Raw genomic sequence first — 57,671 nt, forward strand, 5'->3', positions numbered from 1 at the left:
CCGGATACTACGTCCAAGCCCAACGCGTTGACTTCGCCGCCTACGGTGATCCGCTGGGACCGGCACAGTGGATTGTGGGCGGCGTAGCCGGACTGGTGCTCCTGCTCGGGGCTGTGGGAATGCTCAACATTTCCATGGTCACCGTGCGCTACAGGGTAAGGGAAATCGGCATCCGACGCAGTTTCGGTGCGACGTCCGGCCGGATCTTCTTCGGCGTCATGATGGAATCCGTCGTAGCCACGGCGGTTGCCGGAATAGCAGGCGTCATGCTGGCTGTCGCAGTGGTGAAGAACCCTTGGATCGAGTCAAAGGTAGCGCCCGGCCTGACGGAATATCCGTCCTTCCCTGTGGACGCAGCGCTCCTGGGCCTTGGCGCGGCTGTCCTAGTGGGCGCACTCGCCGGAGCCATCCCGGCGCTCGTGGCGGTGCGCGTCAAGGTCATCGATGCAATCCGCTTTTGACCTCCTCCGTGAGCCGGCCCTGCTGAAGCCGGAAGCAGCGTTCCGTTTTTTGCGCCAGGCTGCGGTCGTGGGTGACAACCAGGATGGTGGTGTTGTGGTCCCGGCTCAGTGAGCTCAGCAGCTCAATGATGTGCTCGCCGGTCTGCTCATCCAGGTTTCCGGTGGGCTCATCGGCAAGGATCAGTTTGGGCTCGTTGGCCAGTGCCCGGGCGATCGCGACGCGTTGCTGCTCGCCACCGGAAAGGCGGTTGATCCGACGCGACTGCTTTTCCGGATCCAACTGCACCTGCTCCAGCAATTCCTTGGCCCGCTTCAGCCGCGCAGCCTTCCGGACCCCGGCGAACTCCATGGGCAGCATGACGTTGTCCACGGCGCTGAGGTTCGGGATCAAGTTGAACTGTTGGAACACGAAGCCGATATCACGACGGCGGTACTCGGTCAGCTTGCTGTCCGGCAGTCCCGCCAGGCTGACGCCATCCACGACGACGTCTCCGCTGGTTGGTTTGTCCAGCGCACCCAGGAGGGACAACAGCGTGCTTTTGCCGCTGCCGCTCTTGCCGACGATCGAAGCAAGAGATCCCTTTTCCAGCTGGAAACTCACACCATTGACAGGCTTGATGGTCCTGTCACCGGACTTGAACTGACGGACCAGGTCCTTGACTTCAATCACGGCTATTCTCCTCGGAGTACTTCGATGGGACGGATGCGGGCGGTCAGCAAGGCCGGGACCAACGCGCCGATGATGGCCACCGCGAAGACCGCGGCGATGCCTGCAGCGATGACGCCGGGGGAGGCGCTCGCAGTGACGGAAGTGAGCAATTTGGAGGCCCCGCCGAACGGACCGCGCTGGCCACCGGCGAAACCTCCACCAGCGAACCCTCCACCGCCGAAGCCGCCCGCGCGCTGGGTGGCTGGGGCCGCCGTCGTGCTTGTGTTGGAACTGATCAGCGCGGACGCGATACTGCCGCTGGCGAGCGATGCAATGGCGGCACCCACCACGCTGCCCAAAGCCACAAGTACCAGCGATTCCAGGACGAACTGCAGGCCGATAGTGCGGTTCCGGGCACCGATGGCCTTCAGCACGCCAATTTCGCGGCGGCGTTCACGGACCAGCATCACCATGATCAGCAGGATGATGAGTCCGGCGGTAGCGAGTGCAGCAATGAACGCGACCAGGGAGATGTTCTTGACGCTGTCCAGCGAACTGACCGCGGTTTCGAGGTTGCGTTGGCCTTGGGTGACGTCTGCTTTGCCGGTTCCCAACGCGGCCTGGACGGCCGTCTTGGTGCTGTCGACGTTTTCCATGCTGTTGACCGTGACGATCATCGTGGAGAGCTCGTCAGGGGTACCCGCCAGCGTCTGGGCCTCGGGCAATGTCACGTACACGGCGTTGTTGCCGAAGGCGGTTCCGGCGTCGAAGATGCCCGCCACCGTGAAGGTCTTGTCCTGGATGGTGAACGTCGAGCCGACCGTAAGGCTGTTCTTCTCGGCCAGCGTCGTTCCTACCAGCGCTTTTGCCTGGGCCGTGGCGTAGTCGCCCAAGCCCGTGCCGCTGGTGATGTCCAAGGCCTTGCCGGTGCTGTCAACCTCGGCGCCGATGCCCGTGGCCGTAATAGGAAGGGTGCGAACCCGCTGGGTGGTGCCCGTACCTCCGGTGTTGGTGGTGGAGCCGTTGCGGTTGCCGAGGGTGCCGGCATCGATGGCTGCCGTGAGGTTGGTGGTGACGCTGGCCTGCTGCCCGCCGGGACCGAAACCGCCCTGAACGGCTTGCTCGGTGGTGCCTGTTTCTGCCGTCGCCGTTTGCAAACGCAGCGCCTTGGTACCCACCACGGACGTCACGTTGGTGACCGAGGCTGCCGTCTGCGCTTGAGCAGCGGTGAGCGGTTCGCCGCCACCTTCGAAGCCCTGCCCACCAGCCGGATTCACTGTCAGGGTGGTGCCCACGGAAGCATTGAGCTCCTGGACCTTGGCACCCACGGCCTGGTTGGCAACGAGCATGGCCAACGCCAGGCCGATCGCTACGGCCAGCACAGCGACTACCGCGGCCGTTCTGATTTTGTTGCGGAAGGCATTGCCTACGCTTCGGGCAAGGACGCTCACGTTTCTCCTTTAGACCTGCTTGGTTCCGCAGACCGCTGGCTCGCGGGCTGCAGGTCCAACACTGCTGAGCGCTGCTGTGCGGGAAGCCTGCCGAAGCTATGCGTGGGCTGTGAAATGTGCGGAGGTCAGGCAGGTCCGGATTCCGAACGACCTCTTGACAGCGTGACGAGCTGCACAGGCATAATAGGACAGCCCCTTGAGAAAGCGCTTTCTCGCAGTGCGGGCAAGGAAAAGCAGTTAGTCGAATCGCCCATTCCCGCTACCAGGCATGTGCTCTTTGGCGTGCCGGAAAACAGGCCAATGACGTCCACAACATCCCCGAACAACCTTCACTCCCGATTCCCGAACCGCCCGTTACGGCGACGTCCAGCCACGGTGGCAGCAGTAGCAGGCATCGCGCTGGCGGCAACGCTGGCAAGCGCGCCCCCGAGCAGCGCCGAACCGGTTGATCTGCACGGTTCGCCCACAGTCTCGATACACGATTCAGCTCCCACAGGTTGGGCCTCCGTTGGCAGCACCCCGGCCGGCCCGGGGACCAACGGTGGGTCCGACGCCCCGTCGGAGAACGTTCACGTGGTCAGCACCTTGGCAGAACTCAAGGCGGCCACGCTGAATAACGGCGACCCCAAGGCACCCAAAATCATCTACATCCGGGGGACCATCAACGGTAATGAAGCCCCTGACGGAAAGATCCTTGGCGAGCAGGACTATGCACCCGGCTACAACATCCAGAAGTATATGAGCTGCTTTCTGGACAATGGCAAGACCTGGAGCGACCAAGCGTTCCCGTACTGCAAGCAAATGAGGCAATTGCGTCAACAGGGCAGCAACGCCATGAAGCGGCAGATCGAGGTGAACCTTCCGAGCAACACCACGCTGCTTGGACTGGACGATGACTCCGGGCTGGTGGGAGCCAACGTGATCATGAACGTTGCCAGCAACGTTGTGATTCGGAACTTGAGCATTGAATCCCCCGTGGACTGGTTCACCACGTGGTCTCCCGATGACGGCGACGGCGCCTGGAACGCCCGCTTCGACTGCTTGTCTGCCGTAACCTCGGACCACATCTGGATTGACCATGTCCTGGTGACAGACGGCCGCTATCCTGACAGCGAGGCGCCCAAGGACTTCAAGAACGAGCCCGTCATCCGCCACGACGGCCTGCTGGATTTGAAGGACGGAACAGACTTCGTCACGATCTCCAACAGCCAACTCAAAGACCACGACAAGACGAGCCTTCTGGGATCCGGCGACGAGCATGTAGACAAGGACGGCGGAAAGCTCCGCGTAAGCTTCATTTCGAACCTCTTCGAGAACACCCAACAGCGTGGTCCCCGGGTCCGCTTCGGCCAGGTGCACGTTCTGAACAACTACTTCGTCGGCAGTAGCGAGGACCCGGACTATCCCATGATTAGTCAGGAGCAGGGCGGCACCAGCTACTTCATCGGCGCGGGCTACGATTCCCGGATCTTCTCCGAGTACAACGCCTTTGACTACTCCGGGCCGGACGCCGATGAATCCATCACAGTCACCAGCTACAACGGCAATATGTTCAGTGATACCGGTTCCTGGTTCAACGGTGAGCCCGTCAACCTGGAAGCCATCGCCCAAGACTCCTTTGACGAACGCAAGGCGGAAGCGGTAGCCGCCGCGGCTGAGTCAGGCACCGACGTACCTGAATGGGCCCAGCGGGACTTTACGTCCGACGTCGGCTGGTCACCCTCGGATAACTACGAGTACCGGACGCTGAAATCGCCGGACGCAGTCCGCAAGGCAGTGCTGAACTTTTCGGGACCCGGGGTGATCAAGGTCCAAGAGGGGAAGTAGCCCCTACAGTTCAGGCAAAGCGAAAGCCCCGGCCCGCCTGCTGGCGGACCGGGGCTCTGCTGTTACTTAGAGCTAGCTGTTACTTGGTGCTCGGTGCTACTTGGTGCTCGGTGCTACTTGGTGATCGGGCCGAGTACCGGATCGTCGACGTAAGCCGTCTTGACGTTTGCTGCCGTCACGATCTGCGGCGGGAGCAGGTAAGCCGGAACAGTCTTGACACCGTTCTTGTAAGAATCCTTGTCATTGATTTCCAGCTGCTTGCCGGCCTGCAGGTCCTTCACCATGGTGATGGCGTGCTCAACCAGCTTGCGGGTGTCCTTGTTGATGGTGGAGTACTGCTCGCCAGCCATGATCGACTTGACCGACTCAACCTCGGAGTCCTGGCCGGTGATGACCGGCGTCGGCTTTCCTGCGGCCTTGACCGAGTTCAGGATGTAGCGTGCCAAGAGGTCGTTCGGGGACAGTACGCCGTCCAGCGGGGCCGAGGTGTAGCTGCCTGCCAAGAGGGTGTCCGCACGCTTCTGCGCGTTTTCGCCCTTCCAACCCTGGGTAACAGCCTGCTCGAAAGTGGTCTGGCCGGAGAGTACCTTCAGGGTTCCGTCGTCGATCTTCGGCTTCAGGACGCTCATGGCTCCGTCGAAGAAGACCTTGGCGTTGGCATCATCCGGGGAACCAGCGAAGAGCTCGATGTTGTACGGGCCGGAAGCTTTCTTGGCCTTCAGTCCATCCAGCAGGGCCTGGCCCTGCAGCACACCGACCTTGAAGTTGTCGTACGCCACGTAGTAGTCCACGTTCTCCGTGTTCAGGAGCAAACGGTCATAAGCAATGACCGTGGCGCCGGAGTCCTTGGCCTGCTTGAGCTGCGTACCCAGCTGGGCGCCGTCGATTGCGCCAACGATGATGACCTTTGCACCCTTGGTGACCATGGCGCTGATCTGGTTCTGCTGCTCGGACACGCCGCCGTTGGCGAACTGGACGTCGGGCTTGAACCCGGCGCCGCTGAGGCCGTCGTTGAACAGCTTCTCCGCGAGGACCCAGTTTTCACTGGTCTTCTGCGGAAGGGCGACGCCGATCATCGAGTCCTTGGGGAACGCTTCCCCGCCAGCAGTGCTGCTGCTTGAGCCGCTGTCAGAGCGGCCGCAGGCTGTCAGCGCCAGTGCCGCGATGGCAGCGACTGCTGCTGCCTTTCCTGCTTTACCAAACATTCGCATATCTTGGTTCACTTTCTGTGTGGGTGGGGTGGAGCGAGTCAGGCGGAAACCGGTCAGGCTTCCTTGGAGATGACCTCTTTGGTGGACGTGGTCTCGTCCGGCTTGATGTCGTTGTTGCGCTGGAAGTTCTTCATCAACAGGCCGGTGATGGACCGCTTGCCTTGGATCTTGTTGTAGACGTCGAAGGCTACGGCGGCCAGGAGCACCAGGCCCTTGATGATCTGGGTGAGGTCGGCGCCTACGCCCAGGAGCTGGAGGCCGTTGTTCAGCACGGCCATCACCAGGCCACCGACGATCGAGCCGATCACGGTGCCAACGCCGCCGGTAACTGCGGCGCCACCGATGAACACGGCTGCGATTGCGTCCAGTTCCCAACCGACGCCGTCAAAGGGGCCGGATGCGGTGGATCGGCCAACGAAGATCATGCCGGCGAGGCCTGCAAGGACGGACATGTTGAGCATGACCATGAAGTTGACCTTCTTGGACTGCACACCGGACAGTTCTGCTGCGTGACGGTTACCACCAACTGCGTAGACGTGGCGGCCAAGAACGGTCTTGTCAGCGATGAAACCGTAGATCAGGACCAGCACGGCCAGGATCAGACCGGGGATTGGGAAGGAGGTTCCGGGGCGGCCGGTGGCGAAGAGGTAAGTGGCGTAGAGGATGGCACCGCAGATCAGCACCAGCTTGGTGACCTCAACCCAGAGTTCGGGAACGTCGGCGCCGAGGGCTTTGTTGGTAGCGCGGGCCCGCAGGGACATGATGACAACAAACGCGGCGGCCACGATGCCCAACAACAAGGTGAGGTTGTTGAAGCCCGTGTTTGGCCCAATTTCCGGCAGGTAGCCCGAGCCCAGGTACTGGAAGTCGCTGGGAACAGGGATGGTGTTGGATTTGCCTACGAACTGGTTGAAACCACGGAACAGGAGCATGCCTGCCAGCGTCACGATGAAGGCGGGGATGCCCACATACGCTGTCCAGAATCCTTGCCAGGCACCGATGATTGCACCGAGCACCAGTCCGAAGAGCACACCCATGTACCAGGGGATGCCCCAGTCCCGGATCGCGAGGGCTACGGAAACACCCACAAATGCGGCCACGGAACCCACGGACAGGTCAATATGGCCGGCGATAATCACCAGGACCATGCCGATGGCAAGGATCAGGATGTAGGAGTTGCCGTTGAACAGGTTGATCACATTGCCCGGGGTCAGCGTCCGGCCCTCGGTGAAGATCTGGAAGAAGACGATAAGTGCCACCAGGGCGAAGATCATGCCGAACTGGCGGGTATTGCCACCAAATAGCTTCTTGAGCGCGTTCATTGTTTTGGTCCTTGTGTCAGGAAGGGGTGAGTCTGGGCCAACGGTCAGGCCGTCTTGCGGGCGGAGGTCATGAGTTTCATCAGGCTTTCCTGGCTCGCTTCGTTCTTGTCCAGGACACCGGTGATGGCGCCTTCAAAAATGGTGTAAATGCGATCGGACAGGCCCAGGAGCTCAGGAAGCTCCGAGGAAATGACAATCACTCCCTTGCCCTGGTTCGCCAGCCGCTGGATGATGCCGTAAATCTCATACTTGGCGCCGACGTCGATTCCCCGCGTGGGTTCGTCAAGAATCAGGAGATCCGGATCGGTGAACATCCATTTGGCCAGCACCACTTTCTGCTGGTTTCCGCCGGAGAGCTTGGCGACGCCTTCCTCCACGGACGGGGTCTTGGTGCGCAGGGATTTTCGGTACTCCTCTGCCACCGAGAACTCCTTGCGGTCGTCCACCACTGTGTACTTGCTGATCGCCCGGAGGTTCGCGGCTACCGTGGTGGTCTTGATGTCATCCAGCAGGTTCAGGCCCAGGGACTTCCGGTCTTCCGTGACGTAGCCCAAGCCGGCGTCGATGGCCGCCCGGACGCTGCGGAGGTTGACCGGCTTGCCGTCCTTGTAAACCTGTCCCTTGATGTAGCGGCCATAGGAGTGCCCGAACAGGGAGCGGGCAAGCTCTGTGCGGCCGGCCCCCATGAGTCCTGCGAAGCCCACGATCTCACCGCGGCGTACGTAGAAGTTGGAGCCCTTGCAGATCAGGCGGTCCTGGATCTGCGGGTGGCCGACGGTCCAGTCCTTGACCTCGAAGAAGATCTCGCCGATCTTGGGCTCATGGTCCGGGAAACGGGACTCGAGCGTCCGGCCCACCATGCCTTTGATGATGCGGTCCTCGTCCACGCCATCCCGCTTGACGTTCAGTGTCTCGATCGACTTGCCATCACGGATGATGGTGATCTCGTCGGCAATCTGTTCGATCTCGTTGAGCTTGTGGGAAATGATGATCGAGGTGATGCCCTTGCCCTTCAGGCCCAGGATCAGGTCCAGCAGGTGCTGGGAGTCCGATTCGTTCAGGGCCGCTGTGGGCTCGTCCAGGATCAGCAGGCGGACGGACTTGTTCAGCGCCTTGGCGATTTCCACCAGCTGCTGCTTGCCGACGCCAAGTTCCTTGATGGGGGTGTCCGGGTCCTCACGGAGGCCAACCCTGGCCAGCAGTTCAATGGAACGTTTCCGGGCTTCTGCCCAGTCGATGATTCCCCACTTGCTGGGCTCGTTGCCCAGGAAGATGTTCTCGGTAATCGAAAGCTCCGGGATCAACGCCAGTTCCTGGTGGATGATGACGATGCCCGCGGCTTCGCTTGCGCGGATGTCCTTGAATTGCTGCGTTTCGGCCATGTACACGATGTCTCCCGTGTAGCTGCCGTAGGGGTAGACCCCGGAAAGAACCTTCATCAGCGTGGATTTTCCGGCGCCGTTTTCACCACAGATTGCGTGGATTTCGCCGGCCTTTACGCGCAGGCTCACATTCGACAAAGCCTTCACGCCGGGGAATTCCTTCGTGATCGAGCGCATCTCCAAGAGGATGGGTTCGTCTTGCGTGTCAGGGGTTGTCATCAGCCCTTACGCCTCCAATGCATGACTTCGTTGTCGCTCCCCAAACGGCGGAGCTGTCTGATGAAAAAGTAAACTGGATCACCTATCTTGTCGTCAAGACTTGAACACAAGAACCAGCTAACGATTTCGTTACCTACCCGTAATTCCAGCTTGTTGGAACACCAAGGCAGCCGCGCCAAGCGCTTCGGCACGTGCTCCCAAGGACGACATTGCGAGGTGCGTTGTTTCGCCCACTACGGGTACGGCGTGACGAACAAGGGCCCCCTGCGGATGGGGTTGAGAAGGAGGTCGCCAAGGCCCGCCAGGGGCCCGCCGACGACGATCACTTCAGGGTTTATCAGGTTGGCCACGTTGCCCAAGGCGCGCCCCACGGCAAGGCCGGCATCATCCACTACGCGTTGGGTTGCGGAGTCACCAGCGAGGCAATTCCGGACAATGTCCTGGGGCGTCAGCGATGTCTCTTTGCCCCTGCCCAGCAGCTCGATCATGGTGGTGGTGGAGGCGATGGTTTCGAGGCAGCCGCGGTTGCCGCACCGGCACATCAGCCCGTGCTCGTGGATGGTCGCATGGCCGATTTCTCCCGTGATGCCCACGTTCCCGTAGTAGGGCACGCCGTTCAGAATCAGGCCCGAACCAATACCGGATCCGATCTTGAGGAACATCAGGTTGGACACCCCGCTATGAGGTCCCCACGTCACCTCCGAGAGGGCGCCAAGATTGGCGTCATTATCAACAAATACGGGACAATTCAGGGCTTCCTCAAGCCTATGCAGGATATCGATCCCCACCCATTCGGGCAGGATGGCACCTTGCGCCACGGTCCCCGACCTACGGTCGATCGGGCCAGGGATACCCGCGCCGGCTCCCACCACAGCGCTTGGATCGATGCCATTTTCGGTGAGCAATCTCCCCAGTAAGCGGACTGCTGCGGCTATACCTTCCTCCGCATGGTGGCCCAGTGGAAGTTCGATGAAATCCTCTGCGATGACGTGATATCCGAGGGAGGCCAGAACCACCCGCAGGTGGCGTCGGCCGAAGTCGATTCCGACGGCGACCGCACCATTGCTGTTCAACCTCACGTTGGTCGCGCGGCGTCCGGAGCTGGTGGTTGGCTCGGTGGAAACGAGGCCTGCGTCCTGCATGATTTTCACAATGTTGGACACCGTGGCAGTGGAGAGCCCGGTCTGCCTTGAAAGCTCGGCCTGCGTAGACGGCCCGCTCAACAAGCACTCGATAATCCGTTGCTGGTTCAAGTGCCGGAGCGCGGACTGCGAGCCGGGTTTTCGTGGTTGGCTCTTCGTTGAGCGCTGCGTAGCGGGCATGACAAGAAGATTGCCCCAAAAGCCACCTTGTAGTCAAGAAGTGAACACAAGCAGTCACGCTTCCCCGACATACTCCAACGCAAGAAGTCCCACATCCCTCCCGTTGTGGGCCCTGGTCTGCGTGCAATGCGTCCCGCTTCGTCCGCCTCCGGGTCTAAATGCCCCGCTCCACCGGTCAGACCACAGGCCTACTCTGGAAACAACGAAGACTTCCGGCCCTCACCGGTCCGGTACCCGGTGCAACAAAGGTGGTAATGATGCTGCTATCCGTCCTGCAGGCCAACGCTTCAGTCCTGGACGTTGAGGCGAACCTGCGCACGATCGACGACGCCGCCCGGCGCGCCGCACAGGCAGGGGCCGGGTTGCTCCTGACGCCGGAGCTCTTCCCCGTGGGCTACGCACCGCTGCGGCTTCACGCCGAGTTGGACCCGGCAACACTTCCCGGCATCCGCGAACGCCTCGCTGGCATCGCCCGCCGGCACAATATCGGACTTGTGTACAGCCTTCCGGCGCCATCTCCCGAGGACAACACCTGGCACATCACCGCGACCCTCGTGGACGGCAGTGGCGAGGAACTCCTCCATTACGCCAAGGTCCACCTCTTTGGCGCGGAGGAGCGCAAGGCGTTCGTCGGCGCCCAAGCACCTCCCGCCGTCGTGGATTTCAACGGGATCCGCACGTCGATCCTAATTTGCTACGACGTGGAGTTCCCGGAGGCAGTCCGGGCAGCGGCAACCCGCGGGGCTGAACTCCTGCTGGTCCCCACGGCGTTGTCAATGGGGTTCGACAACGTGCCGCAGGTGCTCATCCGTGCCCGCGCGGTGGAGAGCCAGCTCAACGTTGCGTACGCCAACCACAGCGGGCACGAGGACATCTACAACTTCCTCGGCGGCAGCGTCGTTGCCGGCCCCGATGGCTCGCTGCTCGCGGCGGCCGGGGAGTCGGCAGCGCTCCTGTTCGCGGAAGTGGGCACAGAGACTGTGAAGGCCGCACGCGACGAAGTCCCGTATCTGCGCGAACGACGCCCTGAGCTCTACCGGAAATGGGAGGCGGGAGCCTAAACCGCGCCTCCCTCGGACCCGGTCAACCCGGCAACAAGCTCGTCCGCGTACTGCAGCGCGATCCATAGTTCTGCCCGGACCTGTGCCTGGTTGAGGTCCTTGTCCAGCAGCTCACCGAGGACGCCTATTTGCCGGCGGACGCTGTTGCGGTGCAGGCCCAGCAGTTTGGCCGAACCGTCCCAGCTTCCGTTTTCGCTGAGCCAGCCGCGCAGCACTGACAGAAGGGAGTCCCGGCGGTCAGGTTCCAGGGACAACACGGGGGCAAGGAGGCGTTCGGCCAGCATGGTCCCTGCCTCGCGTCCCAGAAGACCGGTTACAGACCACTGCACTTCGTCCACGCGGACACTCTTTCCGCTGGACAACACCCGCCCGCGCAGTGAACTTACCCGCTGATACGCAGTCGCAAGCCCGGTGAGTTCGGTGGGCTCGCCGATCGCCAGCCTCCAGCCAAGCTTTTCGACGTCGGCAAGCAGCGCGTCATCCACCTTCAAACGGGTGATGGCCGCGAAGCCGTAGTCGGTTATTTCCACGAGCTTGGTATCGAACAGCCTGCGCCACTGCAGCAGCTCACGGACCGGGCCGTCGCCGGCGGGCCAGTCGGGGGATTCGGCCTTGATGCCCTGCACTACCCGCATCTGGCCCGAACGCGTCGAGGAAAGGCTTTGCGCCAGCAGGTCTTTGAGTCCGTTGACGTGCTTGGTAGCGCCGGTGGACAAGGTGTCCGGATGGAGGAGCAATGCCGTGGCAAGCTGGCTCGGAGCAAGAGACCCGCTGGTTCGTTGACGGACCAGCAACTCCAGCAAACCCACCGCCGACTGCACCACATTGTTCTGCGCAGGCGTCAGGGGAGCGTCCGAGCCAAGAATCAGCGCCCCAAGGTTCGCGTCCTTTGTACTGCGCAGAGGATGACCGAACACCAGGGCAGACCCAGGCTGTTCGAAACCATCCATCTCCACGCGCGGTCCGCTGCCGGTCAGCAACCGTTCCAGCAGCGGCGCCAACAAGGAATGCTCGACGCCGGGGCTGCCGCCGGCATTGTGCCCGCGCGCCCGCACGCGTCCGTCCGCCCCGACCAGCACGGCCCACACGGGCACGCGCTGGACGAGGGCTGCCAGTAATTCATGCTCCGGTCTGGGGGAGAGGACTGCCCGCATGAGTTGGCGGTTGGTTTCCGCCAATTGCCGGAATACGCGGGCGTTGTCCGATTCCAGGAGCTGGGAGAACTCCAGGCCGATCGCGGCGAAGGGCACGGACTCAGGGACCTCAAACAGGGTGAGGTTGTGCCTGCGGCAGGCGTCGAGGAGGACGTCCGGAACGGCGTCGAAATAGGGCCTGATGCCGAATCCGAGGGCGGCCACCTTCGCCCCCACAAGTCGCCGAACATACGCGTCCACGCTGGCCGCCGAGCCGCCGTCCCCAAGGAAAGGCAGCCCGGCGGTCAGCAGGAACTCGCCCTCTGGAAGGTAAGGGGTGGGATCCTCGAGCTCGCTCGGTTCCACCCACCGCAGCAGCGAGGCGCCGCTGCCGCCGTCGTGAAGCATTTTCAACTCGGGCGGCAGCTGCTCCAGGAACTGTTCCAGCGTGACGAAACTCAGGCGGGCGGTGGCGGGCTCAGGCAACATTGTCCTGCCCGGCGGCTGCCGGCTCCTGGTAGTCGGGGCACTCGTAGGCTGCGTCGTCTTCTTGGGTAGAAGAGGCGTATACGCGCGGCAGTCGCGGCGCGATCCTGTTGATGATTTCATCCCCGTGGCTGCCGATCGCCGCACCCCAATCGTCGGCGCTCGCCGCACCGGTGGCCGGGTCACCGAACAACACCGCAATATCGCCGACGTCGATCCCGGTCGCGTCGGGTCCGAGGTCCACCATGAATTGATCCATGCAGACCTTGCCGATGACCGGGACACTGCGTCCCCCGATGTTCACCACCGAGCGGCCACTGATGCCTTTCGGGATGCCGTCCGCATAGCCGAGCGGAATGAGCCCCAGGTAGCGGGGTTCATAGGTGATGGCCTGGTGCTCGTAGCTGACGCCAGTGCCTGCGGGGACCTTCTTGACCATCACCAGCGGGGCCGTGACGCTGAGGGCGGGCCGTAATCCGAAGTCGGTCGGATTGAGGTGGTCTGCGGGGGCGAGGCCGTAAATCGCCAGTCCCGCACGGACCATGTCGAAGTGGAATTCCGGCCGGTCCAGGATGTTGGCTGAGCTGGAAACGTGCCTCAGTTCAGGCTTCAGTCCGGCAGCGCGTGCCTCGCGGACGGCGTCTTCGAACTCAGCAACGGCGCTGGCATTCCCAGGATGGGCGGGCACATCGGCCCACGCCAAGTGGGTCCAAATGCCGCGGACAAGAACGGTGCCGTCCACTTCCGCTTGCCGGGCATGGGCTACAAGTTCGGCCCAATCCTCCTTTCGCGCCCCGCCGCGGCTCAGCCCGCTGTCCAGTTCAAGATGTACGACGGCGGGACGGCCAAGGCGTTCGGCGATGCCTGCCAGCACCTGGAGTTGGTGGACGCTTCCGAGGGAGACGTCGATGTTGTTTTCGAGTGCTTCAAGGATGGTGTCGCTCGTCTGGGATGCCAGATACAACCACGAAAGGATCGGTGCTGTGATGCCGGCTTTGCGCAGTGCGATGGCTTCGGTGAGCTGCGCGGTTCCCAGCCAGTCGGCGCCGGAATCAACGGCCGTACGGGCTACTTCCACGAGCCCATGCCCGTAGGCGTTGCCCTTCACTACGGCCATGAAGAAGGGTGCCTTGGTGCGGTCCTTAAGGGCCTTGATGTTGTCTGAAATGGCGGACAGGTCCACTCTGACCTGCCCGGAGAGGGCCAGCGGATCGCCCTCTTGGTACTGTGCAATACGTCTCATGGTTGAACACTATAGGTCATTTTGCACCATCGTGTGAGGTGGCTTACATGCCAGTCTTGTGGAGGGGAAATCGAAACTACTTTGAAGGGACGTCAAGGGTGACTGTGCCTGTGAACACTCAAAACTCAACGGCGGCGAGCATGGCCAGGCCCAGCCTCGGTGCCCAACTCCTGCGCCGCAAGCCGATCGGGCAGATGGTCAACGAGGCCGGAACCGGCGAAAGCGGCACGCCGCTGGTGCGCAGCTTCGGGGTCCTGCAGCTGACCATGATCAGCGTCGGTGCCACGCTGGGCACCGGCATCCTGGTGATCCTTGGCGAGTCCGTGCCGCTGGCCGGCCCGGCCATCTGGATCTCCTTCGTGATCGCTGGTTTGGCTGCGCTCTTCTCCGCAGTGTCCTACGCCGAAATGGCAGGGCTCGTCCCGGTGGCAGGTTCCAGTTACTCCTACTCCTACGCCACGATGGGTGAAGGCATGGCGTGGATCTGCGGTTGGTGCCTGGTACTGGAATACGCCGTGTCCGTGGCCGCTGTTGCCGTGGGCGCCGGCCAGTACGTCAACGAGACACTGGCGGCGTTTGGGCAGGTCCTGCCCGATGCCATGAGCCAACCGCCGGGCGATGGTGGCCTGGTAAATGTGCCCGCCATGGTGATCGTGGTTCTTGCCATGATCCTGCTGGTCCGGGGCGCCCGTGAAAGTGCCTGGATCAACACGGCGATCGTCATCATCAAAGTAGGCATCCTGATCTTCTTCTGCGCCGTCGCTTTCACCGCCTTCAATGCCGGAAACTTCGAGCCCCTCATGCCGATGGGTGCAGCCGGTGTCTCTGCCGCAGCATCAAGCGTCTTCTTCTCCTACATCGGATTCGACGCCGCCTCCACCGCCGGCGAGGAAGCCAGGAACCCCAAGCGGGACCTGCCACGTGCCATCATGCTCTCCATGGTGATTGTCACCAGCATCTACGTCCTGGTGTCCGTAGCCGCGATCGGTGCCCGTCCGTGGGGCTGGTTCGATGGCACGGAAGCTGCCCTGGTCCAGATCCTGCACGAGATCACCGGCCAGCCGTGGATCGCTTTGGTCTTCTCTGCCGGTGCAGTGCTTGCCATCGCCAGCATCGTGCTGACAGTCCTCTACGGCCAGACCCGCATCCTGCTCTCAATGTCCCGCGATGGCATGGTGCCCAAAGTCTTCGGCCGCGTCTCCCGCCGCACCGGAACACCAGTCGCCGGGACCCTGATAGTGGGAACCGCCGTCGCACTCACCGCTGGCTTGGTCCCGCTGGGTGCCCTGGCCGACGCAACCAGCATCGGCACGCTGTTCGCCTTCGCACTGGTCAATGTCGCCGTGATCTATCTCCGGCGCAACCGTCCGGACCTTGACCGGAGCTTCCGGGTCCCGCTGTACCCGATCACCCCAATCCTGGGCACGCTGATGTGTGCCTTCCTGATGCTCAACCTCGGCGCAGACACCTGGATCACGTTCGGTGTTTGGATGCTGGTGGGCATCGCCATCTACTTCGGCTATGGACGCCGGAACTCCAAGGTAGCCGCGCTCAGCGAACAGGACTACCGTGAACTGACCACCAGGGCCGCGAGCCCGGAACCTGTGAAAGCCGCAAACTGATGACCATCGCTACCGAACTTCCCACAGCCGACGTTGCCGCTTCCGCAAAGGAGGCAGGCGAAGCCCCCATCACCATGCTGAACCCGGACTTCCCGTTCAGCTATGACCATTACCTGGCACACCCGGACGGACTCGGAAGCATTCCCGAGGAGCTCTATGGCACGGAAGTAGCCGTCATCGGCGCCGGCCTGTCAGGGCTGGTCACCGCCTATGAGCTCATGAAACTTGGCCTCAAGCCCGTGATCTACGAGGCAGACCAGATCGGAGGCCGTCTTCGCACGGCAAGCTTCCCCGCTGCGCCCGGCGTCGTAGCCGATCTTGGTGGCATGCGTTTCCCGGTCTCCGGCAAAGCCTTCTACCACTACGTGGACCTTCTTGGCCTGGAAACACAGGACTTCCCCAACCCGATGGCCCCGGCGACGTCCAGCACCGTGATCGAACTTGCGGGCAAAAAGCACTACGCCACCACAGCAGATGAGCTGCCGGAATTTTTCCAGGAAGTGGCCGATGCCTGGAAGGCCGCAGTCAACGATGGCGCTGTATTCGCTGAAATGCAGGAAGCCATCAAGGCCCGCGATACCAAGCGGATCAAGGAACTCTGGAACGCACTCCTGCCCGAACTGGACGAGCAGACGTTCTACGGATTCATCGCAGCCAGCAAGTCCTTCAAGGAAGCCGGCTTCGCCCACCGCGAAGCTTTCGGCCAGGTGGGATTCGGAACCGGCGGTTGGGACACCGATTTCCCCAACTCCATCCTGGAGATCCTCCGGGTTGTCTACACCGACGCAGACGACCAGCACCGGCTCATCTCGGGAGGAGCGCAAAGGCTCCCCGAGGCACTGTGGAACCACGCGCCGTCGGACCTTAAATACTGGCCGGCCGGCACGTCACTGTCGTCGCTGCACTCCGGCTCCCCGCGGGGAGCCGTGGACAACATCCGCCGGGCAGACAACGGTGACCTGGTGGTCCGCGAAAACTGGGGACGCGAAGCCACCTACCAGGCGGTGGTAACCACTTGCCAGTCGTGGTTGCTGTCCACTCGCATCCACACCGAGGAGGCTTTGTTCCCGGCCGAGCTGTGGACCGCGATCGAGCGCTCGCACTACATGCAGTCCTCGAAGACGTTTGTGATGGTGGACCGGCCGTTCTGGAAGGACATCGATCCCGAAACCGGCCGCGAAGTCCTGTCCATGACGCTCACCGACCGCCTCAACCGGGCCACATACTTGCTCGACGACGGCCCTGACAAGCCCGCGGTCATCCTCCTGTCCTACACATGGAACGATGACGCGCTGAAATGGCTTGCGCTCACTGCCGAAGAGCGCGTCAAGCTCATGCTGCATTCGTTGGAGCAGATCTACCCCGGCGTGGACATCGCCAGCCACATTGTGGGGCAGCCGATCACTGTCTCGTGGGAAGCGGACCCCAACTTCATGGGTGCCTTCAAAGCCAACCTGCCGGGCCACTACAGGTACCAGCAGCGGCTCTTCACGCACTTCAAGCAGGATCAACTGCCGGAGAGCCAGCGCGGCATCTTCCTGGCCGGTGACGATGTCTCCTTCACCGCAGGCTGGGCCGAAGGCGCCGTGACCACAGGCCTCAACGCCGTGTGGGGTGTGGTGAACCACCTGGGCGGATCGTCCGTTGCCGGCAACCCGGGCCCGGGCGACCTGCTGGACGAGTTCGGCCCCATCAGCCTGGACTGAATTTCCCTCGACCAGATGCGTTGCGGGGCCTGCCCTGCGTCCCAAACCCCGGGTTAGGGCACAGGGCAGGCCCCCGCATTCGCGCCTAAGCGTGCATGTCCCGGTGCGCCGCAGCGAGATCCTTGTAATGGGCGGCGTTGTGCTTGACGCCCTCAAACTCTTCGTCGGTCAATTCGCGGCGTACCTTGGCGGGAACCCCGGCCACGAGTGATCGCGGCGGGATGACTGTGCCTTCCAGGACCACGGCGCCGGCTGCGATGAGCGAGCCCGTGCCGATCACTGCGCCGTTCAGGATGGTGGCACTCATGCCGATGAGGCAGTCGTCCTCCACAGTGCAGCCGTGGACCACTGCGCTATGCCCGATGGAGACGCGCTCGCCAACCGTGCAGGGGAAACCGGGATCGGCGTGCAGGACCACGTTGTCCTGCAGGTTCGATCCGGCACCGACGCTAATGGCAGCCGTATCTGCGCGCACGGACACACCATAAAAGGCGCTGGAGTCCTCTGCCAGCGTGGCCTTGCCGATGATCGATGCGGTGGGTGCCACGAAGGCGGATTCATGGATGGCCGGGGTGTCCCCGGCGAAAGTGTAAGAGGGAGCCATGGAGCCAGCTTAGTTCCCAACTGGGTAGCAGCAGAGCGCGTTATGAGCGCTCAAAACGCGCACAAATGCGACCTAGTTGGGTGAGGGGGTGCGCAGGACCAGGAATTGGTAGTGCTGCGTCCAGTTGCCCGCTCCCGGCCCGGACTCGACACCGATGCCCTCCGGCCAAGTCCTGAAATGCTCAATCGAGCCGTGCTCTCCGAAGATCCGGCGCACGGTGTCGTCGCTGCGGCGGCTGAAGAAACGGCGGGGTTCTTCGAGGTCCTCAGGGTTGAGGACCTCCACATCCTCACCGGACCAAAGCCCGACGGCGATCGGCGCACCAGCCGCGCTGACCCGCACAAGTTCGCTGACGACGTCGTGAATCCTGCTGTTGGGGACATGCAGGAGGGTGCTCATGGTCCAAACGGCGGAGAACGTGCCATCAACAAAAGGCAGGCTGCGTCCGCTGGCCACTGAACAATCCAGCCCATGCGCCCGGGCCACATGAACGCTTTCCGGTGAGAGGTCCACGCCTGTGTAGTGCAGGCCTGCACGGACGAACTCCAGCCCTTCCACACCCGTGCCGCAGCCCAGCTCGAACACGGAGTGCCGGTGTTCCTCCTTCAGGAGGCGGGTGAACCATTCCCGGCACTCGACCCGATGCGGTGTCAACGCGCGCGTGTTCCGGACAGGCGCCTGGCGGTCGTAGAAAACTGCGAGGTCAGCTTCGTGGTCAGCTTCGGGGACGCCATGCATACCCCCAGCTTAGGAGTGGCGCTAGTTGAACACCACGGTCCGGGTGCCATCCAAAAGCACGCGGTGTTCAGCGTGCCACTGGACTGCCTGGGCCAGGGTGCGCCCCTCCACGTCGCGGCCCATCTGGACGAACTGGGCGGCAGTGCGGGCGTGGTCCACACGGATGACTTCCTGCTCGATGATCGGCCCCTCATCGAGGTCCGCCGTCACGTAGTGGGCCGTCGCGCCGATGATCTTAACACCGCGGGCGTGGGCCTGGTGGTAGGGCTTGGCCCCCTTGAATGAAGGCAGGAACGAGTGGTGGATGTTGATTGCCTTGCCGTTCAACTCCGTGCAGAGCTCGTTGGAAAGAACCTGCATGTAACGCGCCAGGACGGTGAGTTCGACGTCGTGCTCCGCAATCAGTTTCAGGAATTCGGCCTCGGCCTGCGGCTTGGTCTCAGGCGTCACCGGAATGTGGTGGAACGGGATCCCGTAGAACTGGGCCAGCTCTTCAAGGTCGCGGTGGTTTGAAACAATCGCCGGAATCTCGATAGGCAGCGTTCCCGTGCGCTGCTGGAACAGGAGATCGTTCAGGCAGTGCGCATCCTTGGAACACAGGATGATGGTGCGGACCTTCCGGCCTACCGGGTTGATCTGCCAGGTCATGCCAAAGGACTCAGCGACCGGCCGCAGTGCGGCGGCCAGCTCGTCCTGGGAGGACGACGTCGTAGCCTCCACGCGCATGAAGAAGTTGCCGGTGCTGGGGCTTCCGTACTGCTGGGAATCGGCGATGTTGCAACCCGCCTCAAGCAAGGCTCCAGCTACCGCGTGGACGATGCCGGGGCGGTCGGGGCAGGAGAGTGTTACAACAAAAGCAGCAGGCAAGGCGGATTCAGTCACGCGGATAAGCCTACCTGTGCTGCCTTGTTGTACTGTTAACGGGTCGCAACTGGCGTTGGGTGGACTACCACCAGGGAGCGGCAATCACGAAGACCACGGATCGTACGCCTGGGCCGAGGGTCATGTCTTACCGCTGCATGCACGTGACCGATGCCTCCGTAATCAAGGGGACGCGGGAATGCTGCTGCCGGTAGCCTGACCTGTAGCACCACCGTTGCCTAGCCAGGAGATCTCCGTGCCTACCACCACCACTTCCGCGTCTGTCAGCAACCAGTCGCTCGCTGAGCTCGATCCCGAGATCGCAGCAGTCCTCGACCAGGAACTCGGCCGCCAGCGCGGCACCCTGGAAATGATCGCCTCCGAAAACTTCGCCCCCCGCGCCGTCATGGAAGCGCAGGGCTCCGTCCTGACCAACAAGTACGCCGAGGGTTACCCGGGCCGCCGCTACTACGGCGGCTGTGAATACGTCGACGTCGCGGAGCAGCTGGCGATCGACCGCGTCAAGGAACTGTTCGGTGCCGAGTACGCCAACGTCCAACCGCACTCCGGTGCACAGGCAAACGCTGCGGCGCTGTCCGCCATGATTACCCCGGGCGACAAGATCCTGGGCCTGTCCCTGGCACACGGTGGCCACCTGACCCACGGCATGAAGCTGAACTTCTCCGGCAAGCTCTACAACGTAGCTGCTTACCAGGTTGAAGAAGACAGCTTCCGCATCGACATGGACAAGCTGCGCGAGCAGGCCATCGCCGAAAAGCCGCAGGTCATCATCGCCGGCTGGTCCGCTTACCCGCGCCACCTCGACTTCGCCGCCTTCCGCTCCATTGCCGACGAAGTTGGCGCACTCCTGTGGACGGACATGGCACACTTCGCCGGACTGGTTGCAGCAGGCCTGCACCCGAGCCCGGTCCCGCACTCCGACGTCGTCACCTCCACCGTGCACAAGACCCTCGCAGGTCCGCGTTCCGGTGTGATCCTGGCCAAGCAGGAGTGGGCCAAGAAGCTGAACTCCAACGTCTTCCCGGGCCAGCAGGGTGGCCCGCTCATGCACGTCATCGCCGCCAAGGCTGTTGCCTTCAAGATCGCCGGCAGCGAAGAATTCAAAGAGCGCCAGGAGCGTGTCCTCGAGGGTGCCAGGATCATCGCTGACCGCCTGAACCAGTCCGACGTCGCCGAAGCCGGCGTCTCGGTCCTCACCGGCGGTACCGACGTCCACCTGGTCCTGGTTGACCTGCGTAACTCGCAGCTGGACGGCCAGCAGGCCGAAGACCTCCTGCACTCTGTGGGCATCACCGTGAACCGCAACGCTGTTCCGTTCGACCCCCGCCCGCCGATGGTCACCTCCGGCCTCCGCATCGGTACGCCTGCACTGGCTACCCGCGGATTCGGTGCCACCGAGTTCACCGAGGTTGCCGAGATCATCGCCACCGCGCTGAAGTCCGGCTCCGCAACGGACGTCGAAGCCCTCCAGGCACGCGTCGACAAGCTGGCTGCCGACTTCCCGCTGTACCCGCAGCACGAGCAGTGGTAAACAGCGGTTCCCGCGACAACAAGCGCTGAAAACGCATTACCCGGGCACTGAACCGGAGCCAACGGGATCCGCCGCCACACCCTCGGCGGCGGGTCCCGTTGGCATGAGCCTGCTCGAAGGCTTTCGAAAATAGGTCACCCACCAGAAAGAGCAGATGGAATGACACAGTCCACAGCACAGATCCTTGACGGCAAGGCCACCGCCGCAGCCATCAAGGCCGAACTGACCGAACGCGTTTCCGTCCTCGCAGCAAAAGGCATCGTCCCAGGCCTGGGCACCATCCTGGTGGGTTCGGACCCGGGCAGCACCTGGTACGTCGGCGGCAAGCACAAGGACTGCGCCGAGGTGGGCATCCAGTCCATCCGCCGTGACCTGCCCGAGGACATCACCCAGGAAGACCTCCTGAAGGTTGTCCGCGAACTCAACGAAAACCCGGAATGCACGGGCTACATCGTTCAGTTGCCGCTGCCCAAGCACATTGACCAGGACGTCATCCTGGAAGCCATGGATCCGAACAAGGACGCCGATGGCCTGCACCCCATGAACCTTGGCCGCCTGGTGGCCAACGTCAGTGGCGAAATGAAGTCCCCGCTTCCCTGCACACCCAAGGGCTGCGTGGAACTGATGCGCCGGCACGGAATTGATCTCAACGGCAAGCGCGTCCTGGTAGTGGGCCGCGGCGTCACTATCGGCCGCCCCATTGGCCTCCTGCTCACCCGCAGGGAAGTCAACGCCACGGTCATCCTTGCACACACGGGAACCGTTGACCTGCCTGCGGAACTCAAGCAGGGCCGACGTCGTGATTGCCGCTGCAGGCGTGCCGCACATGATCAAGGCTGAAGACCTCAAGCCGGGCGCAATCGTGCTCGACGTCGGCGTCAGCCGCGTAGAGGACGCCAACGGCAAGGCTGTGGTCACCGGAGACGTGGACCCCGCAGCTGCCGACGTCGCCGCCTGGTTGTCCCCGAACCCGGGCGGCGTGGGTCCGATGACCCGCGCCATGCTGCTCGCCAACGTCGTGGAGAGCGCCGAGCGCGCAGCTGGCATCGCCTGAGGCGTACCAGCAGTCGAAAACGCAGGGCGCCTACTCCTCCGGGAGTAGGCGCCCTGCTCCGTTAACCCGACGACGAACACCCGGAGCAAAGCTAGGCTCGGTGTATGCAACCCCGTTTCCCTGGTGGCCGCCGTTTTGCAGGCCCACCCACGAGCTTCATCGTCATCACGGTGGCGCTCATCCAGGTGGCGGGGACGCTTTTTTCCGCGAGCCATCAGGACGCCCCACGGCCGTTGGACGCGCTAGCGATCCTGTTGCTACTGGCCGGGCCTGCTGGACTGGCGTTCCGGAGGCGGGCGCCTGTGGTTATGCTTCCCGTCGCCCTCGTGGCCACGGGTGCCTATGTTGGCCTTGGCTATGCCTGGGGTCCGATTCCGCTCTCACTGGCGTTGGCCATAGTTCTCACATCATCGGCGGGTTTGCGGTGGCAGGCCTGGGTGGGGGCCGGAACCGCTGCTGCCGCAGTGGTGTTCGCGGCAGCACTCAGCGGCGATTCCAACTGGCCCCTCCGCGCTTCAGCAGGGGTGGCATGGGCCGCCATTTTGGTGCTGATAGGACAGGGATTCCGACGCCGCAGCGAACGGTTCGCGGAATACCGACGTCGCCGGGAGGCCGCCCGGAAGGCCGAACGCGATGAGTACCGGCTCACACTCGCCCGCGATATCCATGATGTCGTGGCTCATTCGTTGTCCATGATCAACGTGCAGGCATCCGTGGCGTTGCACGTGGGCTCGGATGATCCCCAGAAGCTTCGGCCTGCACTGGAAGCCATCAAAGCAGCCAGCAAGGAATCCCTCACCGAAGTCCGGCAACTCCTGGGCGTGTTGCGGGAGGACGTGCCGCTTGCCCCTGCGGCCCGCCCTACGCTTGCCAGGATCCCCGAACTTGTGAAGAACGCGGAGCTGGGTGGCTTGCAGATGCACTTTGAGGACCACTCGAACCATGAGCTCGTCGGCCCGGCGCAGCAGGAAGCCGCCTACCGGATCATCCAGGAGGCCTTGACCAACGTCGGCAGGCACTCGGGCGCCCAAACCGCCGTCGTGAGCCTCTCCAGCGGTGAGGGGCTGCTGACTGTCCGGATAGACGACGACGGCGCGGGCATAGGCGGGGCGCTCCCGGGCAACGGCCTCACGGGGATGCGCGAGAGGGCGGTCGGCTTGGGCGGGACGCTCACGCTACACGAACTCCGGCCCGGGCTCCGCGTAGAGGCGCTGCTGCCCACAACAGAGCAGGCAGAAGGAAACCGCCCATGATCCGCATCCTCCTCGCCGACGACCAAACCCTTATCCGGGCAGGCTTCCGTGCCCTCCTGGACGCTGAACCGGACATGGAAGTAGTGGCCGAGGCCGGCACCGGAAGGGAGGCAGTGAGGCTGGCGGCGCGCGACAAACCGGACGTCATCCTCATGGACATCCGGATGCCGGACGACGACGGCCCTCACCGCCACCCGCAGGATTCTTGCGGACCCAACCCTGTCCGGGACACGCATCATCATCCTGACAACCTTCGAGCTCGACGAGTACATCGCCGAGGCCGTCCGCGCCGGCGCAGCCGGCTTCCTGGTGAAGGACACCGAACCTGCAGAGCTCATCCGTGCCGTCCGGGTCGTGCACGACGGCGATGCGCTCCTCTCGCCCTCGGTCACCCGGCGGATCATGGCACAGATGGCATCGCAGAGCCGGGCGGCAGGAAAAGTCATTCCCCTCGAGCAGGTGACAGAACGCGAACGCGAAGTCCTGGCATTGGTGGGGGAGGGCCTTAACAATGCAGAGATCGCCGAACGCCTGTTCATCACCCCGCTGACCGCGAAGACCCACGTTTCGCGCATCATGACCAAGCTGATGGTGAGGGACCGCTCGCAACTGGTGGTGCTCGCTTACGAATCGGGCCTGGTCCGGCCAGGGTGGAGCAGCTGACCGCCGCACGGCCACTCCACACGGAGTAGCCGGCCGCTTCCAAGTGACTCCCGACGGCGGACGTCCCGCCGGCCGTCCGCGGGCAGACTCGAACCAGAGCCGAAAGACGGTTCGCGCCGGGAAACGGCGGAGAGAGTTTGGATCACTGACATGTTCACCGCATTGGCTTCAATCGTCGGGGAGACCACCACGGGAGCGCTGGCACAGTTGCCGGCCACCGTCGTCGCGCATGGTCCCTGGGGAGACGGTACGTACTGGCCGTTCTTCCTGCTGTTCCCGCTGTTCTGGATCCTCGTGATCTTCCTGTTCATTTTCGTCGGCCGGAGGGCTTGGCGCCGCAACCATCACTGGGTAGCTACCCAGGGTGCCGAGGGCGTGCTGCGCGAACGCTATGCACGGGGCGAAATTGATGAGACCGAGTTCAGGCAGCGGCTGGAGGTATTGCGCTCGCAGCCACCGTCCTGACCTGGACGAAAGCGAAAATGAGAGGGCTCTTGCAAAAATATCTGCAAGAGCCCTTTCACATATTCGTTGGCGCTACTAGTCTGCTGAGGGTGCACAATGAAGCAACCGGCTCTGCAACACACTCCGAATCGTGGCAAACCAGCTTCGACATGAACCCACCCACCGTCATCAGCGCGCGGAACCTCACCAAAACCTATGGCGAGCTCACAGCCGTGGACAACATCTCCTTCGATGTTCCGGCGGGAGAGTCCTTTGGGCTGCTCGGCCCCAACGGTGCAGGCAAATCCACCACCATGAAAATGATCGGCGGCGTCTCGCAGCGCACTTCAGGAACGCTGAACATCATGGGCCTGGACCCGGAATCCCATGGCCCCGAAGTCAGGGCACACCTGGGCGTCGTTCCGCAGCAGGACAACCTTGACGAAGAACTGAAGGTTCGCGAGAACCTGATCGTCTACGGCCGTTACTTCGGCCTGCCGCTGAGCTACCTGCGGCCCAAAGCGGACGAGCTCCTGGAATTCGCGCAGCTCACGGACAAGGCCAACTCCAAAGTGGATGCGCTGTCCGGTGGCATGAAACGGCGGCTCACCATCGCGCGGTCGCTCATCAACGAACCCCGCATCCTGCTCCTGGACGAGCCCACCACGGGCCTTGACCCGCAAGCCCGGCACATCCTCTGGGACCGCCTGTTCCGGCTCAAGGAAAACGGCGTCACACTGATCCTGACCACCCACTACATGGACGAGGCAGAGCAACTCTGCGACCGCCTGATCGTGGTGGACAAGGGCAAGATCATGGCCGAGGGATCGCCGGCCAGCTTGATCCGCGAGCACTCCTCCCGCGAAGTACTTGAATTGAGGTTCGGATCCGAGCGGAACTCGCGTATCGGCGTCGAACTTCAGGGCATCGGCGAGCGGCTGGAGACACTTCCTGACCGGGTGCTCATCTACGCGCACGACGGCGAGGCCGCACTGGAGCAGGTTTCGGCGCGGGGGCTGCGCCCGATGACGTCCCTGGTGCGCCGTTCCTCCCTGGAGGACGTGTTCCTCCGGCTCACGGGCAGGAGCCTCGTTGATTAAGGATCCGTTGGGACCTTTCGGTGAAGGTACTGCCAAACCAATCACGACGGCGGAGCAGCCGTTGCGGGCACACCCGCCTGCCGTCTCGGCGGCCCGGGCGCGGCGTTGGGGTTCCTTCTTCTATGCGGAACAGGTGCTCCGGGTCATGCGCAATTACGGCTGGTCCGTGGTGCTCTACAGCGTGGGGCAGCCCGTGGCCTACTTGTTCGCCATGGGAGTCGGGCTGGCAAGCCTGGTTGATGCGAACAGCGAATCCGTCTTCGGGGGCGTCAGCTACCTGGAATTCGTGGCACCAGCGCTGTTGGTGTCGGCGGCAGTCATGACGGCTTCCGGAGAATTCTCCTACCCCATCATGGATGGCTTCAAATGGCGGCGCGTATTCTACGGGCCGCACGCCTCGCCCCTGGTACCGCAGCAAATAGCGAGCGGCCACATCATGGCAAGCACGCTCAGGTTCCTGCTGCAGTCGCTCGTCTACCTAGCGGTGGTGGCCATGTTCGGGGCCTCGCCGAGTCCCTGGGGATGGGCGTCCGCACTGGTTGCCACCGTGGCGGCATTGTCCTTCGGCCTGCCACTCATGGCCTATGCCGCCAGCATCACCCAGGACAAGGGGCAGTTCGCGTTAGTGCAGCGATTCATCGTCATGCCACTGTTCTTGTTCTCCGGGACGTTTTTCCCCCTGGACACGCTGCCGTGGGCTGTCCGTTGGATCGGCTGGATATCGCCTGTATGGCACGGAACTGAGCTGGGGCGGGTCTTCACTTATGGCATGGACGAGAACCCCTTGCTGACCGTTACGCATGTGGTGTACCTCCTGGGGACCGCCACGGCCGGCTGGCTGCTGGTCAGGCGCCAGTTCGTGAAGAGGATGGGCTCATGAGCATCCTCACCGGCGGCCACAGCGCCACGGATATCGCCCGGGAACGCAAGTTCGGACCGCTCTACTCCCGAAATGCCAAGGCAGTGGTGGCCCGTGGCCTCATGGCCGCGAAGTCCAGTACCTGGCTGGTGTTGCTGTCCGGGTTCTTCGAGCCGGTCCTCTTCCTGCTGGCCATGGGCGTAGGGATGGGCTCGATCGTGGGCACAGTCCAAGGACCCGGTGGCGCGGACATCAGCTACGCGGCCTACATAGCGCCGGCACTCCTGGCGGTCTCAGCCATGAACGGCGCCATTTACGATTCCACCTGGAACGTCTTCTTCAAGATGAACTTCGCAAAGCTATACCAAGGGATGCTCTACACCTCCCTTGGCCCGCTGGACGTTGCCATGGGCGAGATCTTCCTGGCGCTGTTGCGGGGTCTTCTCTACGCCACGGGTTTCACGGCAGTGATGGGAGTCATGGGGCTGATTACTACTTGGTGGGCCATCCTGGTTATTCCTGCGTCAGTACTGATCGCTTTCGGCTTTGCGAGCTTCGGCATGGGCATCACCAGCTTCATGAAGACGTTCCAGCAAATGGACTGGATCAACTTCTTCCTGCTGCCCATGTTCCTGTTCAGTGCCACGTTCTACCCGCTCAGCGTCTACCCGCAGGTCATCCAGTGGTTTATCCAGGCCATGCCCCTATGGCACGGGGTCGAGTTGTTGCGGCAGATCAGCGTGGGCTCATTCAGTCCTGCCACTGCCATCCACGTTGGCTACTACCTGGTGATGATTGCCTTGGGGATCATGCTCACCACCGGACGGCTGCGTCAACTGTTCCTGAAGTGATGGCTTTGTGTTCGCCATCCGTGGAAGCGGCACAGGCACCTTCAGGGGTTTGCGACAATTGACTCATGCAATCTCTCGGCGACCCGCACCCGTCCACGTCCTCGTCCGGTAAAGGCCTTTTCAAGGGCTTCCGCATCGGCGGCCTGGGGATGACCGTAGTCATCATCGCTTTCGTGGTGGCTGTTATTTTCGCGGCCAACCAGAACGATTTTGTGGGTTGGGTAGTTGCGGTGGTCGCCTTCGGCTGGCTCGCGCTCGCCGCCTTCGTGGTGTTCAGCATTCGAAGGGCAGCGCGGCGCGCCGGAGCAAAATTGAGCGAAGCGCAAGCCGCCTTCAACTCGGCAACCGGCCGCGCGCCGTCGTCGTCCTCGGCTGACAGCGGCGGCACCCGCGTTGTCGCTGAACGCAGCCAGGCCGATGAAGTACGGGACCTCAAGCTGGACCACTCCTTCAAGATTGTCCAGGTGCAGGTGCGCGTTGTGGACGAGGAACGTGCCAAGGGTGCAGCGGCAAACCAGGACACCATCAACCGCGCGCTGGAAACCATCGCGATCACGGCCACCAATGCCCGGGACATGATCAAGTCCTCAGGTGGCTCGGACGAGCCCGTGGCCGGCACCATCATCGACTAGAGTAGACCGGGTGAGTACGGCATTGAAGAAGGACTTCCTTCGCATCGCATCGGTCAACGTCAATGGCCTTCGGGCTGCCTACAAGAACGGCATGGCGGAATGGCTGGAGCCACGCGATGTAGACATCCTCTGCTTGCAGGAAGTCCGCGCTCCTGACGCAATCGTCAACACCCTGCTCGGCGAAGGCTGGTACATCCTCCACGCCGAGGCTGAGGCAAAGGGCCGCGCAGGCGTTGCCATTGCTTCCCGCGAGGAACCCACAGCCACCCGGATCGGAATCGGCGATGACTACTTCGCCACCGCCGGCCGCTGGGTTGAAGCGGATTTCATCGTCAGGAACACTGGCGGCGAAACCTCCACGTTGTCCGTGGTCAGCGCTTACGTTCACTCCGGTGAGGCAGGTACGCCCAAGCAGGATGATAAGTACCGCTTCCTGGACGCCATGACCACCCGCCTCCCCGAGCTCGCCAAGCACAGCGATCACGCGCTGGTAGTTGGCGACCTCAACGTCGGACACACTGAACTGGACATCAAGAACTGGAAGGGCAACGTCAAGCGTGCCGGTTTCCTGCCGGAGGAGCGCGCTTATTTCGACCGCTTCCTGGGTGAAGAAATCGGATGGAGGGATGTCCACAGGGGCCTGGCAGGAAATGTTGCCGGCCCCTACACCTGGTGGTCCCAGCGCGGAAAGGCCTTTGACACAGACACAGGCTGGCGCATCGACTACCACCTGGCTACTCCCGGACTTGCAGCAGCCGCGTTCTCGGCTGTCGTGGATCGGGCGCCTTCGTGGGACACCCGCTTCTCTGACCACGCACCGCTGGTAGTGGACTACCGGCTTTAAGCTTCACGAAAGTATTGCTCAATGACTAGCTCCATCACGACTGAAACCGGCACCCCAGCCGCCACACTGCCCAGCGGGAGTACCGTGACCTCCACCAAGCTTGCCGTTGGCGCCAAGCAGCGCGTCCTTTCAGGTATGCAACCCTCGGCTGATTCCCTGCACCTTGGCAACTACCTTGGCGCTTTGGTCAACTGGGTTCGCATGCAGGACGAGTACGACGCCGTCTTCTTCATTCCGGATCTGCACGCCATCACCGTTCCGCAGGATCCTGCCGAGCTCGCCCGCCGCACCAGGGTTACGGCTGCCCAGTACATAGCCGGCGGCGTGGACGTGGAGAAGTGCACGCTGTTCGTGCAGTCGCAGGTCCCCGAGCATGCCCAGCTTGCGTGGGTACTGAACTGCATCACCGGAATGGGTGAAGCCGGCCGCATGACGCAGTTCAAGGACAAGGCACAGAAGCAGGGCTCGGACCACGCCAGCGTCGGCCCTGTTCACCTATCCCATCCTGCAGGCTGCAGACATCCTCCTTTACCAGCCGCACGGCGTACCTGTCGGCGAAGACCAGCGCCAGCACGTGGAGCTCAGCCGGGACCTCGCCAACCGCTTCAACAGCCGCTTCGGCGAGACGTTCCAGGTGCCCGAGCCCTTCATCCAGAAGGAATCGGCAAAGATCTACGATCTCCAGAACCCCACGGCCAAGATGTCCAAGTCCGCCGAATCACCCGCTGGCCTCATCAACCTGTTGGATGACCCCAAGACCGTGGCCAAGCGCATCAAATCCGCTGTCACTGACACTGAGACCGAGATCCGCTACGACCGCGAAAACAAGCCGGGCGTCTCCAACCTGCTCACCATCTACTCGGCCATCAGTGGTACCCCGGTGGAGAAGATCGTGGCCGACTACCAGGGCAAGATGTACGGCCACCTCAAGGTAGATCTCGCCGAACTCGTCTCCGGACGCCTTGCCCCCATCCGTGAGCGGGCCAACGAACTTCTAGCGGACCCCGCAGAACTGGACCGTCTCCTGGCTCACGGTGCGGACAAAGCGCGTGAGATCGCCTCGGCGACGCTCGCCGATGTCTACTCCAAGGTAGGCTTCCTGCCCTACCGCGGGGATGCCTACCGCAGCGAGCAAGGAGTCCGCTAAGTTCATGTGCGCAGCTGGCCAGCTTAACGTCAAGACCGATACCCCTCAAGGCGTCGGTCCGGACGAATCGCGCCAGCCTGCTGTCACCGGCACCGATTGCGGTGCCGGTGACACCATGTGCGTTGGGGTGATCCTCGGCTTCCCGCCGGAGATCGCGCGTGAACTGCAGGCCTGGCGCGCGTCCTTTGGGGATCCCATGGCCGAAGTCATCCCAGCCCACATCACCCTCATCACCACCACGCCCACCCAGGATTGGGCAGCCACCCGGGACCACGTGCGCGAGATCGCCCGCTCACAGGAACCGTTCACCATCACCATCTCCGGTACCGGTTCGTTCCGGCCCGTTTCGCCCGTGGTTTTCGTCAACGTGGAAGAAGGCTTTGAAGAGTGCGTGCAACTGCACGAAAAGCTCCAGACGGGTCCGCTTGAGCGTTTGCTTCCTTTCCCGTACCACCCGCATGTCACCGTGGCCCATGATGTGGCCGAGGAAAATCTGGACGAGGCCGAAACGGTCCTGTCAGATTACCGGGCGACCTTCCCAGTGGTTAGCATGGGACTTTACGAGCACGACACCAATGGAATTTGGCAGCTACGGGAAGAGCTCGACTTTGGCGGCGACACTGACAAAACGCAGCAGGCGGAATCAACATCCACCGGCGGGAAGTCCTCCGCTGCCAACTGAGCTGGCAAAGCTCAAACTTCAACTTCTTCACAAGCGGCAGGACTGGGGCCATGCCAAACGTGCCGGAGAAGGCCTGCCGAAGAGGGCCGGAGCCCTGCTCGCCCTCCTGCTTGCCAGGCTGAACACCAACCGGGCCATGCGCTCCTTCCAGAACTACACCCGCCAGCATGGACCGCTTCTGAGTGCGGGCATCGGCTTCAACATGTTCTTCTCCATCACGGGTCTGCTCACCACGGGTTTCGCCATCGCGGGAATCGTCCTGGGCGGCAACCCGGTGCTCGAAGGCGCCGTCATTGGCAGCGTTGCCTCTGCAGCTCCGGGACTCCTCCAGGTCAATGGCGGCGAGGGACTGGTCGATCCGCAAACGCTCCTCAATCCCTCAGGGCTTGGATGGACTGCGGTCATCGCGGCTGCGGTAACCATCTTCACGTCCCTTGGGTGGATTGCCAGTGTCAGGGAAGGCCCTGCGTGGCGTGATGGATGCTGATCCGCTCCAGCGCAGCCCCATCCTGCAGAAACTGATCGACGCCGGCACCCTCCTGCTCCTTGGCGTGATCCTCGTGGTCAGCGCCGGCGCATCCCTGATCTTTGGCACGGCTGCTGCCTGGATCTTCGACCTCCTCCGATTGGACGAAGCAGTGGCGGCTCCCGTCGCGGCCGTCGTCAAGGTCGTCGTCCCCCTCCTGCTGAACTGCGCGACGGCGGCAGTGTTGTTCCATATCGCAGGTGGCCTCAAGCTGGGGCGCCAGGCGTTCATCGAAGGGGTTGCACTGGCTGGCATCGGGACCACCGTGCTTCAGCTGTTCAGTACCGAACTCCTCGCCCGGGCAGGACAGAACCCTGTCCTCGCCTCGTTCGCCATCATCATCGGCCTTCTGATCTGGTTCAACCTGGTAAGCCAGGTGTACCTTGTTTCGGCTTCGTGGGCCGCCATCCGGGAAGCTGACCTGCAGGCAGGGGAGACCCCGCGCAAGAAGGTCCTCGGTTCACGCCGCACAACGCCCCAGACGTAAGAGTTGCATTCTTCCAGGAGGTTTCATGAACAACCAGTTGTGGATCGCTTGCCTCCTGGGAACCGCTGCAGGGTTGGTGGTTGGCCAGCTCGTCTTCAACTCTCCATTTGTGGGAATCCTCGTTGGCCTCGGCCTGGGCGCCTTGGTTGGAGCGGCCGTAGGACCCCGCCGCGAATAGAGGACCCCGCCGCGAATAGCAACGCGGGGTCACTTACGGCCCATCCGGAGGGGGATTATGGGCCGTAAGTGACCCCGCGTTGGTTCCAATCCGGCTATGGTGCCCGGACCAGACCTTCCCACCTGACGGTCCAGTCAGCCGGGAAACCTGGTGCGTGGCGGTCCGGTCCGTTGTCCCAACCAGCGGCCATCAACGCGACGGCGGCGAGCAGCCCACCATTCCCAGGCAGATATAACGGAAGCGAATCCGTTTGACGGTTGTGCCCGTTTGTCAGCACGGTGTTTTTTCCGGCGTCCAGCAGAAGGGCGTCGACGGCGGCCTCCGGGTCCTCCAATCGGGCAGCGGTCATTGCCATTACTGGATAGTCCCACCCCCAGGTGCTTCCCCAATCCCAGTCCGCCAGGACATCCGACAGGGTAGCGCGCATGATGTCCGGATCAATCAGGTCCGTCAGAGGGAGGACCCCCAGCGCGCACAGCATCGAAGGGTGGTCCGTGCGGATAGTGAAGGGCTCCACGTCGATCGCAGCGTAAACGCCATTCACCACGCGTGGCTTTACCAAAGCGTCCGCAACGTCAGCCCACGCTTCCACGGGTTCCAGACCCAGCCGCTCGCGCCAGGCAGCTGCGGTCCGCAGCCCCCACTGCCAGTAGGCCAGCTCAAACGTGGGATTGGTGACCCTGGCCCGGATGGAGCCGTAGCTTTCCTGTGCCGGAATCAAGGGTGGCCCCAGCTCGAATCCACGCTGCGTTGGATGGGCGAAGCTGGCCATGAAGGCAGCTGACTCGAACACAATCTCCGCGAATTCTTCCAACACCTCACGGCTGGGATTTGCCCGGTACGCAAGCTCGGCCAAGTAAATGGGGTGTGGCTGCTGCCAAATCAGGAATGTTCCGATCGGACTTGGGCTTTCACGGCCGTCCGGCCCGATCTGCTTGGGCCAGCGCACGCCGTCGAATCCTTGCGCGTTTGCCGTTTGACGCGATACCTCCAGCACTGTGGAGTACCACCGTAGCGATGGCAGGAGCAGCTCCACCCGGTTCCAGTGGGCAAAGTGCGCAGCATGCCACCAGTGCATTTCCAGGTGGAAGCGGCCGCGCCAGGAGTTGCACACGAGTCCGGTTTCCTGCGGAGGCAGCGAACCTGAGCAATTGACCGCCGTCAAATACTGGGAAAGTACAATCCTTCGCTCCAATTCCCTGGCCCTGGTATCTTCGGTCGCACTCAGCTCGATCGCCCCGCCGGAGGACCAGAACCCGGGCCAATAGGCCTCCGAAGCTGCGGTCACGCTAGGGGCAGGTGAAAGCCCGACGCCGGTCTGGCCAATGGCGTCAGGGCTCACCGCTGGCGTCGTGGCTGCTGGCCTGTTGTTGCCTCGAGGGATGCAGTCGCCATCTCCGGCGGACAGGAAGGCGACGGTGAAGTCCAGCATCTGGTTGGTTTCCGGACGCCCGGTCATGGCGTGAGCTACTTGGAGTTGGTGCTGTCCGGTCTGTTCCACTGTCAGGTTGTCGCCGGTGATCACCACCTGATAGCGGGCCTCATCCAGTTCCCGGTGGACTGTCCATGTTGCGCAGCCATCATGCTCTTCGGACATCACGGGACCGTGTACCGAGGTGGTGTGGGCGTCCGGACTGTTCCAGTCAGCCGCGTCGTGCCAGGCCTCGGAACCGTAGGGAAAGCTGATGCCAATAAGCAGACCGGCGCCCAGTGCTGGCGACTCCACGCGGAAGCCGAGTTCGTCACGGTCCGGGTGGCACGCCGTCGTGACCTTGACGGGGTGTCCGGCCAAGGTGAAGCGGCTGATGATTACTCCCGACCATAAATCGAGTGTTTGTTCGGAGTCGGTGATCTCAGCCTCAAGGATGGAGCGCGCCGTGCCATTCTCCAGCCACTGGAAGCCGATGCGCCCCAGGTCCAGCCGATGCTGGTTCGCCCGGAGCCAGGTCTCAGCCGTGGATGTGTCTGTCTCGCGATCATTGACGATGCCACCCGCCATGTCCACGTAGGGCACTGGGCCTCGGGGGGAATCGTAGAGGACTATCGAGTCGGCAAGGTCGTACGGCTGCGGCGGCGGCACGGAGTGCCAGCCCCATTGTGACTGGGTTCCCAGAAGCGTGCCCGGCGGGAGGTCATCGCGGGCGCCCACAGGGTAAGAGGCCGGCAGCGATTGGAGTCCGGTGACGTCAACGGTGAAGCCGAACTCGCCATTGCCCACGGAGAGCGGGCTTCCGGGATCGAGACGACTCTGATGGACGTTGTGCCGCTGAACGAGAGCCTTCCGGTCGATTTTTCCGGCTATTGTGTGCACTCCGCACGCCCTCCCAGTGTTCTGATCGAAATAGTTAATGGTCATAACTATTGACGATCATAAACCCTCTTGATACGTTTCAGGAACCGTTTTCTCAGACTTGAAGGAAGTTACCCAATGACGCGTAAATCTGTCCGTCGCATGCGAAAGTCAGTAGCAGTTTTGGCTGCCGTCGGCCTGTTGGGGCTCACCGTGGCATGCTCCAGCCCCTCATCCAACCAGTCCGGGGACGGGCCCGTGGAAATACGGTTCTCGTGGTGGGGCAATGCCACCCGTGCCGAACTGACAAACAAGGCCATCAAGGAGTTCGAGGCCGCCAACCCCAACATCAAGGTCAAGCCGGAGTATGGCGACATTGGAGGCTACTTCGACAAGCTGGCAACCCAGGTGGCAGCCAACGACGCCCCCGATGTCATCACCATGGGAGGTGCCTACCCGGCCGAGTATGCGAACCGCGGCGCCCTGCTGGATCTGTCCAAGGTGGACGGCTCGCTCGACCTCTCCAAAATGGATCAGGGAGCCCTTGAAAACGGCCAGGTCAAGGGCAAGCAGTACGGCATCTCAACCGGTGCCAACGCTTTGGCCATCGTGGTGAACCCCGCTGTTTTCCAGGCGGCAGGCGTTTCCCTGCCGGATGACAACACGTGGTCATGGGATGACTTCGCAAAGACCGCAGAGGACATCACGGCCAACAGCCCCAAGGGAACGTACGGTACAGCCACAGTCCTCACGCATGACTCGCTGGACGCTTTCGCCCGTCAGCGGGGCAAGTCTCTTTACACAGAAGACGGCCAGTTGGGACTGGACAAGGAAACCGTGCAGGACTACTTCGATTTCTCGCTCAAGCTCAGCGAGTCAGGCGCGGCCCCCAGCGCTTCGGAGACGGTTGAGAAGCTCAACGTCAGCACTGAGCAGACACTTATGGGCATGGGGCAGGGCCGGCATGATGCTCACCTGGACGAACTCCCTGACCGCACTGAGCAAAGCCTCCGGTGCTGAGCTGAAGTTGCTGAAACTGCCCGGGGAGACGCCCACGCCCGGCATCTGGCTGCAGTCTTCGCAGTTTTACACCATCTCAGCCCGCAGCAAGCACACGGATGCCGCTGCCAAGCTGGTCAATTTCCTCGTGAACAATGAGGCCGCAGCAAAAATCATCCAGAGCGACCGTGGCGTACCCAGCAACTCCGGCATGCGTACGGCCATCCAGGATCTGCTGACTCCGCAGGGCAAGGCAGAGGCCGCCTACATCGACCAGATCGGCAAGATGGATTTCGCGCCCACCTTTATTGGTCCCACGGGCTCCACGGCAGTCTCCGAGATCACGGCGCGCATCAACACCGAAGTCCTCTTCAAGCGGCTGACGCCGGAGAAAGCCGCCGAGCAGTGGCTTAGTGAGAGCAAAGCGGCCATCGGCAAATAGGGAACACCAACGCGGGGTCACTTAGGGCCCATCCGGAGGGGGATAATGGGCCGTAAGTGACCCCGCGTTGCTTTAATCAGTGGGCGTCCCGGACTTCCAAGTAGGGATCAGCCCAAGCGCTGATGATCCGTGCCACCCGGGCGGCTTGTCCCTTGCCCGTCAGGAGGTGCTCGCTGCCCTCCAGCGAAATGAAGCTGCGGGGATGCCGGGCCGTCCGGAAGATTTCGCTGGCGTTGTCGATGCCCACGGTGTTGTCAGTGGGGGAGTGCATCACCATCAAGGGCTTATGGAGCGTGCGGATGCAGTCGCGCAGGTCGGCGCGTTCCACATCCTCCACAAAGTGCCGGCGGATTTCCATGGGCCTGCCGCCCAGGTCAACCACGGCGCTGCCGTCGCGCAGGATGGAGTCAATTTCGGCGTCGAACATGTGCTCGACGTGCTTTGGCTCGTAAGGTGCGCCCACGGTCACAACGGCGTTGAGGCCGGGGATGTCTCGTGCAGCAGCCAGCACCGCGGCGCCACCGAAGGAGTGGCCCACCAGCAAGGAGATCCCCCTGCCCTGCTCCCGCATGAAGTCGGCAGCGAGAATGGTGTCAGCCACTTTGACGCTGAACGAGCCTGCGGACCATTCCCCGGCAGAGCCGCCCAGGCCAAGGTTGTCGAACCGGAGCATGCCCACACCCTGCTCCGCGAGCCCTTTGCAGATCCGGGAGGCGGCGGGGCTGTCCTTGCCCAGGGTCAGGCCGTGCGAGTACACGCCCCAGCCACGTACAGGGCCCTCGGGCACGTCTACAATGCCAGCGAGGGCATCACCCGTACTTCCAGTGAAAGTGATCTTCTCAGGGCGTGACACGCTGGTCTCCTTGCTTTTGCGCTATCGGGCCGGAGCCGGACTGCTGAAGTGATTAACGACGACGGCGCCACTCACCAACAGGGGTGGGCGGCGCCGTCGTCGTTTGGTTCCTTGGGGGACCGGCGAACTAGATCTTGCGGGCCAGGATGGCCTGCTTGACCTCGGCGATTGCCTGGGTCACCTGGATGCCGCGGGGGCATGCTTCCGAGCAGTTGAAGGTGGTGCGGCAACGCCACACGCCTTCTTTGTCGTTCAGGATTTCCAAGCGCATGTCGCCGGCGTCATCACGGGAATCGAAGATGAAGCGGTGTGCATTGACGATTGCGGCCGGACCAAAGTACTGGCCGTCGGTCCAGAAGACCGGGCAGGACGAGGTGCAGGCAGCACAGAGGATGCACTTGGTGGTGTCGTCAAAGCGCTCACGGTCTTCAACGGACTGCAGGCGTTCCTTGGTGGGCTCGTGGCCCTTGTTGATCAGGAACGGCATGACTTCGCGGAACGACTGGAAGAAGGGTTCCATGTCCACGATCAGGTCCTTCTCCACGGGGAGGCCCTTGATCGGCTCGACCGTGATGGGCTTGGTGGTGTCCAGGTCCTTCAGCAGCGTCTTGCAGGCGAGGCGGTTACGGCCGTTGATGCGCATGGCATCCGAACCACAAACACCGTGTGCGCAGGAGCGGCGGAAGGAAACGCTGCCGTCGATCTCCCACTTGACCTTGTGGAGGGCATCCAGAACGCGGTCCGTGCCATACATGGTCAGCTTGTAGTCGTCCCAGCGGGCTTCTTCCGAGATTTCGGGATCGTACCGGCGGACGCGCAGGGTGATGTGGAAAGTGGGGATTTCACCGTCGCCGGCGACACTCGCCGGAAGCTCGATCTTGGAAGCGGGCTCTGCCATTTCGGTAGTCATTAGTACTTACGCTCCATCGGCTCGTAACGGGTGAAGACAACGGGCTTGGTCTCCAAACGGATGCCCGCAACGGATTCGGCCGACGAGTCGACGGTAACGGAGGAGTCCAGGTAAGCCATGGAGTGCTTCATGAACTTTTCGTCGTCGCGGTCCGGGAAGTCCTCGCGGTAGTGGCCGCCGCGCGACTCTTCACGGTGCAGTGCACCGACGGTCATGACCTTGGCCATGTCCAGGAGGAAGCCCAGTTCCACGGCTTCCAGCAGGTCCAGGTTGAAGCGCTTGCCCTTGTCCTGGACGGTAACGTTCTTGTACCGCTCTTCGAACGAGGCGATGTCGCTGAGCACCTTTTCCAAGGATTCCTTGGTGCGGAACACCTGCATGTTCGCGTCCATGGTGTCCTGCAGTTCCTTGCGGATCTGGGCAACACGCTCGGTGCCGCTGCCGTTGAGCAGGCCGTCCAGGATGCCCCGCGTCATGGCCTCCGGGTCCTCGGGCAGCTCGACGAAGTCGGCCGTCTTGGAGTACTCGGCGGCGGCGATGCCGGCGCGCTTGCCGAAGACGTTGATGTCCAGGAGCGAGTTGGTGCCCAGACGGTTGGAGCCGTGGACGGATACGCAAGCAACTTCACCGGCTGCGTAGAGGCCCGGAACGATCGTGTCGTTGTCCTGGAGGACTTCGGTGGTGATGTTCGTGGGAATGCCGCCCATTGCGTAGTGCGCGGTGGGGAACACCGGAACCGGGTCCGTGAACGGTTCCACACCAAGGTAGGTGCGGGCGAACTCGGTGATGTCCGGAAGCTTGGCCTCGATGTGGGCAGGCTCAAGGTGGGTCAGGTCCAGGAGGACGTAGTCCTTGTTCGGACCACAACCACGGCCTTCACGCACTTCGTTCGCCATGGCGCGGGCCACGATGTCACGGGGTGCAAGGTCCTTGATGGTGGGGGCGTAACGCTCCATGAAGCGTTCACCCTCGGAGTTACGCAGGATGGCACCTTCACCACGTGCACCCTCGGTGAGGAGGATTCCCAGGCCTGCGAGGCCGGTCGGGTGGAACTGGAAGAATTCCATGTCTTCCAAGGGGATGCCACGGCGGAAGGCGATGCCCATGCCGTCGCCTGTCAGGGTGTGGGCGTTGGAGGTCGTCTTGAAGACCTTGCCTGCACCGCCGGAGGCGAACACTACGGACTTGGCCTGGAAAACGTGCAGTTCACCGGAAGCAAGATCGTAGGAGACTACGCCGGCGACACGCTTCTGCTTGTACGGGGTACCGTCTTCGCGTACTGCGTCTTCTTCGACGATCAGCAGGTCAAGGACGTAGTACTCGTTGTAGAACTCAACGTTGTGCTTGACGCAGTTTTGGTACAGCGTCTGCAGGATCATGTGGCCCGTGCGGTCGGCAGCGTAGCAAGCACGGCGGACAGGAGCCTTGCCGTGGTCGCGGGTGTGGCCACCAAAGCGGCGCTGGTCGATCCGGCCTTCGGGCGTGCGGTTGAACGGCAGACCCATCTTCTCCAGGTCCAGCACGGCGTCGATGGCTTCCTTCGCCATGACCTCGGCTGCGTCCTGGTCAACCAGGTAGTCGCCACCCTTGATCGTGTCAAAGGTGTGCCACTCCCAGTTGTCTTCTTCGACGTTGGCCAGTGCTGCACACATGCCACCCTGGGCTGCACCGGTGTGCGAGCGGGTGGGGTAGAGCTTGGTCAGTACCGCTGTGCGTGCGCGCTGACCGGATTCGATCGCGGCGCGCATGCCGGCGCCACCTGCACCGACAATGACGACGTCGTACTTATGGACCTGCATACCAGATGCTCTCTCTTTCAAAAATTCAGATGGTCGGCGGAGGCTGTTCCGCTAAGTCAGGCGCAACCGGTTCCCTGCAGGGCCGGCCGGCTGCGCCAGGAAGCCGCTACGGGGCCGGGCAGAAGCCGCCGGGCAGCTGAACGCCGTCGACGACGGGGCACGGGTTGAACGTGAAGATCACCAGGGTGCCGAGAATGATGATGACAGCCGTGGCTGCATAGAGGACTACCTTGAGCCAGAAGCGCGTGGAGTCCTTTTCCGCGTAGTCGTTGATGATGGTGCGGACGCCGTTGGTTCCGTGCAGCATGGCAAGCCAGAGCATCGCGAGGTCCCAGAACTGCCAGAAGGGATCTGCCCACTTACCGGCAACGAAACCGAAGTCGATGGCGTGGATACCCTCACCCACCAGCAGGTTCACGAAGAGGTGGCCGAAGATCAGCACCACCAGGACGATGCCGGAGAGGCGCATGAAGAGCCAGGCGATCATCTCGAAGTTGCCACGGCTGGAGCCGGTGCGGTTGTACTTCGGAGCAATCTTGCCCGAACCGATTTTTCCGCTGCGGGGGGATTCGATCGTCGTCATGGTTTAGTGGCCTCCCAGCGCGAGGGAAAGGTGGCGGATAGCGAAGCCGGCGAACGTAACGAGCCACAGCGCAAGCACGATCCACAGCATCTGACGCTGGTACTTCGCGCCTTTCTTCCAGAAGTCGATGGCGATCACACGAAGGCCGTTGAAGGCGTGGAAGATGATCGCCGCGACCAGGGCCCGTTTCACCCAGGGCCATGAGGGGGTTCTTGTAAGCACCAATGACGGCCGTGTAGGCCTCGGGGGACACGCGCACCAATGAGGTGTCCAACACATGGACCAACAAGAAGAAAAAGATCACTACACCGGTAATACGGTGTCCAACCCAGGACCACATGCCTTCACGGCCGCGGTACAAGGTGCCAGCTGGTTTTGTCGGCACTGATTAAACCTTCCTGCAACACAGCGGCGCTGGCATGGGATCCATGCGGGGGGAACGCCTGCTGCGAGAGCACTCGTAGCTCACGCCTAAATCTAGGCTTCGCTACCAGCTTATTCAATTTAGGACGCGCTTCTCTGGTTGTTAATTCCATGTTTCCTGCCCGTATTTAGGCGATATTTCGGCGATTTCCCGTACTTCGTGAGACGAAGGCCACATGTGTGGAGGCCTGCGGGGCTTCGCAGCCGCGTCGGATAAAGTGTTGCGGTGAGTACAGAAGACGCGACATTCCCGGAATCTCCATTGAACCGCTTCCACGCGGTTATTCCGGCGGGCGGTGTGGGGACCCGGCTGTGGCCACTCTCGCGTGCCGCTGCGCCCAAGTTCCTCCACGACCTGACCGGCTCCGGCAGCACGTTGTTGAGGGCCACCTATGACCGCCTTGAGCCGCTGGCCGGTGAGCGGGTGCTTGTTGTGACCGGCGAGGCACACCGTGCCGCAGTATGCCGGCAGCTCCCCGAGGTGGGCGATGACGAGCTGGTGCTCGAGAGCGAGCCCAAGGACTCCGGTGCTGCCATCGGATTGGCCGCCGCGATTCTCCACCGCCGCGACCCGGAGACCATCATGGGTTCGTTCGCCGCGGACCAGGTGATCAGCCCTGACGACCTCTTCCAGGAGACCGTGCGCGAGGCAATTTACACCGCTGCCACGGGCAAGATCGTCACGATCGGCATCAAGCCAACGCACCCCTCCACCGGTTTCGGCTACATCCGCTCCGGTGAAGCACTGAACGTGGAAGGCGCTCCGAACGCGCTTGCCGTCGCTGAGTTTGTTGAGAAGCCCAGCGAGGAAGTCGCGAAGAAATATGTAGAAGCAGGGGACTACGTCTGGAACGCAGGCATGTTCGTGGCTCCCGTAGCGCTCATGCTCCAGCACCTCGAAGCGAACCAGCCGGAGTTGTTCAAGGGCCTCCAGGAAATTGCCGAAGCCTGGGATACGCCACAGCGCGCTGAAGTTACCGCGCGTGTCTGGCCCACACTGCCCAAGATTGCGATCGACTACGCGGTTGCCGAGCCGGCAGCGGCAGCCGGCGATGTCGCCGTCGTGCCTGGTACTTTCCGCTGGGACGACGTTGGCGACTTTGCCGCGATCGGCCGCCTGAACAATGCGGGCGACGTCGATGAAGTTACCGTTCTTGGCGAAGGTGCCCGGGTGTTTGCCGAGAATGCGAGCGGCGTGGTGGTGTCCGATACCAAGCGCGTGATTGCCCTCATCGGCATCAAGGACGTGGTCATTGTGGACACGCCCGACGCACTCCTGGTCACTACCAAGGAACATGCCCAGTTGGTCAAGGGCACTGTCGACGCCCTGAAAGCCAGTGGCGATACGGACGTCCTGTAGCAATCCCTTATACCGTGAGCCACCTCTTTGGTTGTCCTGCGCCTGAACGCAGCGTAACCAAGAGGTGGCTTTCGTTCTTCGGAGGCCACGGATGGCTAGAGTTGTGACGTGCGCAATTACACGACTGAAACCGAGCCGACCCCCGTTGTAAGTCCGTGGGTGGATGAGCTGCTGCCTGGACTCATCGATTTCAGGCGGGACCTGCACGCGCACCCTGAACTTTCCTTCAAGGAATTCCGCACCACCGACAAACTCGTGGAGCGGCTCGAAGCTGCAGGATTGCAGCCGCGCCGCCTTGAAGGAACCGGACTTACGGTTGACGTGGGCGAAGGCCCTATTGCCACTGCACTGCGTGGCGACATCGACGCCTTGCCCATCATCGAGGAAACGGGCCTGCCGTTCGCTTCGAAGAACCACGGCGTCACGCACGCCTGCGGGCATGACGTCCACACCACCACCATGCTCGGTATTGCCTTGGTGCTGCAGCGGATGCACAAGAACACCCCGCTGGGCGGCACTGTCCGCATTATCTTCCAGCCGGCCGAGGAGACGATGCCCGGCGGTGCTTTGTCCTGTATCGAGCAGGGCGTGCTTGAGGGCGTTCCCCGGATCCTTGCGTTGCACTGCGATCCCAGGATCAACGTGGGCAAGATCGGCACCCGGATCGGGGCCATCACCTCGGCATCGGACACCATCAAGATCGAGCTCACGGGCCGGGGTGGCCACACGTCCAGGCCGCACCTGACGGAAGACCTGGTCTTTGCCTTGGCACAGATTGCGGTCAACGTACCCGCCGTGCTCTCCCGTCGCGTGGATGTCCGCAGCGGCGTGTCAGTGGTGTGGGGCCAGATCTCGGCAGGTTCTGCACCCAATGCCATCCCGGGAACTGGCTACATGGCGGGCACCATGCGCTGCCTTGACCGCGATGCCTGGCATAGTGCCGGGGAGTTGCTGGACGACGTCGTGAAGCAGGTTGCCGCTCCTTACGGCGTGGACGTGCACCTGGAGCACACCCGCGGCGTTCCTCCAGTGGTCAACTCCGAGCATGAGACAGCCCTGATTGAAGCGGCGGCGCGAGCTGAACTCGGCGAGAACGCCGTCGTCCTGACACCCCAGTCCATGGGTGGCGAAGACTTCGCCTGGTTCCTGGCAGACCTCCCGGGAGCCATGATGCGGCTCGGCACCCACACGCCCGGCGGCGAGGAATATGACCTTCACCGTGGCGACTTCATCGTGGATGAACGCGCCCTTGGCTACGCCATCCGCGTCCTGACCGCAGCCGCCCTCCGCACCATCCGCGACCTCCAGGACTGACCCCAACTGAGTCGCAGTTAAGCGCGTTTTGAGCTCTCAAAACGCGCTTAACTGCGACTTAGTTGGGTACCAGCACGGAAAGATGAGTTGTGCACAATTGAATTGTGCACTATCGTTTTCTTCATGAGTGATGCACCCCGCCTCCGCCACCAGGTCTGCTTTGCGTTGTATTCAGCGTCCAAGGCGGCGACGGCGGTCTACCGCCCCGTGCTGGACGAGCTGGGTCTGACCTATCCGCAATACCTGGTGATGTTGGTTTTGTGGGAGCAGGAACCGCGCAGCGTGCGGGAACTCGGCGCCGAACTCGGGCTCGACTCCGGCACCTTGTCGCCTCTCCTGAAGCGACTTGAAGCCCTTGGGTTCGTTGAGCGCCACCGATCCGTTGAGGATGAACGCCGTGTGGATGTCGTCCTGACCGACGCCGGCAGGGAGTTGAGCACCCACGCCCAGGCCGTCCCCAAGCGCCTCGCTGATGCCGCGGGCCTGTCCCCGGACGAAATTGAGCAACTGCATGCGACGCTCGGCAAACTCACGGCGGCACTGCAGAAGTCACTCTGACACTTCCAAAGCCACCCACAAGCCCTTTGATATCCAAGAGAAAAGGAAGATTCGTGAAGACTCTCTACACTGCCGAGGCTTTGGCCTCCGGCGAAGGCCGCGACGGCAACGCCCGCACCAACGACGGCAAGCTCGACGTCGCCCTCGCCAGCCCGGTTGAGCTCGGAGGCAACGGCCAGGGCACCAACCCCGAGCAGTTGTTCGCCGCCGGCTACGCGGCATGCTTCCACTCCGCCCTGCGCTTGGTGGGCCGCAAGGAACGCGTTGACCTCAGCGATTCCGCCGTTGCCGCCAAGGTCCACTTCGGTGCACTCACCGACCGCGAGGGTTACGGCTTGGCCGCCGAGCTGGAGATCGCGCTGCCCGCCTTGGATCGCGACACCGCCGAGGAACTGATGGCCAAGGCCCACCAGATCTGCCCGTATTCCAACGCCACCCGCGGCAACATGGCAGTGGACCTCAAGCTCGTGGAGTTTGCAGCATGAGCACTGCAACAACTGTCCTGCCAGTGGAAACCCGGGAAATCCAGCTCACCTCGCGTCCTGTCGGCCGCCCATCGCCGGAGAACTTCCGCCTGGCCGCCTCCGGGCTGCCGGACCTTCAGGACGGGCAGATCCTGGTCCGGAACCAGTTCATGTCCGTGGACCCCTATATGCGCGGGCGGATGAATGACGTCAAGTCCTACTCGGCACCTTTCCGCCTGGATGCAGCGCTCGACGGCGGTGCGGTAGGTGAGGTGATCGCGTCCAGGTCCGACGCGCACAAAGTGGGTGACGTCGTCGTGCATCAGCTGGGGTGGCGTGAGCACGCGGTGGTGGACGCGGCCGCGACAACCACCGTTCCAAGCGGCCTTGCTCCAACATCGGCATTCCTTGGTGCTTTGGGCATGACGGGCCTGACCGCTTATGCGGGCCTGCTCAAAGTTGCCGAGTTCAAAGAAGGCGATGTCGTCTTCGTGTCGGGAGCAGCGGGTGCTGTGGGATCCATGGTGGGCCAGATTGCGAAGGCGTCGGGAGCCGGCAAGGTGATCGGCAGTGCCGGTTCTGCCGGGAAGGTCGCCAGGCTGCTGGAGCTCGGTTTTGATGCCGCCTTCAACTACAACGATGGTCCCGTCCTTGAGCAGTTGCGTGAAGCTGCGGGGGAGCGCGGCATCGATGTGTACTTCGACAATGTTGGTGGCGAACACCTTGAAGCCGCCCTGGCTACGCTCACCGTGGGCGGGCGCGTTGCCATGTGTGGTGCCATTGCCCAATACAACTCCACCGAGCCGCCGGTTGCACCAAGGAACCTGGCCGTGGCGATTGGCAAGCAGCTGACACTGCGTGGATTCCTCGTTGGTGGCCAGCGTCAGCACGCGGCGGAATTCGCGGAGAAGATGGCCGGTTGGCTGGCGGACGGAACGGTTCGCTACGACGAGACGATCGTGGACGGCCTGGAGAACGCACCACAGGCATTCATTGATTTGCTGGACGGCGCAAATACCGGAAAGATGCTCGTCCGGCTGTGATCTGCGGGGTGGGCCGGGTGTGACTTGCACACCCGGCTACTGCTTGGTAACAAAAGGCCAACAATCTGCCCTCGGGGGCCGGATTGTGCTACCTGCGTGTGGTCTGCGCCACTAGTGTTGGGGGTATCAAGGCGCTTCGGCGCAGTGCTGCGAACTTCAGTGAAAACAGAATTTCTGCCTCGGGTATTCGAAACGGACACTCATTGACCATCCGTCGTAGCGCGACTCACTTTCTTCCTGGAGGAAAATTGAAGAACCCACTGCGTTCCACCCTTAAGCGCGGTTCAATGGCCGGAATTGCAACCGCAGGAGCCGCAGCGCTCTTGCTCAGCGGTTGCGGACAAGCTCCCGACGCCGGTTCGGGCGCCGCCACCAAGAGTGACTACATCGGCTGCATTGTGTCCGACTCCGGCGGATTCGATGACCAGTCCTTCAACCAGTCATCGTTCGAAGGCCTGCAGAAGTCCGAAAAGGACCTCGGCATCACCATGAAGTCGGCTGAGTCCAAGGCCAACAGTGATTACGAGACCAACCTGAATGGCATGATCTCCGCAGGGTGCAATATGACCTTCACTGTGGGCTTCCTTCTCGGCGATGCCACCAAGGCTGCCGCGGAGAAGAACCCGGACAAGCACTTCGCAATCATCGACTACTCCTACACGACCCCCGTCGCGAACGTGAAGCCCGTGGTCTACGACACCGCACAGGCCGCATACCTGGCTGGCTACGCAGCTGCCTCAGCAACCAAGACCGGCAAGGTGGGTACCTTCGGCGGCATCAAGCTTCCCACGGTCACCATTTTCATGGACGGCTTCTACGACGGCGTCCAGGCATACAACAAGGCCAAGGGCAAGTCCGTCCAGGTTGTCGGCTGGGACAAGACCAGCCAGGATGGCTCGTTCACGGGCGACTTCGAGAAGCAGGACACCGGCAAGCAGATCACCAAGAACCTCCTGGACCAGGGTGCGGACATCGTCATGCCCGTAGCGGGCCCTGTAGGCAAGGGTGCCGGCGCGGCGCTGAAGGAAGCCAAGGCAGCCGGCAAGGACGTCAAGCTCATCTGGGTTGACTCCGATGGCTACCTCACCGCCCCTGAGTACAAGGACCTCATGCTGACCTCCGTGGTCAAGCAGATGGGTCAAGCCGTGGAAGCCGTGGTGAAGGACGACAAGGAAGGCAAGTTCAGCAACGCAGCCTACGTTGGCACCCTGGCCAATGAGGGCGTCGCCATCGCCCCGTTCCACGACCTCGATTCCGCAGTATCCGCGGACACCAAGTCCGAGCTCGACAAGCTGAAGGCGGACATCGTGTCCGGCAAGCTGGTTGTTGAATCGGCGGCAAGCCCTAAGAAGTAAACAATTCCTGGACGCGCCGCCAGTACCGAGTGCCGGTACTGGCGGCTCGTTTTTGCCCTGACCAGCGCCTATTTTGCGGACCCCAGCGCCTATCTTGCTGGCCCTCGCAAGAATAGGCTTCTGCTCAAAGCCAATGGCTTGGAGCAGTACGGCCGTCCCTCGGACTCAAAGAACGGTGGGAGTTGTGAAACTCGAATTGAAGGGGATCTCGAAAGCGTTCGGGACCTTCTACGCCAACCAAGACATCGACCTCGTGGTCGAACCCGGCCAGATCCATTGCCTCCTCGGCGAAAATGGCGCCGGAAAATCAACCCTCATGAACGTGCTGTACGGACTCTATGAACCGACGGCCGGACAAATCCTTGTTGACGACAAGCTCGTTAACTTCCGCGGGCCCCCGGCGACGCCATGGCCGCCGGCATTGGCATGGTGCACCAGCACTTCATGCTGGTTCCTGTCTTCACAGTGGCCGAAAATGTGGCACTCGGAGCGGAGCCAACGTCCTTCGGCGGGGTCCTCAGCATTGACGAAACCCGGAAGAAGATCCGGGACATATCGCAGAAGTACGGCTTCCACGTCGACCCCGACGCCCTGGTGGAGGACCTGCCTGTCGGTGTCCAGCAGCGCGTCGAGATCATCAAGGCCCTGGTCCGCGAGGCCAAAGTGCTCATCCTGGATGAACCCACGGCAGTCCTCACGCCCCAGGAAACCGATGAACTCCTGGACATCATGCGCCAACTCAAGGCAGGCGGAACATCCATTGTGTTCATTTCACACAAGCTGCGCGAAGTGAAGGCCGTCGCTGATGTCATCACGGTCATCCGTCGCGGCAAGGTAGTAGGAGATGCCCCACCTACGGCCTCGGCCACGGAACTTGCTTCCATGATGGTGGGCCGCCCGGTCAGCCTGACCTTGGACAAAGCCACGGCCCAGCCCAAGGAAACCACGTTCGTGGTGAAGGACCTGACAGTCCGCGCCCCCAATGGAACCAACGTGGTTGACGGCATCAGCTTCGACATCGCCCAAGGCGAGATCCTCGCCGTCGCGGGTGTCCAGGGCAACGGCCAGACGGAACTTACGGAAGCCATTCTCGGTATCCAGCCGCACGTTACGGGATCCGTGACGCTGGACGGCAAGCAGCTCCTGGGCCTGCCGGTCAAGGACGTGCTGCGCTCCGGCGTCGGGTTCGTCCCGGAAGACCGCACAGTGGACGGCTTGGTGGGTCCCTTCTCTGTTGCCGAGAACCTGGTGCTGGACCTTTACGACCAAGCACCGTTCGCCAGCGGCATCAGCATGAAGCCCTCCAAGGTTGCAGAAAATGCCGAAGCGAAGATCCAGGAGTTCGATATCAGGACGCCTTCGGCGGGAGCAGCGGCCGGAACCCTGTCCGGCGGCAACCAGCAAAAAGTGGTCATGGCCCGTGAGCTATCCAGGCCCTTGCGGCTGTTCATCGCAAGCCAGCCCACGCGTGGCGTGGATGTTGGCTCCATCGAATTCCTGCACAAACGCATAGTTGCCGAGCGGGACGTCGGAACACCGGTGATGATCATTTCCACGGAACTCGATGAAGTGATCGAACTCGCGGACAGGATCGCTGTCCTTTACAAGGGGAAGCTCGTGGGCATTGTCCCTGCCGGAACTCCCCGCGACACGCTCGGCCTGATGATGGCCGGCGTTGGCCCGGAAGGAGGCTCCCATGACGAGTAACGACCAGACCCCCAGTAAGGACCAAACCCCCGGTAAGGACCAGACTCCTGAGGAATCTGCCTCGGAAGTACGTGCGGCGGATGTCGCACTAGACACCGCTGGCGGCACGCTCGAACCGTCCATCGTTCCAGTGTCCTCGCAGAGCGGGGACACCGGTCACCGGCAAGCCAGCACGATGCGCAGAATCGTCATGGGCAACGGCTTCGTGTCGGTCCTGGCCGTTATCGTGGCGCTGTTCCTGGGCGGATTGCTCATTGCCAGCACGGACAAGAAGGTTTCCGAGAGCGCGGGTTACTTCTTCGCACGGCCCAGTGACTTCCTGCTGGCGCTGTGGAATGCCATGACCAAGAGCTACGTTGCGTTGTTCCAAGGCTCAGTCTTCAACACCCGCCAGGGTTTCATGCCACTGCTTGAAACAATGACGGTGGCCACGCCCCTGATCTGTGCAGGCCTCGGCGTTGCCTTGGCCTTCCGCGCCGGCCTGTTCAACATCGGTGCCCAGGGCCAGATCATCATCAGCGCCACGTTGGCTGCCTATGTCGGGTTCACCTGGCATTTGCCCTTCGGGCTCCACCTGCTGGTGGTTATCATCATGGGCGTCCTCGGAGGCGCCGCATGGGGTGCGATTGTTGGCATCCTCAAAGCCAGGACCGGCGCACACGAGGTCATCGTGACCATCATGCTGAACTATGTGGCGCTGTTCCTTTTGGACTTCCTCCTGAACACGGCGGCCTTCCGGCGCCCGGGGGACAACAGCCCCATTTCACCCCGCTTGGATGAGACTGCCACCTACCCCGTGCTCATCCCGGGTTCCCGGCTTCACCTGGGCTTCCTGGTGGCCGTCCTGCTGACATATGGCGTGTGGTGGATGTTGAACCGCTCCACTATTGGCTTTGAGTTCCGCGCTGTTGGTGCCAACCCCGTTGCCGCGCGGACGGCCGGCGTCAAGGTACCCCGGGCCACCATCCTTGTGATGGCCTTCGCCGGCGCGCTCGCAGCCTTCGGCGGAGTTGCCCAGGTGGCGGGTACGGAAAAGGTCCTGACCGGCGGCATTGCAGCCCAGATCGGTTTCGATGCCATCACGGTTGCCCTGCTTGGCCGAAGCACTCCGTGGGGCACGTTCTTTGCGGGCCTCCTGTTTGGTGCTTTCCGGGCCGGTGCAGTCCAGATGCAGATCCAAACGGGCACGCCGATCGACATCGTGTTGGTGGTTCAATCGCTGATCGTCCTGTTCATCGCAGCACCGCCATTGATCAGGTCGATCTTCAGGCTTGAGCCCAAAAAGAAGACCAAGACGCCGAGGGCTGCCCGGAAAGCTGCCCTTGCCAACGCCGTCGGAGGTGCCAAGTGAGCGCAACATCCACCGCCCCCATGGCGGGAGCAACAGCCTTGCCCGGGCTCCGCCCATCTTTGAAGGTCCCGGTTTCGCTCGGCGTCCTGGCACTCATTGCGCTCGTGTTCTTCGGCCTCATGGGTCCGGACCAGACGGCCGAGATGAAGATCAGTGATCCCGGCGACGCCTTTGTCGTCCCGGCGCTGGCGATTCCAGGCCAGGTAGGTGGCATCGTCCTGGCCATCGTGCTCCTGGCCATGGCCGCTTACTCCATCTTCCTGTGGACGCGGGGAGAGCGATCACCCAAGTGGTTGCCCATCGCGTTTGCGGTGGTCTTCGTCTTCGCCTTGCTGGTATGGATTGTTGCCGGTGCGCGCCAGCCCTCAATCTCACTTGCCGGCCTGGTTGCGGGTTCGGTGACGTTGGCTGTTCCCTTGGTGTTTGGCTCCCTCTCCGGCGTCTTGTGCGAGCGGGTTGGCGTGGTCAACATTGCTATTGAAGGCCAGTTGCTCTTTGGAGCCTTCACCGCCGCCTTGGTGGCAACGGTGACCGGCAGCCCGTACGTCGGCCTGATCGCTGCAGCAGCCGCCGGTGCCGCTGTGTCCATGGTCTTGGCGGTCTTCAGCATCAAATACCTCGTCAACCAGATCATTGTGGGCGTTGTCCTGAATGTGCTGGTCTCCGGCCTCACGGGCTTCCTGTTCGGCACCGTCATGGTTCCCAACAAGGAGCAGTTCAACACCCCTGGCCGCCTGGATATCCTGCCGATTCCCTTCCTTTCGGACATTCCCATCATTGGGCCCATCCTGTTCAAGCAGTCCATCGCCGGCTACCTCATGTATGTAGCTGTAGCCGTGGTCTGGTTCGGCCTGTTCAAGACCCGTTGGGGCCTGCGCGTCCGCGCTGTCGGCGAGCACCCGCAGGCTGCGGACACCCTGGGCATCAACGTCAACGCCACCCGCTTCTGGAATGTGACGCTTGGTGGCGCGATTGCCGGCATCGGTGGTGCTGTGTTCACGCTGGTGACCATCGACTCGTTCACCAAGGAAATCTCCGGTGGCCGTGGCTTCATCGCCCTGGCGGCCCTGATTTTTGGGCGGTGGAATCCGATCGGTGCCTTCCTCGCGTCGCTGCTGTTCGGCTTTGCATACAACCTGCAATCGATTCTGGGCATCATTGGTACCCCGGTTCCGAGCCAGTTCATGGCCATGCTGCCGTACTTGGTGACGATTTTCGCCGTCGCTGGTTTGGTGGGTAGGTCGCGGCCACCTGCCGCAAGCGGCATACCGTACGTGAAGGGTTGACGATGCCGACTCTTCATGAAAGGCGCGTCGATTGGCATGCGCTGGAAGAAGCTGCGGTACAGGCCATGGAGCGGGCCTATGCCCCGTATTCCAAGTTCCCGGTGGGGGCTGCGGCCCTCACCGAGGACGGCCGGATTGTCAGCGGCTGCAACGTGGAGAACGCCAGCTATGGACTGACGCTCTGCGCTGAGTGCGCGTTGGTGGGCCAGCTCCACATGACCGGTGGAGGCAGAATAGCGGCTTTCTATTGCGTCGACGGCGAAGGGAACGTCCTCATGCCGTGCGGGCGTTGCCGGCAGTTGCTCTACGAATTCCGGGCGCCCGGCATGCAGCTCATGACGACGCAGGGAATCAAGTCCATGGACCAGGTGCTGCCTGACGCCTTTGGTCCCGAAAACCTGGAGGAAAGCACGTGAGAAGCACCGAGGGCCTTCGACGCCGTTCAGATCATTTCCATCAAACGTGACAAAGGCACACTCACACCGGAACAGATTGACTGGACCATCGATGCCTACACGCGCGGCGTGATTGCCGAGGAGCAGATGGCGGCGTTGAACATGGCGATCCTGCTCAACGGCATGAACCGTGAGGAAATCAGCCGCTGGACTTCGGCGATGATCGCCTCGGGGGAGCGGATGGACTTTTCCTCGCTGACAACGCCCGACGGCGGCCGGAAACCTACCAGCGATAAGCACTCCACCGGTGGGGTAGGGGACAAGATCACGCTGCCATTGGCTCCGCTGGTGGCAGTTTTCGGCGTCGCCGTTCCGCAGCTGTCCGGCCGTGGACTCGGCCACACGGGCGGCACCCTGGACAAGCTCGAAGCGATCCCCGGATGGCGCGCGAACTTGAGCAATGAGGAGATCATGGCCCAGCTCCAGGATGTGGGAGCGGTGATTTGTGCTGCCGGATCCGGTCTGGCGCCGGCTGACAAGAAGCTCTACGCCCTCCGCGATGTCACCGGAACCGTCGAAGCGATCCCGCTGATTGCTTCCTCCATCATGAGTAAGAAGATCGCCGAAGGTACGGGCTCGCTCGTGCTTGACGTGAAGGTGGGATCCGGTGCCTTCATGAAGGATGAGGCGCGGGCACGTGAGCTGGCGGAGACCATGGTGGCCTTGGGGAAGGACGCGGGTGTTCACACAGTGGCACTGATGACCGATATGTCCACGCCGCTGGGCCTGACAGCAGGCAACGCCATCGAGGTGGAGGAATCCGTGGAGGTGCTTGCGGGTGGCGGTCCGGAAGACGTCGTCGAACTGACTGTCCGCCTGGCCGAGGAGATGCTGGCCGGGGCCGGCATTCACGACGCCGATCCTGCGGCTGCCCTCAAGGATGGGCGCGCCATGGATGTCTGGAACCGGATGATCGAAGCACAGGGCGGCGATCCGCGCGCTGCGTTGCCAGTGGCGAAGGAATCCGAGGTTGTCTACGCCCCGGCTGACGGCGTCCTGGTGGAGCTCGATGCGCTGTCCGTGGGCGTTGCGGCGTGGCGCCTCGGAGCCGGCCGGGCCCGCAAGGAGGACAAAGTCCAGGCCGGAGCCGGTGTGCGGCTGCACGCTAAACCGGGCGCGCTGGTCAGGGCCGGCGAACCATTGATGACCCTGTTGACGGACACTCCTGAAAAGTTTGACAGGGCCAAGGAAGCATTGCAGGACGCCATGGTGATTGCACCTGAGGGCTCGAGACCGGCCCATCAGCTGATCATCGACAGGATCGCCTAGGCTTAGATCCCGTGCAGGCCATCAACGATTTCATCCTCGCCGCGGCCGGGCAGCCGTGGGTGTTGTTCCTTGTGTTGGCCTGCTGCCTGATCGACGGCTTCTTCCCACCGATTCCCAGCGAGTCCGTGGTGGTCGGCTTGAGTGCGGTCTCCGGCGGCGGAGGCTCACCCAACGTGTGGCTGCTCGGTGTGGTGGCTGCAATTGGCGCTTTCTCAGGCGACAATATTGCCTACTTGATCGGCCACCGCATCGGGATCCAGCGTTGGCGCTGGATGCGCACCCAGCGCATGCAGGGCGCCTTCCGCTGGGGCCGGCAAGGAACTTCGACGGCGTTCGGCCTCACTCATCATGGTGGCGCGCTTCATTCCGATCGGACGGGTGGCGGTCAACCTGACGGCCGGTGCCACGCATTTCAACCACCGCCGCTTTATTGGGCTCACCGCAATGTCGGCCATCCTGTGGGCCAGCTATTCGGTGGTCCTGGGGTACTTCTTCGGGGTCTGGTTCGAGCACAACCATCTATTGGGTGCCGCGATTGCGATTGTGGTGGCGGTGATCCTGGGAATCATCATCGACCGCATCATCAGCAAGGTCCGGGGATCGGTTCCGCTGGACCGCAAGAACATCGCCGAAGGCACGAATGTCGCTGGGGAAGAAGCGCCGCCTCCACCCACGGTATGACACGGACGACGCCGGAAGATCAGTCCGGCGGCTGAGGCCGGAACGCGGGGTCCACGAGTAGCGTTAAGTCAGTGATCCCGAGGCTGGGGCGTAGCGAACGACGTCCCGGCCATGGGACACTAAGAGCGACTTCCGTCACAGTGTCAAGTCATATTCGCCTAGGAGCTACCGCCGCGTGGAGTTTTTGAACCAAATGCTCGAGCATGCAGCAGGGCAGCCCTGGATTTATCCGGTCCTTCTGGTCTTCTTCTTCATTGACGGATTTGCCACCATCCTTCCCAGCGAAACAGCCATCGTTGGCCTCTCGGCACTGTCCCTCCACAATGGACAGCCCAACCTGTGGATCCTCGGCGGCACCGCATTGGTGGGTGCCATGGCAGGGGACAACATGGCCTACATGCTGGGCCGCAAAATTGGCTTGAACCGTTGGAAGTGGATGCGGCGTCCCAAGGTCCGGAAGATGTTCGCCTGGGCCCAGTATGAGCTCGACAAACGTGGGGCTGTCCTGATCTTCACGGCCCGCTATATTCCCTGGGGACGTGTGGCTGTGAACTACGTTGCCGGACAGACGGGATTCCGTCACCGGACCTTCTTCTTCCTGGATGCCTTTGCCTGCGTCACCTGGGTTTGCTACTCCATCGGCATCGGCCTTCTCGCCGGCCAATGGGTGCACAACAATCCGCTGCTTGGGGTGGGCATTGCCGTGGCGTTCGCGGTGATCCTGGGCATTGTCGTGGACCACGTCCTTCGCTGGTGGCACAAGTACCTTGAGAAGAAGGACCTGGAGAAGAAGGATCAGGCTGCCGCCGCCGCGGCAACTGCGATGGCGCCCACGACGAACCCGCAGGAGTTGACCCCAAAGGCGGCCGCCGGCGTCGACCTCTCCAAGCCTGCTGGCTAAGCACCTGCGGTCCCCCTACAGTTAGTACGTGACTGAGCCCATTGTTGACGCTGCCCCTGCCCTCGACTTCGATTTGAAGAGCCTTCCCAAGGTTTCCCTCCATGACCATTTGGACGGGGGACTGCGGCCTGCAACCATCATTGAACTGGCGCACGCCGTCGGCCACACGCTGCCTTCCACTGATCCTGTTGCCTTGGGCCAATGGTTCCGGGAATCCGCGGACTCCGGTTCGCTGGTGCGGTACCTGGAAACGTTCGACCACACGATTGCCGTGATGCAGACCAAGGAGGGCTTGTTCCGGGTCGCCAAGGAATTCGTGGAGGACCTCGCCGAGGACGGCGTCGTGTACGGTGAAGTCCGATGGGCCCCTGAGCAGCACGTGCAGAAGGGCCTGACCCTGGATGAGGTGGTGGAAGCGGTCCAGGAGGGCCTCGAAGCCGGTGTTGATGCGGCCGAAGAACGCGGCCAGCAGATCCAGGTGGGGCAACTCATCACTGCCATGCGCCACGCTGACCGCGGCCAGGAAATCGCGGAGCTGGCTGTTCGACACCGCGCCAACGGCGTTGTCGGTTTCGACATCGCGGGAGCCGAGGACGGCTTCTTGCCCGCACGTTTCAAGGACGCCTTCACCTACCTTGCCGAGAACAACTTCCCGGCCACGGTCCACGCCGGTGAGGCCGCAGGCCTGGACAGCATCCAGTCGGCGCTCGTGGACGGACGCGCTTTGCGGCTTGGGCACGGGGTGCGTATTGCCGAGGACATCGCGGTGGAGTTTGAGGACAACTCCGACGACGACGGCGAGGACACCATCGGCATGGTGACACTCGGCGGCGTGGCCGCCTGGGTGCGCGACCGCGGAATCGCCCTGGAAATCTGCCCGTCATCGAACCTCCAGACCGGTGCTATCTCCAGCTTCGGCGAAGGCATCGAGAGCCACCCGTTGGACATGCTTTTCCAGCTCGGTTTCAACGTCACCATCAACACGGACAACAGGCTCATGAGCGGTGTCACGTTGACGGACGAGTTCGAGCTCCTGGTGGAGACCTTCGACTACGACCTCGATGATTTGCTCGAACTGACGCTCAACGCCGCAGAGGCCGCCTTCCTACCATTGGACGAGCGTGAAGCTTTGGTCGAGTACATCAACGATGCCTACGCCAACCTCGGCTAAGGAGTCCGGCAACGGCATTTCGGAGCTGATCCGGACCATAGCCTCATTGCGCGAGCATTGCCCTTGGATGGGTGCGCTGACGCATGAGTCCCTGGTGGAGTACCTGATCGAGGAAGCCTACGAGGTTGTGGACTCGATTGAGGCCGGGGATTCGCCCGCCAGGGACGAGGAGCTTCGCGGCGAGCTGGGCGACGTACTGCTTCAAGTGGTGCTTCACGCCCGGCTTGCCGAGGAGCGCGGCAGCTTCGACTTTGATGCTGTGGCCCGCGGCATCAACGCGAAGATGGTCCGCCGCAATCCACACGTCTTCAAGCCGGACGGTTCGCTGCAGGCCACGTTCCCGGCGACGGTCGAGGAAATCATCCTGAAGTGGGATGCCGTGAAGCGTTCCGAGAAGCCCGGCCGTGCCGATCCGTTCGAGGGAATTCCACCGCACTTGCCTGCCTTGGCAGGGGCGCAAAAATCCCTGGACCGTGCTGCCCGTGCGGGTCTGTCGGTCGACGCCCAAAGCCGGGCAACCGCCGTCGGGCTTCCTTCGGTTCCAGACTCGGAAGAGGCGCTCGGTGAGCTGTTGCTCGCCGTCGTTGCCGGCGCCCGGGAGCAAGGGCTCGACGCCGAGCGTGCCCTCCGCGCAGCAGTTCGATCGTTTCAGAACGGGAAGGCCCGGCCTTCATGACGTGAGGAGTTTGAACCCGTTCCGTAACCTGAGCCACTCTCGACTACGCTAGTAGCGACGAGGACGTTGAGAATTTCCCTCCACATTCCTGTAATTTGCCCATAAGGAGCACATCCATGGCGCTTATCGATGCCATCCACGCCCGCGAAATCCTTGATTCCCGCGGAAACCCGACCGTAGAAGTTGAGGTCCTGCTTTCCGACGGCCAGATCGGCCGAGCAGCAGTTCCCTCCGGCGCCTCCACCGGCGAACACGAAGCTGTTGAACTCCGCGACGGCGACAAGGGCCGTTACCTCGGCAAGGGTGTCCAGAAGGCCGTTGACGCGGTCATTGACGAGATCTCGCCGGCACTCATTGGTTTCGACGCAACGGACCAGCGCAGCATCGACCAGGCCATGATCGACCTCGACGGCACCCCGAACAAGAGCAAGCTCGGCGCCAACGCCATCCTGGGTGTTTCCCTGGCCGTTGCCAACGCAGCCGCTGCTTCCTCGGACCTGCCGCTGTACAAGTACCTCGGTGGCCCGAACGCACACGTCCTGCCGGTTCCGCTGATGAACATCCTCAACGGTGGCTCGCACGCCGACTCCGATGTTGACATCCAGGAATTCATGATCGCCCCGATCGGTGCCGAGACCTTCTCCGAAGGCCTGCGCTGGGGCGTTGAGGTGTACCACAACCTCAAGGCTGTCCTTCAGGAAAAGGGCCTCTCCACGGGCCTCGGCGACGAAGGTGGCTTTGCCCCCAACCTGCCGTCCAACCGAGCTGCACTGGACCTGATCCAGGAAGCCATCAAGAACGCCGGCTACACCCCGGGCACGGACATCGCCCTTGCCCTGGACGTTGCCTCCTCCGAGTTCTACAAGGACGGCGCTTACCAGTTCGAAGGCAAGGCACTGACCGCTTCGGAAATGAGCGCCTACTACGCCGAGCTCGTTGCAGACTACCCGCTGGTCTCCATTGAAGACCCGCTGGACGAGAACGACTGGGAAGGCTGGAAGACGCTCACCGACACCATCGGCGACAAGGTCCAGCTTGTTGGCGATGACCTCTTCGTCACCAACCCGGTCCGCCTGCAGCAGGGAATCAGCGCCGCCACGGCCAACTCCCTGCTGGTCAAGGTCAACCAGATCGGTTCCCTGACCGAGACCCTGGACGCCGTTTCCCTGGCCCAGCGTTCCGGTTACACCACCATCACCTCGCACCGCTCCGGCGAAACCGAGGACACCACCATTGCTGACATCGCCGTTGCCACCAACGCGGGCCAGATCAAGACCGGTGCCCCGGCCCGCTCCGAGCGCGTCGCAAAGTACAACCAGCTCCTGCGCATCGAAGAAGAACTCGACGACGCCGCACGCTACGCCGGCCGCAGCGCATTCCCGCGTTTCAAGGGCTAGCATTCCGCGAAAACAGCTGACCGGTGGCTATGGTGGAAAGACCATAGCCACCGGTTCTGTTTAACGCTTGCCTGCGGAGCCGCGGGCACAGCAGGACCTACGCAAGTTCCGCACACGTACGTTACGCGCAGGGCAAGCGCAGCAACCCGCCAGGCAAGCACCGGGCATTACAGGAGTGTCATGGCCACCCGTCGTCCAAAGGTTCCCAGGGCCGACGCCCTCGGAAGGCCGAACAGCGCAGGAAGGCCAAACAGCGCAGGCACGGCCAACGGCCCGGCACGGCCCGCTACGGCAGGCAAGCCAAACGGTGCAGGCGCTGCGGGCGGGGACGTCATCGAGGCAGAGTTCGGCGCCTCCCGCACCCCTGCGGAATCCTCGACGCCGGCAACGGCCGCCAGAAAACCCCCGGCTCCCAAAACCCCGGGCAGCGGCAAGAGCCCAGCCACTAAGACCCCGGGCAGCGGCAAGAGCCCAGCCACTAAGACCCCGGGCAGCGGCAAGAGCCCAGCCACCAGGACGAGCCCCGCCGCGTCCACGAAAGCTTCAAGCAACGCCTCCGGCAACAGTGCCCGTGATGCCCAGGACCTCGATCCCGTACCGGCCAAGGCGTTCTCGGGCAGGATGCTCGCGCTGGCCGTCGTCATGATTGCCATCACCATCATGCTGGCGCCCACGGTCCGGATTTTCCTGGAGAAACGGGCCGAAATCTCCGCGTTGGAGGCCGAGATCGCCAGCAAGCAGGCAGAGCAGGCGGAGCTGAACAAGCAGCTTTCCCGGTGGCAGGATCCCAACTACGTGAAACAGCAGGCCCGCG

At 62.5% G+C, this 57,671-nt stretch carries 44 protein-coding genes, 10 pseudogenes and 1 riboswitch (2 of these 55 cut by a window edge); of the genes and pseudogenes, 37 read left to right on the forward strand and 17 right to left on the reverse strand.

Annotated features, from left to right (window positions below; all coding sequences use genetic code 11):
* A protein-coding gene (locus tag LDP01_RS16295) for an ABC transporter permease (RefSeq protein ID WP_224091494.1) crosses the window boundary here: on the forward strand, positions 1-461 show its final stretch. It extends 721 nt beyond the left edge of the window; the window shows 461 of its 1,182 coding nt (coding positions 722-1,182); its start codon lies beyond the left edge, outside the window; the stop codon is at positions 459-461.
* Here the strand turns inward: LDP01_RS16295 and LDP01_RS16300 are convergent.
* The gene (locus LDP01_RS16300; protein ID WP_224091496.1) at positions 439-1,131 is read right to left on the reverse strand and encodes an ABC transporter ATP-binding protein; all 693 of its coding nucleotides are present in this window, start codon (positions 1,129-1,131) and stop codon (positions 439-441) included. The genes LDP01_RS16295 and LDP01_RS16300 overlap by 23 nt on opposite strands.
* A 2-nt stretch (positions 1,132-1,133) precedes the next feature.
* On the reverse strand, positions 1,134-2,561 hold the full coding sequence (locus tag LDP01_RS16305; protein ID WP_224091497.1) for an ABC transporter permease: 1,428 nt from the start codon (positions 2,559-2,561) through the stop codon (positions 1,134-1,136).
* A gap of 300 nt (positions 2,562-2,861) precedes the next feature.
* Here LDP01_RS16305 and LDP01_RS16310 point away from each other — a divergent pair, with 300 nt between their 5' ends.
* Entirely contained in the window at positions 2,862-4,388 is a 1,527-nt protein-coding gene (locus LDP01_RS16310) for a pectate lyase family protein (RefSeq protein WP_224091498.1), read from the forward strand.
* 113 nt (positions 4,389-4,501) lie between these two features.
* Here LDP01_RS16310 and LDP01_RS16315 read toward each other — a convergent pair whose 3' ends face one another.
* From LDP01_RS16315 to LDP01_RS16330, 4 genes and pseudogenes are all read right to left on the reverse strand, one after another.
* Positions 4,502-5,599, reverse strand: a complete 1,098-nt coding sequence (locus LDP01_RS16315) for a substrate-binding domain-containing protein (protein WP_224091499.1) — start codon at positions 5,597-5,599, stop codon at positions 4,502-4,504.
* Between the two features lie 53 nt (positions 5,600-5,652).
* Positions 5,653-6,921: a multiple monosaccharide ABC transporter permease gene (gene mmsB, locus LDP01_RS16320; RefSeq protein WP_224091500.1), complete on the reverse strand. Its 1,269-nt coding sequence runs from the start codon at positions 6,919-6,921 to the stop codon at positions 5,653-5,655.
* Positions 6,922-6,965: 44 nt separating this feature from the next.
* The gene (gene mmsA, locus LDP01_RS16325; protein WP_224091501.1) at positions 6,966-8,522 is read right to left on the reverse strand and encodes a multiple monosaccharide ABC transporter ATP-binding protein; all 1,557 of its coding nucleotides are present in this window, start codon (positions 8,520-8,522) and stop codon (positions 6,966-6,968) included.
* A gap of 129 nt (positions 8,523-8,651) precedes the next feature.
* A pseudogene (locus tag LDP01_RS16330) lies at positions 8,652-9,844 on the reverse strand (ROK family transcriptional regulator).
* Positions 9,845-10,098: 254 nt separating this feature from the next.
* On the opposite strand from LDP01_RS16330, the gene LDP01_RS16335 reads away from it, so the two are divergent.
* Entirely contained in the window at positions 10,099-10,905 is an 807-nt protein-coding gene (locus LDP01_RS16335; protein ID WP_224091502.1) for a carbon-nitrogen hydrolase family protein, read from the forward strand.
* On the opposite strand, the gene LDP01_RS16340 is transcribed toward LDP01_RS16335, so the two are convergent.
* On the reverse strand, positions 10,902-12,527 hold the full coding sequence (locus tag LDP01_RS16340; RefSeq protein WP_224091503.1) for a PucR family transcriptional regulator: 1,626 nt from the start codon (positions 12,525-12,527) through the stop codon (positions 10,902-10,904). The two genes, LDP01_RS16335 and LDP01_RS16340, sit on opposite strands and share 4 nt — an antisense overlap.
* The gene (gene alr / locus LDP01_RS16345; RefSeq protein WP_224091506.1) at positions 12,517-13,767 is read right to left on the reverse strand and encodes an alanine racemase; all 1,251 of its coding nucleotides are present in this window, start codon (positions 13,765-13,767) and stop codon (positions 12,517-12,519) included. Before alr ends, LDP01_RS16340 begins: the two co-directional genes overlap by 11 nt.
* A 140-nt stretch (positions 13,768-13,907) precedes the next feature.
* On the opposite strand from alr, the gene LDP01_RS16350 reads away from it, so the two are divergent.
* Both LDP01_RS16350 and LDP01_RS16355 read left to right on the forward strand, forming a co-directional pair.
* Positions 13,908-15,389, forward strand: coding sequence for an amino acid permease (locus LDP01_RS16350; RefSeq protein WP_224093887.1), 1,482 nt, complete (start codon positions 13,908-13,910; stop codon positions 15,387-15,389).
* Complete coding sequence (locus LDP01_RS16355) at positions 15,389-17,095, forward strand: flavin monoamine oxidase family protein (protein ID WP_224091509.1); 1,707 nt, start codon at positions 15,389-15,391, stop codon at positions 17,093-17,095. The genes LDP01_RS16350 and LDP01_RS16355 overlap by 1 nt, the downstream gene beginning before the upstream one ends.
* Before the next feature lie 85 nt (positions 17,096-17,180).
* Here LDP01_RS16355 and LDP01_RS16360 read toward each other — a convergent pair whose 3' ends face one another.
* The 3 genes from LDP01_RS16360 to purU form a co-directional block, all read right to left on the reverse strand.
* The gene (locus tag LDP01_RS16360) at positions 17,181-17,699 is read right to left on the reverse strand and encodes a gamma carbonic anhydrase family protein (protein WP_224091511.1); all 519 of its coding nucleotides are present in this window, start codon (positions 17,697-17,699) and stop codon (positions 17,181-17,183) included.
* Positions 17,700-17,771: 72 nt separating this feature from the next.
* Positions 17,772-18,437, reverse strand: a complete 666-nt coding sequence (locus LDP01_RS16365) for a class I SAM-dependent methyltransferase (RefSeq protein ID WP_224091512.1) — start codon at positions 18,435-18,437, stop codon at positions 17,772-17,774.
* Positions 18,438-18,458: 21 nt separating this feature from the next.
* Positions 18,459-19,319 carry a formyltetrahydrofolate deformylase gene (gene purU / locus LDP01_RS16370; RefSeq protein ID WP_224091515.1) on the reverse strand — a complete coding sequence of 287 codons (861 nt, stop codon included), beginning with the start codon at positions 19,317-19,319 and terminating at the stop codon, positions 18,459-18,461.
* A 35-nt stretch (positions 19,320-19,354) separates the two neighbouring features.
* A riboswitch (ZMP/ZTP riboswitch) is annotated at positions 19,355-19,440 on the forward strand.
* A gap of 114 nt (positions 19,441-19,554) precedes the next feature.
* Here purU and glyA point away from each other — a divergent pair.
* The 14 genes and pseudogenes from glyA (at position 19,555) to LDP01_RS16440 (ending at position 31,570) form a co-directional block, all read left to right on the forward strand.
* Positions 19,555-20,850: a serine hydroxymethyltransferase gene (gene glyA / locus LDP01_RS16375; protein ID WP_224091517.1), complete on the forward strand. Its 1,296-nt coding sequence runs from the start codon at positions 19,555-19,557 to the stop codon at positions 20,848-20,850.
* Between the two features lie 159 nt (positions 20,851-21,009).
* Positions 21,010-21,904, forward strand: a pseudogene (locus tag LDP01_RS16380) (bifunctional methylenetetrahydrofolate dehydrogenase/methenyltetrahydrofolate cyclohydrolase).
* 104 nt (positions 21,905-22,008) lie between these two features.
* On the forward strand, positions 22,009-23,157 hold the full coding sequence (locus LDP01_RS16385) for a sensor histidine kinase (protein ID WP_224091518.1): 1,149 nt from the start codon (positions 22,009-22,011) through the stop codon (positions 23,155-23,157).
* Positions 23,154-23,820, forward strand: a pseudogene (locus LDP01_RS16390) (response regulator transcription factor). Before LDP01_RS16385 ends, LDP01_RS16390 begins: the two are co-directional and overlap by 4 nt.
* Before the next feature lie 150 nt (positions 23,821-23,970).
* Positions 23,971-24,285: an SHOCT domain-containing protein gene (locus tag LDP01_RS16395; RefSeq protein ID WP_224091519.1), complete on the forward strand. Its 315-nt coding sequence runs from the start codon at positions 23,971-23,973 to the stop codon at positions 24,283-24,285.
* Between the two features lie 149 nt (positions 24,286-24,434).
* Complete coding sequence (locus LDP01_RS16400) at positions 24,435-25,364, forward strand: ABC transporter ATP-binding protein (protein WP_224093888.1); 930 nt, start codon at positions 24,435-24,437, stop codon at positions 25,362-25,364.
* A gap of 40 nt (positions 25,365-25,404) precedes the next feature.
* Complete coding sequence (locus tag LDP01_RS16405; RefSeq protein ID WP_224093891.1) at positions 25,405-26,244, forward strand: ABC transporter permease; 840 nt, start codon at positions 25,405-25,407, stop codon at positions 26,242-26,244.
* Positions 26,241-27,074: an ABC transporter permease gene (locus LDP01_RS16410; protein ID WP_224091520.1), complete on the forward strand. Its 834-nt coding sequence runs from the start codon at positions 26,241-26,243 to the stop codon at positions 27,072-27,074. The genes LDP01_RS16405 and LDP01_RS16410 overlap by 4 nt, the downstream gene beginning before the upstream one ends.
* Positions 27,075-27,139: 65 nt before the next feature.
* A complete protein-coding gene (locus LDP01_RS16415; RefSeq protein ID WP_224091521.1) occupies positions 27,140-27,706 on the forward strand; it encodes a hypothetical protein in 567 nt (188 codons plus the stop codon).
* Between the two features lie 10 nt (positions 27,707-27,716).
* The gene (locus LDP01_RS16420) at positions 27,717-28,550 is read left to right on the forward strand and encodes an exodeoxyribonuclease III (protein WP_224091522.1); all 834 of its coding nucleotides are present in this window, start codon (positions 27,717-27,719) and stop codon (positions 28,548-28,550) included.
* Positions 28,551-28,571: 21 nt separating this feature from the next.
* A pseudogene (trpS, locus tag LDP01_RS16425) lies at positions 28,572-29,697 on the forward strand (tryptophan--tRNA ligase).
* A 4-nt stretch (positions 29,698-29,701) separates the two neighbouring features.
* Positions 29,702-30,379, forward strand: coding sequence for a 2'-5' RNA ligase family protein (locus LDP01_RS16430; protein ID WP_224091526.1), 678 nt, complete (start codon positions 29,702-29,704; stop codon positions 30,377-30,379).
* Positions 30,306-31,392: pseudogene (locus tag LDP01_RS16435) on the forward strand (YhjD/YihY/BrkB family envelope integrity protein). The gene LDP01_RS16430 and the pseudogene LDP01_RS16435 overlap by 74 nt, the downstream one beginning before the upstream one ends.
* 25 nt (positions 31,393-31,417) lie before the next feature.
* On the forward strand, positions 31,418-31,570 hold the full coding sequence (locus LDP01_RS16440) for a hypothetical protein (protein ID WP_224091527.1): 153 nt from the start codon (positions 31,418-31,420) through the stop codon (positions 31,568-31,570).
* A 94-nt stretch (positions 31,571-31,664) separates the two neighbouring features.
* Here the strand turns inward: LDP01_RS16440 and LDP01_RS16445 are convergent, their stop codons facing one another.
* Positions 31,665-33,881, reverse strand: a complete 2,217-nt coding sequence (locus LDP01_RS16445) for a hypothetical protein (protein ID WP_224091528.1) — start codon at positions 33,879-33,881, stop codon at positions 31,665-31,667.
* A gap of 117 nt (positions 33,882-33,998) precedes the next feature.
* On the opposite strand from LDP01_RS16445, the pseudogene LDP01_RS16450 reads away from it, so the two are divergent.
* Positions 33,999-35,301, forward strand: a pseudogene (locus tag LDP01_RS16450) (ABC transporter substrate-binding protein).
* 76 nt (positions 35,302-35,377) lie between these two features.
* Here the strand turns inward: LDP01_RS16450 and LDP01_RS16455 are convergent.
* The 5 genes and pseudogenes from LDP01_RS16455 to sdhC all read right to left on the reverse strand — a co-directional run bounded on the left by LDP01_RS16455 (position 35,378) and on the right by sdhC (position 39,786).
* On the reverse strand, positions 35,378-36,154 hold the full coding sequence (locus LDP01_RS16455) for an alpha/beta hydrolase family protein (protein ID WP_224091529.1): 777 nt from the start codon (positions 36,152-36,154) through the stop codon (positions 35,378-35,380).
* A gap of 127 nt (positions 36,155-36,281) precedes the next feature.
* The gene (locus tag LDP01_RS16460) at positions 36,282-37,064 is read right to left on the reverse strand and encodes a succinate dehydrogenase iron-sulfur subunit (protein WP_224091531.1); all 783 of its coding nucleotides are present in this window, start codon (positions 37,062-37,064) and stop codon (positions 36,282-36,284) included.
* Complete coding sequence (gene sdhA, locus LDP01_RS16465) at positions 37,064-38,863, reverse strand: succinate dehydrogenase flavoprotein subunit (protein WP_224091532.1); 1,800 nt, start codon at positions 38,861-38,863, stop codon at positions 37,064-37,066. Before sdhA ends, LDP01_RS16460 begins: the two co-directional genes overlap by 1 nt.
* A gap of 106 nt (positions 38,864-38,969) precedes the next feature.
* The gene (locus tag LDP01_RS16470; protein ID WP_216924882.1) at positions 38,970-39,446 is read right to left on the reverse strand and encodes a succinate dehydrogenase hydrophobic membrane anchor subunit; all 477 of its coding nucleotides are present in this window, start codon (positions 39,444-39,446) and stop codon (positions 38,970-38,972) included.
* 3 nt (positions 39,447-39,449) lie between these two features.
* Positions 39,450-39,786: pseudogene (gene sdhC, locus LDP01_RS16475) on the reverse strand (succinate dehydrogenase, cytochrome b556 subunit).
* A gap of 309 nt (positions 39,787-40,095) precedes the next feature.
* On the opposite strand from sdhC, the gene LDP01_RS16480 reads away from it, so the two are divergent.
* The 17 genes and pseudogenes from LDP01_RS16480 to LDP01_RS16560 all read left to right on the forward strand — a co-directional run.
* Complete coding sequence (locus LDP01_RS16480) at positions 40,096-41,229, forward strand: mannose-1-phosphate guanylyltransferase (protein WP_224091533.1); 1,134 nt, start codon at positions 40,096-40,098, stop codon at positions 41,227-41,229.
* A 108-nt stretch (positions 41,230-41,337) separates the two neighbouring features.
* Positions 41,338-42,543 carry an amidohydrolase gene (locus LDP01_RS16485; RefSeq protein ID WP_224091535.1) on the forward strand — a complete coding sequence of 402 codons (1,206 nt, stop codon included), beginning with the start codon at positions 41,338-41,340 and terminating at the stop codon, positions 42,541-42,543.
* Positions 42,544-42,666: 123 nt separating this feature from the next.
* Positions 42,667-43,101 (forward strand): MarR family winged helix-turn-helix transcriptional regulator, encoded by a 435-nt coding sequence (locus tag LDP01_RS16490; protein WP_224091537.1) that lies wholly within the window; start codon positions 42,667-42,669, stop codon positions 43,099-43,101.
* 53 nt (positions 43,102-43,154) lie between these two features.
* Positions 43,155-43,586 carry an organic hydroperoxide resistance protein gene (locus LDP01_RS16495; RefSeq protein WP_216924886.1) on the forward strand — a complete coding sequence of 144 codons (432 nt, stop codon included), beginning with the start codon at positions 43,155-43,157 and terminating at the stop codon, positions 43,584-43,586.
* Entirely contained in the window at positions 43,583-44,608 is a 1,026-nt protein-coding gene (locus tag LDP01_RS16500) for an NADP-dependent oxidoreductase (protein WP_224091539.1), read from the forward strand. Before LDP01_RS16495 ends, LDP01_RS16500 begins: the two co-directional genes overlap by 4 nt.
* 248 nt (positions 44,609-44,856) lie before the next feature.
* On the forward strand, positions 44,857-45,963 hold the full coding sequence (locus LDP01_RS16505) for a BMP family lipoprotein (protein ID WP_527249071.1): 1,107 nt from the start codon (positions 44,857-44,859) through the stop codon (positions 45,961-45,963).
* Between the two features lie 184 nt (positions 45,964-46,147).
* A pseudogene (locus LDP01_RS16510) lies at positions 46,148-47,670 on the forward strand (ABC transporter ATP-binding protein).
* Positions 47,660-49,021, forward strand: a complete 1,362-nt coding sequence (locus LDP01_RS16515; protein ID WP_224091541.1) for an ABC transporter permease — start codon at positions 47,660-47,662, stop codon at positions 49,019-49,021. The pseudogene LDP01_RS16510 and the gene LDP01_RS16515 overlap by 11 nt, the downstream one beginning before the upstream one ends.
* Positions 49,018-50,307, forward strand: a complete 1,290-nt coding sequence (locus LDP01_RS16520; RefSeq protein ID WP_527249072.1) for an ABC transporter permease — start codon at positions 49,018-49,020, stop codon at positions 50,305-50,307. The genes LDP01_RS16515 and LDP01_RS16520 overlap by 4 nt, the downstream gene beginning before the upstream one ends.
* Before the next feature lie 2 nt (positions 50,308-50,309).
* On the forward strand, positions 50,310-50,723 hold the full coding sequence (locus LDP01_RS16525) for a cytidine deaminase (protein ID WP_224091549.1): 414 nt from the start codon (positions 50,310-50,312) through the stop codon (positions 50,721-50,723).
* Between the two features lie 12 nt (positions 50,724-50,735).
* Positions 50,736-52,031 (forward strand): annotated as a pseudogene (locus tag LDP01_RS16530) (thymidine phosphorylase); the annotation flags it as partial.
* An 11-nt stretch (positions 52,032-52,042) separates the two neighbouring features.
* Positions 52,043-52,712, forward strand: a pseudogene (locus LDP01_RS16535) (VTT domain-containing protein).
* A gap of 193 nt (positions 52,713-52,905) precedes the next feature.
* Positions 52,906-53,613, forward strand: a complete 708-nt coding sequence (locus tag LDP01_RS16540) for a DedA family protein (RefSeq protein WP_224093898.1) — start codon at positions 52,906-52,908, stop codon at positions 53,611-53,613.
* Positions 53,614-53,641: 28 nt separating this feature from the next.
* Positions 53,642-54,784 (forward strand): adenosine deaminase, encoded by a 1,143-nt coding sequence (locus LDP01_RS16545; RefSeq protein WP_224091552.1) that lies wholly within the window; start codon positions 53,642-53,644, stop codon positions 54,782-54,784.
* A complete protein-coding gene (locus LDP01_RS16550) occupies positions 54,762-55,460 on the forward strand; it encodes a MazG nucleotide pyrophosphohydrolase domain-containing protein (protein WP_224091554.1) in 699 nt (232 codons plus the stop codon). Before LDP01_RS16545 ends, LDP01_RS16550 begins: the two co-directional genes overlap by 23 nt.
* Positions 55,461-55,576: 116 nt before the next feature.
* Positions 55,577-56,857 carry a phosphopyruvate hydratase gene (gene eno / locus LDP01_RS16555; RefSeq protein WP_216924896.1) on the forward strand — a complete coding sequence of 427 codons (1,281 nt, stop codon included), beginning with the start codon at positions 55,577-55,579 and terminating at the stop codon, positions 56,855-56,857.
* Positions 56,858-57,037: 180 nt separating this feature from the next.
* A protein-coding gene (locus LDP01_RS16560) for an FtsB family cell division protein (RefSeq protein ID WP_224091556.1) crosses the window boundary here: on the forward strand, positions 57,038-57,671 show its 5' portion. 170 nt of this gene lie beyond the right edge of the window; the window shows 634 of its 804 coding nt (coding positions 1-634); it begins with the start codon at positions 57,038-57,040; its stop codon lies off the right edge, out of view.

It is taken from the genome of Arthrobacter sp. StoSoilB13 (genome assembly GCF_019977255.1).
Taxonomy (GTDB): domain Bacteria; phylum Actinomycetota; class Actinomycetes; order Actinomycetales; family Micrococcaceae; genus Arthrobacter.

Coding starts and splice junctions, on each gene's coding strand:
- LDP01_RS16500 (WP_224091539.1), top strand. CDS start 43,583: ATGAGCACTGCAACAACTGTCCTGCCAGTGGAAACCCGGGAAATCCAG.
- LDP01_RS16550 (WP_224091554.1), top strand. CDS start 54,762: ATGCCTACGCCAACCTCGGCTAAGGAGTCCGGCAACGGCATTTCGGAG.
- LDP01_RS16400 (WP_224093888.1), top strand. CDS start 24,435: ATGAACCCACCCACCGTCATCAGCGCGCGGAACCTCACCAAAACCTAT.
- LDP01_RS16470 (WP_216924882.1), bottom strand. CDS start 39,446: ATGACGACGATCGAATCCCCCCGCAGCGGAAAAATCGGTTCGGGCAAG.
- LDP01_RS16340 (WP_224091503.1), bottom strand. CDS start 12,527: ATGTTGCCTGAGCCCGCCACCGCCCGCCTGAGTTTCGTCACGCTGGAA.
- LDP01_RS16395 (WP_224091519.1), top strand. CDS start 23,971: ATGTTCACCGCATTGGCTTCAATCGTCGGGGAGACCACCACGGGAGCG.
- mmsA (WP_224091501.1), bottom strand. CDS start 8,522: ATGACAACCCCTGACACGCAAGACGAACCCATCCTCTTGGAGATGCGC.
- LDP01_RS16440 (WP_224091527.1), top strand. CDS start 31,418: ATGAACAACCAGTTGTGGATCGCTTGCCTCCTGGGAACCGCTGCAGGG.
- LDP01_RS16365 (WP_224091512.1), bottom strand. CDS start 18,437: ATGCATGGCGTCCCCGAAGCTGACCACGAAGCTGACCTCGCAGTTTTC.
- LDP01_RS16460 (WP_224091531.1), bottom strand. CDS start 37,064: ATGACTACCGAAATGGCAGAGCCCGCTTCCAAGATCGAGCTTCCGGCG.
- LDP01_RS16335 (WP_224091502.1), top strand. CDS start 10,099: ATGATGCTGCTATCCGTCCTGCAGGCCAACGCTTCAGTCCTGGACGTT.
- LDP01_RS16315 (WP_224091499.1), bottom strand. CDS start 5,599: ATGCGAATGTTTGGTAAAGCAGGAAAGGCAGCAGCAGTCGCTGCCATC.
- LDP01_RS16515 (WP_224091541.1), top strand. CDS start 47,660: ATGACGAGTAACGACCAGACCCCCAGTAAGGACCAAACCCCCGGTAAG.
- LDP01_RS16360 (WP_224091511.1), bottom strand. CDS start 17,699: ATGGCTCCCTCTTACACTTTCGCCGGGGACACCCCGGCCATCCATGAA.
- LDP01_RS16355 (WP_224091509.1), top strand. CDS start 15,389: ATGACCATCGCTACCGAACTTCCCACAGCCGACGTTGCCGCTTCCGCA.
- LDP01_RS16525 (WP_224091549.1), top strand. CDS start 50,310: ATGCCGACTCTTCATGAAAGGCGCGTCGATTGGCATGCGCTGGAAGAA.
- LDP01_RS16490 (WP_224091537.1), top strand. CDS start 42,667: ATGAGTGATGCACCCCGCCTCCGCCACCAGGTCTGCTTTGCGTTGTAT.
- sdhA (WP_224091532.1), bottom strand. CDS start 38,863: ATGCAGGTCCATAAGTACGACGTCGTCATTGTCGGTGCAGGTGGCGCC.
- LDP01_RS16410 (WP_224091520.1), top strand. CDS start 26,241: ATGAGCATCCTCACCGGCGGCCACAGCGCCACGGATATCGCCCGGGAA.
- LDP01_RS16350 (WP_224093887.1), top strand. CDS start 13,908: ATGGCCAGGCCCAGCCTCGGTGCCCAACTCCTGCGCCGCAAGCCGATC.
- LDP01_RS16430 (WP_224091526.1), top strand. CDS start 29,702: ATGTGCGCAGCTGGCCAGCTTAACGTCAAGACCGATACCCCTCAAGGC.
- LDP01_RS16385 (WP_224091518.1), top strand. CDS start 22,009: ATGCAACCCCGTTTCCCTGGTGGCCGCCGTTTTGCAGGCCCACCCACG.
- LDP01_RS16310 (WP_224091498.1), top strand. CDS start 2,862: ATGACGTCCACAACATCCCCGAACAACCTTCACTCCCGATTCCCGAAC.
- eno (WP_216924896.1), top strand. CDS start 55,577: ATGGCGCTTATCGATGCCATCCACGCCCGCGAAATCCTTGATTCCCGC.
- alr (WP_224091506.1), bottom strand. CDS start 13,767: ATGAGACGTATTGCACAGTACCAAGAGGGCGATCCGCTGGCCCTCTCC.
- LDP01_RS16415 (WP_224091521.1), top strand. CDS start 27,140: ATGCAATCTCTCGGCGACCCGCACCCGTCCACGTCCTCGTCCGGTAAA.
- LDP01_RS16540 (WP_224093898.1), top strand. CDS start 52,906: ATGCTCGAGCATGCAGCAGGGCAGCCCTGGATTTATCCGGTCCTTCTG.
- mmsB (WP_224091500.1), bottom strand. CDS start 6,921: ATGAACGCGCTCAAGAAGCTATTTGGTGGCAATACCCGCCAGTTCGGC.